Source organism: Corynebacterium striatum ATCC 6940 (assembly GCF_000159135.1).
Taxonomy (GTDB): Bacteria; Actinomycetota; Actinomycetes; order Mycobacteriales; family Mycobacteriaceae; genus Corynebacterium; species Corynebacterium striatum.
The window spans coordinates 481,843-534,118 of the sequence record NZ_GG667519.1; the positions used below are offsets into that span (position 1 = coordinate 481,843).

A 52,276-nucleotide genomic window follows, 5' to 3' on the forward strand; every position below is an offset into this window, starting at 1 on the left:
AACTCCACCCTGGAGCTGGAAGATTCCAAGGGACGCAAGTTCATCGTCCGCACTGACCGTGTGGTTTACGCAGAGATCGGCGTCGCCAAGGCACACGCCGTCGGTTTTGCAGGTGCCTAAACCTCGATACTCATGATGCGTTCGCGTTCATAGTGCCGCATCGACTTCACTAAGACTTCTGGCTTCTAGCTGCGTGAGTTAGAGCATGAATTAGAGAAGGCGCATCCCACAGCAGAGTAATTCCGCTCGAGTGGGATGCAGAAGGTAATCTATTTCCTTATGGAATTACCTGTGGATAACTCGCAACGCGCCCCACGTCATCCGCATCGTAAACCCGAACAAAGCAATTGGTTAGTAAGGTTTGCTCACGAATACGGCTGGTGGCGCGTTGTTGCGATCCCCGTGATGATAGTGCTGACTATCTGGGTTATCGCAGACGTGATTGACGCGACCACAGGCACGGACGGCACTCAGGTCGCGCAGACCAGTCAGTCGCCGCAGCCCGAGCCTTCCGAGAAGCTGGGCCCCGACCCAGCAGATGCCGGTGACATAAAGGCAGCCAAGGACCAACTTCCCGCAGGCGGTGACTTCACCGAAGCTGGCGATGACACCTACCGTGATGCGGGTCCAGCCGGCGCACACGCAGGCAAAGGCGGCAAAACCGTAGTTCGCTACTCCGTGGAGATCGAAAACGGCGTTAACACTATTGCCTATGGCGGCGACTCCGCCTTTGCGGCTATGGTCGATGCCACCCTCGGTGATCCACGCGGTTGGACCTCAACCGGGGATTTCGAATTCATTCACGTTGCGGCCGACGATAAGCCTGACACGCGGATTCGGCTGACTTCTTTGGCCACGACTGCGAAGCTGTGTGGCGCGCAGCTCAACACCGAAACGTCGTGTCATACCGGCATCACTGGAGAGTCCACGGTGAACCTCAACGAGTCCCGCTGGGTACGCGGCGCCGTTCCTTTTGAAGGCGACCTTGGCAATTACCGCCAGTACCTCATTAACCACGAATTTGGCCATGCAATCGGTTACGCTTCCCACCAGGCCTGCGGCGGCGAAGGCAAGCTCGCTCCCGTCATGATGCAGCAGACGCTGAGCTTGAATAACGCCGAGTTGTACAGAAAGGACTCCAAAGAGATCTACCCTGATGAGGATGTGACCTGCGAGCCCAACCCGTGGCCTTATCCGAATCCACGCATCAAGGATCCGCACAATCCGGAATAGGAGAACCCAATGTTGCTTCCCCCAGAACACGTGTTGTCCGCCTTCCACGCGGAGGCGAATTTCCGCCAGATCCGCGGCGAGGTCTTGGGTCCGGAATGGGACCACGGTATCAAGGTAGGCGACGTCGTCTATGCCCGTGCCAATGAATGGTCGGGGTGGTCCGCCAAGGTCCGGGAGAAGATGTCCTTAGCGGGTGCACGAGTCGTGCGTCCGGTGCTTACGACTGACGCACGCTATACCGCTGCTGGGTGGAAGGCCAATCAGTACGTTCCTGGCCAGCTGCGCGGACGCGTTGATGAGACTGCGCAAATGGCGTTGCGTTTGGACGAAGCGATGTCAACCGTGCCTCTGCCCAACGTGGGGCAGCGCGACGACGTATTCGCACGTGCTGAGCGTGCCGCGTGGGATGAGACGGGGGAGGCCTATTCTGATGTTGACCTCGCAGGAATTCCGGTAGGTATTGCGCACGTCGATGTTCTCGGAACCACCATCTTTGCGGATACAAATCCGCCTGCGCTTGTCGACGTCGTGCCATCCGCGGCGCCCCGTCCAGTTGGCTGGAGCGCCGCGCTGGTCATCGTCGATGGCCTCATCGCGGACGTTGTGGATGACGGCATCTGCAACCGCTTTGGGCACGTTCCAGGAATGTCCCAGCTTCTGCTGCGTGCCTCGGCTTATCGCCGTTACGTCAATAACCTGCACCCGCAGTCGAAGACGACCACGCGTTCGAACATTGAAAGGGTTGAAGCTCTGCTCGTGTCCAGGTCATCTGAAATACTGAACGGGTGAGTTACGATCCCCGTTCTACCGCCCGCGCAGGCGTCGTCTTGCCGCCTTCCCCTCAAGTCCGTCTAGTCCCGCGTACTTCCCAGCGCAGCTCGCGTTCCTGGGATTTTCCGCTGCCTGAAACAGGCAGATGGCGCGTGACGGGTACGGCGGGTTCCGGTGTCTCGAGCCTGCTTGTCGACGTTGTCTTGAACAAGCTGAGCTCCGGCGCTGACCCCTCGGGGATCTTGGTGGTCTCCACCTCGAAGGAATCTGGTTCGATCCTGCGGCGCGAGCTGGCGCAGCACTTGGAAGATTACGCGGCGCAGGCATCGATGGTGCGCTCGGTGCATTCCTTGGCCTTTGCACTGCTGCGGACAATCTCAGAAGAAGAGATTCGTCTCATCACCGGCGCTGAGCAGGATGCGGTCATCCGTGAACTGCTGGAGGGCCAAGCAGAAGAGAATCGTGGTAGCTGGCCCGCGGAGGTCCGCCCAGCCATGACCTTCGTGGGGTTTGCCCGGCAGTTGCGTGACTTGCTGCTGCGCGCCATCGAGCGTGGCAAGGGCCCGCATGAGCTCATGGAGTTGGGGCAAAAGTACCAGCAGCCTATGTGGACCGCGGCAGGCGAGTTCCTACTCGAGTACGAACGCACGCAGCAGCTGGCTGGTCTGCATTCTTACTCGGCAGCAGAGCTCGTCAACGAGGTCTTGTTGCACTCGGAGTTGGTGGAGAAGCATCCGTGGCACACCATCATCGTGGATGATGCGCAGCTGCTGGACCCGACCTCGGGCAAGCTCATCGAGGGGCTCTCTCGCAGCACAGAGCTGACTGTGGTGGCGGGGGACCCTGACCAAGCCGTCTTTGCTTTCCGAGGCGCCAACTCGGAGTTCTTGACCTCCTTCCCAGCGGAACATGAGCTGGTGTTGGAGGAACCGCGGCGTCGTCCAGCGCCTGCATGCATCAGCATCGTGGATTCGCGCTCGACCCTGCGCGACGTTGTTGCGGATGCTGTCCGGCGCCGCCATTTGGAAGATGAGGTGCCGTGGCGGGAAATCGCGGTGATTGTGCGTTCTACTGGTGACATTGGCCAGGTGCGCAGGACCCTCCTGGCGGCCGGCGTGCCGGTGCACATCAACCCCACGGACGTTATTTTGGCGGAGCAGCGCCTAGTCAAGTCTATTTTGCTGGCGCTGCGCGCATTGGACCATGAGTTGAGCAACACCGAGTTGGAGGAGCTTGTCACGGGACCTGTCGGTGGTGCGGACCCGGTGACGTTGCGGCGCCTCATTCGTGGACTGCGTAGGTGGGCGCCGCAGTCCCGCGGCATCGATTCCTTGCGGGCGCTGTTGGAAGGCGAACTACCGGACTTTAGCGGTCTGCTTACCGAACGCGAACAGACCATCCTGGAGCGTATCCGCTCGATCCTGGATGCAGGCCGTGCAGCACTGCGCGCGCAGGTCTCTATCGAGGAAACCCTGTGGGAAGTGTGGAACGCCACTGGCCTCGACGCGCGTTTGCAGGCCGCGGCCTTGCGCGGTGGTGCCACGGGCTCGCAGGCAGACCGCGACTTGGACGCGATGATGTCGCTCTTCGACGCGGCCGGTGACTATTCGGAGCGCCGTCCTGGTGCGTCCCTGGAGGCTTTCCTGCGGCATATCGAGGAACAGGAGCTACCTACGGGCGTGCGTGATCGCCGAACCGCAATTCCGCAGGCGGTAGAGGTAATTACCGCGCACGGTGCAGTGGGACGCGAGTGGGACACCGTGGTTATTGCAGGTGCGCAGGAAGGAACCTGGCCCTCGTTGGGCGAGACCGGTTCCGTCTTTGGGCAGGAGGATCTCATCGACTTGCTGGATAAAGGCATCGCGCCGGGCACACCGGTGAGTCATGTGGCCAGCCGCTTGAGGGAGGAGCGCCGCTTGTTCCACGTCGCTACCACCCGTCACCGCAGGCGCCTGCTCATCGCAGCTGTCGACGCCCCCGAGGCCGCTGTGCCTGAGGAACCATCCCGCTTTGTGGGGGAGTTTGCGCTGAGCGGCTCTGTCGACGTTCCTGGTGCGCAGACGCGCCGGGAGGCAACCAAGCGCCTGCGTGCGGCACAGTTGCCGCGGGAGCTCGGCCTTGCAGTCCCCGAACCTGCGCCGGTGTCGGTGCGTGCGGAACGCGAGATCGACCCACTCGATGTGGCTGTGCTTTCGGTGCCGTCCTTTGTGGCGCAGTTGCGTCGGGTTGTGGTGAGCGCTTCCAGCGGTGAGGCAGAGCGCAGTCAGGCAGCCCGCCAGTTGGCGCGCTTGGCTAAGGCAGGAGTACCCGGTGCCCATCCAGAGAGCTGGTGGGCTGCGCGTTCGGTGGCCACGGATGTCCTTGCAGACATGGAAGAGGCCGTGGCGGTGGGGCGCGTTTCGCCGTCTCGTGTCGAGGCCTTGCTGAATTGTCCGCTCAGCGCCATCTTGGGCAACCTCGCGGAAGAGGAGTCCACGCCGATGCACCTCATTCGCGGCACCATGGCGCATGCCTACCTAGAAGCGTTGGGCAGGGGAATCGAACCTGAACTGGGTAAGAAAATGGTTATGGAGGCTTTTGCTTCCATCGTGGATGGGCCCGGATGGAAGATGCGCAGCGATATGGCTGCCTTCGAGCGGCTTATCGACCGCACCCACCAGTGGGCTATGAACTCCGAGTCCTCCTTTGAGCTCATTGGCGTTGAGGTTCCCGTCTCCGTGGAAGTCCTGCCTGGCATTACCGTTGCTGGTTACATGGATCGCCTAGTCAAGGCTGGGGATGACTACATGGTGGTTGACCTCAAGACGGGCAACAGCGCTGTGACCGCAAAGCAGGCCAAGGAAAATCCACAGCTGATGACGTATCAGTTGGCTTTGGAACGCGGTGAACTTGTCGGTGTTGTGGACGCAGACGACGCGGAAGCAGGGGAGAACCCCGGCTCTTCGCCGGTCATCCGTACTGGTGAAGGCTTGCCGCGTGGTGGCGGTGTATTGGTCTATCCCGCCCATGACAGCGTCAAGATCACAACGCGCGACCAAGCAGCGGTGCCGCCGGAAGAGCTTGCGGCCTTCGCCGAAAAGCTGCCGGCGCTCGTTGCAGAATTACATAGTGAGCGCTTGACCGCGCGCGAGAATGATTCTTGTGATCGCTGCGCTATTCGCTCTATTTGCCCAGTACAAGCCGAGGGAAAGCAGGTCTCTGATGAATTCGCAGTCTAATCTTCTCAGCCCGGCAGAGCTTTCCACGGCCCTGGGCAAGGCGTTTCCGCCGACGCCGGAGCAAGCCAGGGTAATCGAGGGCGAGCTCGGACCAAAGCTCGTGGTGGCGGGTGCCGGTGCGGGCAAGACCGAGACGATGGCTTCGCGCGTGGTCTATTTGGTGGCCAACGGCATGGTGGCGCCGGAAAAGGTCTTGGGTCTGACGTTTACCCGCAAGGCCGCGCAGCAACTCGAGCAACGTATTCGCAAGCAGCTCATCAAGTTGCGTGACTCGGGAATCGTGCAGCCTGGTACGGCCGCGGCCGAGGCTTTGGAAAATATCGCGCCAAAGGTTGCCACCTATGACTCCTACGCGGGTGACTTGGTGCGTGAATACGGTTTGCTCATGCCTGTGGAGCCGACAGCGCGCATCATTACCGATGCTGAGCGCTACGCCATCGCACACGACGTGGTGGTCAATTACGGCGGCAAGCTGTCGGCCTCGCAATCGTTGGGCCACGTGACGGATACCTTGCTCAAACTGGCGCAGGCCATGGACAACGGCTTGTTGGACCCAGACGAGATCCGCGAACATGCACGGATTTTCACAGCCACCGCTTATGACCTAGAAAAAACTAGCAAGAATGGTCCGGAGTTTGCCAAAGAAGTCCAAAATTTCCTCAATAAGCAGCAGTTGCGCGTGGAGTATCTGCCACTGGTGGAGGCCCTCAAGGAAGAGCAGGCCGCTCGTGGCGTGATTACGTTCGGTGAGCAAATGGCTATTGCCGCGGCCTTAGCGGAGAGCCATCCGCAGGTGGGCGAGCAGCAGAGCCAGCGATTCAACGTCGTCATGCTGGACGAGTACCAGGACACTTCCCATGCCCAGCGCGTGTTGCTGCGCTCCTTGTTCGGCGGGGTCCGCCCCGGTGTTTCGGTGACCGCAGTGGGCGACCCTATGCAGTCCATTTATGGCTGGCGCGGTGCCACGGCAGAAAACCTTGCTGCCTTCGTTGAGGACTTTCCTCAAGCAGACGGTTCGCCGGCGCCGAAGGATCAGCTCACCATTTCGTGGCGTAACCCGCAGCAAACGCTGACGCTGGCTAACGACGTCGCCGGGCACCTGTTTGCGGAAACCGGCGGACCGCGCCCAGTTGATGAATTGTCGCCGCGCGATAACGCCCCAGAAGGCGAGGTGAAGTTGGCCTACTTCGCCAGCGAAAACGAGGAACGTGAGTTCGTAGCGAATCACCTCAAGTCGCAGCTGGATGCGTGCGAGGAACCGAGCCGCTTTAGCGCGGCGGTTCTGGTGCGCACCAACAAACAGTCGCCGCTCATTTCTCAAGCCTTGGATGCAGTCGGCGTGCCCAATGAAATCGTTGGTTTGGGCGGACTGCTTTGGCAGCCTGAGATCCAAGACCTCATTGCTGTAGCGACCATTCTCTTGCGCCCGCAGGACACCAATGCTGCCTTGCGCGTTCTCACCGGCCCGATGTGTGGGCTGGGTGTGAAGGATCTCAAGGAGCTGCTGGCTCGCCAACGCAATCTGGCGGGGGCAAGTGATGAATCCGCAGGCCGTCTTCGCTGGGAAGGCGGCGATCCTGTCGAGCACCTTGCCGCGCAGCTGGCTGAACTCACCAAGGAGGACACGAGCCAGGTCTTGGGCCTTGCCGACGCCCTCGCAGATTTGGGAGAGCGGGAGCGCTACAGCGCGGCTGGCCTTGCTCGCATGGAAGAGCTTTCAGCGAAGCTGCGTCATCTGCGTACCTACTCGCTGAGCAAGTCATTGAGCGATCTCTTTGCAGACATCGAGGCGATGTTCAATATTCGCACCGAGGTGCTGGCAAACGGACAGCTGGGCGGGACGACGCACCTTGATACATTCGCCGACATTGTCGCCGGATTCCATGGGGACTCCTTGGGCGCACTTCTGGACTACCTCTCCATGGCGCGTGAGCACGAAGACGGACTGACCCCGGGCGAGGTTCCAGCTGTTGACGGTCGCGTGCAAATCATGACCGTGCACAAGTCCAAGGGCCTGGAGTGGAAGCACGTGTGCGTGCTACACGCTGACTCCAGCAGTTACAAGGCCCAGGCGGAGACCTTCCTCACGCTCGTGGAAAAGGCGCCCACTGATGCGGACGTCATTGAGCTTGAGCCCGATGCTGTCAAGCGCTCGGCATTTGGAAAGGCCTGCGAAGCCTATAAAGAATCGGTCCGCCAGAACCAGCGGGAAGAGGCTGCTCGCCTGTTCTATGTTGCGATGACGCGTACCGAGTCCACCCTGACCGTTACTGGTTCAGGCACCAACCGCAAAGGTGGCAAGGCACAAAAAGGACCTTATGAATACCTGGAGCTGTTGCGCGAGAAACACTCGGACCTGGTCAGCCACTGGGACGTTCCAGCGACTCCTGAGGAGGCCGAGGCGCTCACCACCCTTCGTGAGGGCACGTTCCCGTCGCTGCGCGCTAACCCGGATGCGCTGCGCGGTGCTGATCTCGTGCTGGACGCAATGGAGGAGCTGCCGACATTGCGGGCGGGGGAGACCTTCGAGTTGTGGGAGCAAGAAGCCGGAGCCCTCATCGAGGAATACGCCGCGCTTAAGGCCCCTGTGGTTGATGTGGAGCTGCCGACTGAGCTGACCGCCTCCGACATGGTGTCTTTGAGCTCCGATCCCATTCAGTTCGCGCGCCGCCAACGCCGCCCAGTGCCCTTCAAGCCGAACGCCTACGCGAAGCGCGGTACCGCCTTCCACGCGTGGCTGGAGGAGCGGTTCGGTTCGCCAGCCTTGCTGTCTGAAAACGAGCTGCCTGGTTCTGATGAGCAGCCAGAGCAAGACCTGGAATCACTAAAGGATGCATTCTTGAACTCGCCGTGGGCGCAGCGCACACCAGAATATGTCGAAGCACCCTTTGAAATCACCGTCGGTGAGTCGGTCGTCCGCGGCCGAATGGATGCCGTATTCCGTGAAGCCGATGGAACCTGGCTCATCGTGGACTGGAAGACTGGCCGTCCGCCTGCCGGTGCAGCGATGCGCGCCGCCGAGATCCAGCTCGCCGTCTATGCAGAGGCTTGGCGGCGAGTACATAAGGCGGAGAATGTACGCGCTGCTTTCTTCTATGTCCGTGATGGTTATTTCTTCGAACCGCGTAATTTGCCCACTGGAAAGGAGCTAGTAGAACTCCTTGAATCGTCAGTTTCAGGTCAGGCGGGCTAAGGTATTGAGCCGGTCCGGAAACCGAGTCATCGGGTCATCGCGGTCTATGCATTCTGTCCGCTGTGCAAAATCGTTTAGACTCGGAGAACCCCGGATCGCTCAACGAGGTAAGTAATAAAAGGAAGACAGAACTTCAGTGCCGAAACAAAGTGCGAAGCGCATTAGACGCCGCTTCAAAGCGCGCTTTATGCCGCAGATTGAGCTGACTTCACAGCCCGACCACGCACTCATTGACGTGATCACTGTTCCGCGTGCGGTCAGCGACAGCCCGTGGAGGCAGCTGGGCAGCCGCGTGCTGTGGGCTCTAGCGCTTCTGGTTTTTGTCACCGTCGTGGTCTACTTCGATGGCGACGGATATAGCGAGGACCTGTCGCTGCTCGATGCTTCCTATTACGCAGCGGTCTCCCTGACCACAGTGGGCTATGGTGACATCGTCCCGGTCACGCCGCAAGCTCGCTTCATTAACCTTCTGATTGTCACGCCAGCCCGCCTGGTCTTCCTTGTTTTGTTGGTCGGCGCAACGTTGTCAGTGCTGACAGACAAAGCACGCCGTACATTTGAAATCCAGAATTGGAGAAAGCAATTGCGCAACCACACAGTTGTCATCGGTTACGGCACCAAGGGTGCGGGAGCGGTCGCTGCTTTGCTGGCTGATGATGTCCCGGCTTCCCAGATCGTGGTCATCGATACCAATCGAGCCTCCCTGGCCAACGCAGAGCACCACGGCCTGGTCACCATCTATGGCTCCGGCACCAAGCAGGACGTCCTCCGCATCGCGGGCGTCGAAAATGCCTCCTCTGTGGTGGTCACACCGTCCACAGACGATACCGCTGTGCTGTGTACGCTGTCGGTCCGCGAGCTGAACTCGAAGGCGAAGATCGTGGCCTCCGTGCGTGAGTCCGAGAACCGCCACCTGCTGCGCCAGTCCGGTGCCGATTCCGTGGTTACCTCCGCCGAGACCGCCGGCCGCCTGCTTGGTCTTGCCACCGTGACGCCGACCGTGGTGGAGATGATGGAAGACCTGCTCTCCCCGAACGAGGGCTTCTCCGTTGCCGAGCGCCCCGTGCGCGAATTTGAGGTTGGCTCCAACCCACGCCACCTCGCTGACATCGTGCTCGCTGTGCTGCGAAACAACGAGCTACACCGCGTCGATACCGCCGATGCTTACTCGCTTAAGCCTGGCGACCGCCTGCTCTACATCAAGCACGAGATGGAGCAAGCCAACGAAGAAGAGGACGAAGAAGAATAGTGTTTCTGCCTATCACCGAGACCAACCGCGTACCAGTTGATTCCCAAGGCGCCCCGGTCTTGGTCGCAGAACCAACCGGCCCCATCCTCGTTGAGGTAGGGGCCTTTCAGGCTTTTTCGATGCCCGAGGAACAGGCCAAAGTGTTAGGAACGCTGCGTGATGCCACATTCTTCGCCGACCACCCTGAGATCCTCAAAGCCATCCACTTGGTGCGCAATCGTCGAGAGCTGCGCTTCGACCCACGAACCGGACGGGAACTGGAGTATCCTGCCCCGGGCGTCGTCGGGCGCGATGCCCACAACGAGCACCGAATTGTGTTTCCCCGCCTTGACCCCGCAGTGATTGGAATCATCCACCTAGCCGGCACGGACAAGATTCTGTTGGCCAAGAATCGGATGCGTAATAGCTTTTATTCGCTCATCGCCGGCTACGTCGATGCTGGAGAGAACCTCGAGGAGGCTTTCACCCGGGAGGCCCTTGAGGAGACCGGAATGCGCGTGCGCGAGGTGCGCTACTGGGGCTCACAACCCTGGCCCCCAAGCGGCTCGCTTATGGTGGGCTTTTCCGCGGTCACGGACGATGTCCGGGCCGTTTGCGATACTGATGGGGAATTGGAAGAGACCCGTTGGGTTAGCCGGGCTGAGTTGCCTGAGCTGACCATTGCCCGGAAGGGCTCGATTGCACACACGATGATTATGGAGTGGTACCACGGTGAATAGGCCGGATTTGTCCCTGTTGGATGAGGACCAACGCGCTGCCGCGACCGCCCCACGCGGACCGGTATGCATCTTGGCGGGTGCCGGTACAGGTAAGACGCGTACCGTGACCTACCGCATCGCCAACATGGTGGACCAGGGCTTCGTTAGTCCGCAGCGCATCCTCGCCGTCACTTTCACCACGCGTGCGGCGGGGGAGATGCGCGATCGCCTCAACCAGATGGGCGTCGGTGGCGTGCAAGCCCAGACCTTTCACGCGGCGGCGCGTCGCCAGCTGCGCTACTTCTGGCCACAGGTCGCAGGCGACCTTCCATGGGAGCTGTTGGATAACAAGTTTTCCGTGGTCGCGCGGGCTGTGCGTTCACTGAACTTGGACAATTCCAAGGACTCGATTCGTGACTACTTGAGCGAGATCGAGTGGGCCAAGTCTTCTCTCATTGGTGCCGATTCTTATCCGGAGGTCATCGCCACCACCGACCGTGAAGCACCCACAGATCCTGCGAAAGTGGCGGAGGTCTTTCGGCGTTACGAGCAGCTCAAGTCCACGCAGGACCGCATGTTCTTAGACTTCGACGACCTCCTCATGCATATCGCCGGGGCAATCGAGAACGTGCCCTCGGTAGCCGAGGTCTTCCGCGAGCAGTACCGCACCTTCGTCGTTGACGAGTACCAGGACGTCACGCCCTTGCAGCAGCGGGTCCTCAATGCGTGGTTGGGAGACCGAGACGATCTCACAGTGGTCGGTGACGCCAACCAGACGATTTACTCCTTCAACGGCGCTTCGCCGGACTACCTGCTCAACTTCTCTCGCACGTATCCCAATGCGACCATCGTGAAGCTTCAGCGAGACTACCGTTCCACGCCACAGGTCACGGATTTGGCTAACCGCGTCATCGCTAAAGCTACGGGTCGCGCGGCGGGAACCCGCCTGGAGCTGCAGGGTATGCGCGATCCCGGTCCTGAACCCACGTTCAAGGCCTATGAGTCGGAAGAGATCGAGGCGAAGGAAGTAGCAGGCCAGATCCTGACACTCCTCAACAAAGGTGTGAAAGCATCAGAGATCGCCGTGCTCTACCGCATTAACGCGCAGTCGGAGCAGTTTGAGCAAGCGCTTGCCGACGCCGGCATTGTCTACCAGGTCCGCGGTGGTGAAGGGTTCTTCCGTAGGCCGGAGATCCTCGAAGCCATTCGCGTCCTCATCGCGGCTACTCGCCGTGATGACCTGCCAGCAGACCCGGTGGCGATCGCGCGCGCCGCGTTCGTCGAGTTGGGACTTACTCCTACCGAGCCGCAGGGTGCGCAGGCGCGTGAGCGCTGGCAGTCTCTCAATGCGTTGGTGGATCTCATTGCGCAGATCGTGAACGACCACGAAGGAATCGATCTCAACGGGGTCCTCGGCGAGCTGCATCGTCGCTCCGAAAACAAACAGAATCCCACGATGGAAGGTGTCACCCTCGCCACCATCCACGCAGCTAAGGGCCTGGAATGGGATGCGGTCTTTCTGGTTGGGCTCACTGAGAAGCTCATGCCCATCAACTACGCCATCAAGGCGGGCGACGAGCAGGTGGAAGAAGAACGCCGCCTGTTCTACGTGGGCATTACCCGTGCACGTGAGCACCTTGCATTGTCGTGGGCCTTGGCTAAGACGACGGGCTCGCGTGCCTCGCGCGAGCGCACCCGCTTCTTGGATGGATTGGTGCCGGGGATCGAGGAAACGCCAGGCAGCGGGCGCCGGTACCGCCAGCGCAAGTGCCGAATTTGCTCGGCTGAGTTGACGAGCCCTGCTGAGAAAGTTCTGGGCCGACACGAGTATTGCGAGTATGAGGGCGATGAAGAGGTCTTCTCCGCGCTGCGCGCCTGGCGCGCGAAGACCGCTCGCGAAGCGAAGGTTCCGGCCTACGTGATTTTCTCCGACGCCACGCTGCAGGCGATTTCAGAAGCCCTGCCAGCAAGTGAGGCCGAGCTGCTCGACATCTCGGGCGTGGGGCCCTCGAAGCTGGAGCGTTATGGCGCGGAGGTCCTGCAAATCATCGCTGCGTTGCGTTCCTAATCGCGGCCGCACGGGAGCCTGTGCTGCCGTCCACCGCAAATACCCAGACCTGGGAACCCAGAACCCAAGGTCGCGGAAAAGCGTGCCAAGCGCCCAAGCGATCGCGACCAGCAGGACTGGGGGCCCAGGCCTGGGGATTTAGGAAAGTCCGCACGTGGCCCCTGTGCGAGCGCGGCTTGGACCGGCGCATAGCGCTACCGATTGCGTTTCGTTTCGAAGCAATAGGGGCACTTCGGGTGCTCGATAACTAGCCGGTATTGGTGATGCCCGTAGAGGTCCACCTCAAGCTGCTCGCCCGGCATCACCCGCGAGCTTTTCGCACCAGGCGGCGACGGCCAGCCAGCAAGACGCCTGACCAACACCGCGGACTGTACCGCCACTGCCTGCGCCACAAGGTCATCGGTGTTTCTGTCTGCATCAGCCAGCTGGCTGACCACTTGGTGCCATTGCCCATCCACGTCGATGCGGTGTAGATGCGCGCACATGGGGCAGGGGCCGCGGCCGTCGACGTGCACAGGCCCAATGACTCCGCGCGAATCGACCAGCGAGACCGGCAGGAATGTGCCCTTGCACTTGCTGAGTGCAGCAGCGAGGTTCACGGGTTCATGCAGCATGTCAGCCGCGACAACAGGGAAGTGCTCACTGACGCTTGCGATGTAGGAATACATATTCTCTGATTCCAGCGGATTGCGCAGGATGAATCCAGCATTATGAAATACCGTGCGCAGAGTTTGCGCCAGTGCACTGGAACCCAACACCACCACGCTTTGACGCGGTTGCTCCGGCCAGAGGATGTTGTAACAGATGAGGTCTTCAATGAGCGTGCGCGCAGCCGCATCGTCCATACCCGCGCGGACCAGAAGCCGCTCAACGCTCTCTCGAGTCATCGGCTTACTAAGGAGGTTTAAGGCCTCAACAATCTGCATTTCTACCTCGACGACTCCCACTCGCGTGGCATCCATCCCGAACTGGATCACCCCAGGCTCGCGTTCCACCACGGCAACTCCCGGCGCGAGTGAATAAGTTGTCATCGTTGAGACAGCGTGCGTTTCCCCTGCCATGCTTTCCCCCTAAAGCTGTGCGCGTGAGAATATTCCAACACAAGTACAATCACCTGTCATGTCGAATCAACAGCCCGCCCGCGAGTCCGCCCCAGAAGTGCGCGTGATTCGCTCCGCCAAGCGCAAGCGCACAATCCAAGCACGCATGGTAGACGGGGTATTGGAAGTTCGCATTCCGGCCTGGATGTCTGCCAAGGAAGAACAGAAAGCGGTCACGGATATGCTCGCCCGTGTTGAACGCAAGCACACCTCGTCGCGGCGTTCCGATGCAGATCTGGAAGAACGCGCCGCGGAACTCAACAAGCTTTACCTAGGTGGCCAGGCCAAGGTGGGTTCCATCCGGTGGGTCAGCAATCAGAACTCGCGCTGGGGCAGCTGTACGACGTCCACTGGAGACATCCGGATCACGGATCGGCTCAAGGACGTGCCGGAGTATGTCCTCGATTCCGTCATCATCCATGAGCTCACGCACACATTTATCCCCGGGCACGGGCCGCGCTTTTGGGAGTGGGCAGATCGCGCGCCAAAGGCGGAACGGGCCAAGGGATACTTAGAGGCCTACCAGCGCTTTGGCTGATAGGCCTCTAAAAGAGCAGCGGTGCGGCGAGATTACTTCTCGGATTCGGGGCCGTTAGGACCGTCGGTCTCGTCGCTTCCGTCCTGCGTATCCTTGCCGTCTTGCTCGCGAAGCATTTCTTCCAGCTTGGCAAACTCTTCTTCGAAGCCGGAATCGGGGGCGTCGTCAAGCAGGCTATCGATGAACGAAGCAGGGTTGTCGATTTGCTCTGCGGTAGGCAGGAAGTCTGGGTGGTCCCAGGCCTTGTCGCGCTTTTCGGCGCCAACCGCGACGGTGGTGCGGCGCCACAGCTCCGCAGCGGCGTCGACCTTTGGGGCGGAGAGCTCAATGCCCACGACCTTGGAGATGGCCTGCTCCGCGGAACCGCCCGTAGCGCGGCGGTGTGCCCATGCCTCATTCATGGTAGAGGTGGACGGGATACGCTCGCCCAGCGCTTCATTGACCACGTGGTCAACCCAGCCCTCGACCAGAGCAAGCAGCGTTTCTAGGCGGGAGACCGCACCTGCGTTGCGGGAGGTGATGCGCGGGGTGAGGTCCATCCCCTGCAGCTTGCTCATCGCGTCCTGGATAGCTTGTGGGTCGCCGGACTCCAGGTTGAGCTCGCGGGTGGCTTCCTCGATGTGGGAAGTGTCAATGACCAGGCCGATGGCGTATTCCTCGACAGAGGAGACCAAGCGCTCCACCAGCCATGGAACGTGTTTAAACAGGCGCTGGCGGGCGGCCTCACGCGCGCCGATGTAGACCAGAATCTCCTGGCCTGGAACGTTGAGGTCGCGGGCGATCTTCTGGATGTTGTGCGGCAGCAGAGCCGTGGTGCCGGCAGGGGAGACTGGCAGACCGAAGTCAGAGCCGGTCAGTGCCTGAGCGGCAAGGTCACCAAGCGCGCGGCCTAGCTGCATACCGAAGTTCATGCCTGACATCTGGTTCATCATGTTTGCCATCGGGCCCATCATCTCGCGGGCTTCTTCAGGCATGGACTCCAGCTGCGCGTTGTTCATGTGCTGCGCCACCGGGGTGACCAGGCGCTGCCACATTGGAATGGTTGTCTCCAGCCACTCGGTGGAGTTCCATGCCTTCACTGCACCGGAGGCGGTGGGGAGATCGGTGGCGTCGTCAAGCCATAGCTCCGCCAAGCGGACGGCCTCTGTGACAGCGTTGATGTCAGCGTCGCTTACTTCTTTGTCAGTCGAAATCTGCTGCAGTGCGATGCGCTTTGCCATCTCGTAGTTGACTGGGCCGGCACCTTCCGCGGAGTTCATTGAGGAACCCATGCCGGAGAGCATCTGACCAAATTGGTTCAGGAGATCTCCTAAACCACCGCCTGCGGCGCTTCCACCGAAGCCGAAGGCGCCAAACGGGTTCTGGTCGCGGCGTGAGTTTTCATCATCGCCGTCGTCGTTATTGGGGAAAGAAAAGCCGAATCCGTTGCTCATGGGCTCTAATCTACCGGCAGGCGGCGGCTGGATTCCATGAACAACGCAACGCTGACAGCGAACACGAATGAAAACCATAACGAAAAACGTTGTAGGCTGTTTCATCGTGAATTCACCTGAAAATCGTCGACTTCGCACCCTTGCCTGGGGCGCCATCCCCGTCGTAGTGCTCGGTGCTGCATTGAGCATCGACCACATCCCCGGCACGGATGTTGCTCTGACCGTTCCTTATGCCGCGGAAGGGCCCGGACCCACCGTGGACACTTTGAGCGAGGTCGACGGTACTAAGGTCGTGGATGTGACTGCTCCCAAGACTTATGAGACCTCGGGACAGCTCAACATGACTACTGTCTCGGTGCGTACCAACATGACGCTGGCGCAGGCCCTGGGTCGGTGGATCATGACCGATGACACCCTCGTGCCCATTGATACCGTCATCCCCCAAGGAAAAACGGATGAAGAAGTCAACGAGTCCAACAAGCAGGCTTTTACCCAGTCGGAGGCCGCGGCAACGGTCGCTGCGATGAACTACCTCAAGGTTCCGGTCAAGATCGTCGTGGCGCAGGTGCTCAAGGACGCGCCGGCCACTGGGGTGGTTAAAGCCGAAGACATCATTACCTCCGTCGATGGCAAGGACGTCAGCGAGCCGGGCCAGGTCCAAGAGCTCGTGCGTGCCAAGAAACCTGGCGACAGGATGGAGCTCGGCATCGAGCGCAAGGGCAAAAAGCTCACCGAGGAAATCACCCTTGGTTCCCATCCGGATGATGACAGCGTCGCTTTGCTCGGCATATCCATGACATCGCAACCGAAGGAGGACATCAAGGTCCAGTACAACCTCCAGGACATAGGTGGTCCTTCCGCTGGCATGATGTTCACGCTCGCCGTAATCGACAAGCTTTCCGAAGGCGAGCTCAACGGCGGAAAGTTCGTGGCTGGTACCGGAACGATCAACGAGGACGGCACGGTGGGCCCCATTGGCGGCATCGTTCACAAAGTAGAAGCTTCCAAACAAGCCGGTGCGGAGCTCTTCCTAGCCCCGGCGGATAACTGCGCGGAGGCCACGAGCCGCGACACTGGCGACATGGTGGTGGCCAAGGTCGAATCCATCGACGACGCCATCGTGGCCATGGACAACTTTGCCCACGGCAAAAAGGTCGAAACCTGCGGCTAGATTAAGCCAGGCCGCAGACTAGATAAGGCCAAGCTCCTTGAGGCGGTCCTCAGGATCATCTTGATCGGTGGAGATCATCTGCTGCATCACTAGGCCCTCTTTGTTGTCCACCACGGTCAAGATAGCGGTGTTGCCCAGCATGGACCAGCCGACGACGCGGTCGCCCTCATCCTTGATGACGCGGGAAGAGCGCAGCTCAGTGAGTACCTGTGTGGTTTGCGCGGCCTTCGACTTGTTCTTGAAGAACTGGAACTGGCCCACCTTGGAACCCGAGCAGTTATAGGAGTCCTCCACACCGTTGGGGTCGCAGCGGTCAAACTGCTGGAAGATCTCCACTGGGATGAGCTCACCGAAAGTCTTGTAGGCCTCTTCCACTGGCTTTGCCAGCTTCTTGTCCGTCTTTGCGCTTCCGCTCTCGTTGGCGGATTCGCTCGCGGTTGCGCTGGCGGAAGAATCAGCAGATTCTGATTCTGCGGCTTTGCTGGTGGCGGATTCGGTGCTGGACTCCGCGCTTTCTTCGGTGGTGGGAGCTGCGCTTGACGACGTCTCCTTCGCCGGGGTTACCTTCGCCGGGGCGGTGGTCTCGGGGGCCTGCGGAGCAGGCGCCTCCTCTTTGTCGCCGCAGGCCGTTAACACGCACGTCACAGCCACACAGGCTGCCGCGACTCGGGCTGAGCGGGTTAGCGAGGCAAATCGCACGAGGAGACTCCTTTAGTTTTTCGAAATACTTAAAAGTACAGTTTAGTCCAGTTCATCCGGATCTTGTTCCAGTCCGTAGCGCAAAGCAGCGATGACGCCTGGGGCAACCTCAGGGCCGCCCCGCAGCTGGATGTCATCTTCCGCAAATGGGCCAGCTGCCTCCAGCTCTTCCTCGGTGGGACGCAGCTGCAGCAGGGTAAGCTCCACGCCTTCCTCGCGAAGAACGCCGGAGAAGAGGCGAGCGGGACGAGGAGCGGCGTCGCCAAGCACAGATGCGGAGGTATCGCGGAACTTGATCTCCTGTGCCAAGACGACCCCCGCGACCTCGTGCGGCCACGCTAGGCGCGCCACGTAGTCGGCGAGTTGCTCGGAGCCTGGTTCGATGTTGTCTGGAATGTTGTCCTGGACAATGAGCGTTAGGGGAGAGGCATCCTCTTCGTTGAGTTCGGCTAGTTGGTCAGCAACCAGTGAGGTGGGAACCAAAGCAAACAAAGTTGGGGGTGCATCCCAGCCCTCGGCGTGCACGAATTCGACCGCCTCACGCATGGCTTTGTTTAATGCTGGCTGAGAAACCTCGGGGGAACTCATAGAACTCCTTATTCGTTAACTGTGTATTGCTTCCCTAAGCTGGAAGACTATACCGCTTATATTCGCACGACTTTGATTGGAGCTGGCGTTGGCCTCTGGACTTTCCCAACCCGCTGCCCCAATGAAGCGCCCGCCCCGGCTTCTCTCTTGGGCTGTCGCTATCATTGCTGTTCTTCTATTTGTAGGCCCCATGTTGGTGGGCTTCTATACCGATTGGAAGTGGTTCGGCGCAATTGATTACCGTGGTGTTTTCACCACGACCCTCGTAGCGCGCATTGTTCTGTTTATCCTCTTTGCGGTGGTTGCCGGGGGCGTGGTTTTCGCCGCCGGCTTCGTGGCGTGGCGGGGCCGTCCAGACAGCATTGACTTCAGCGACCTGAACTCGCCGGTGTACCAATACCGCCGCTCGATTGAAAAGACCATGGGCCTATTCCTCAAGGTCATCCCGATCTTGGTGGGTGCGGTCGCTGGCCTGCTGGGCCAGGCTTCCTGGCGCGAGTTCATGCTCTTCCTCAACGGCCAGGACTTTGGCGTCAAGGATCCACAGTTCCAGCGTGACTTGGGCTTCTACGCGTTCCAGCTGCCGGTATGGAACATCGTGGTCAGCGCGTTCTCCATGCTGCTCATGGTGTGCTTCCTGTTGGCGCTGTTTAGCCACTACATTCTCGGCGGCATCCGCATTGGCAATCGCGCAGCTGGTGTGCGCGGTTCTATCTCGCGCCCGGCTCGCTTGCAGCTTGCTGTCACCGCCGGACTGTGGATGATCCTGCAGGTTGTGGGCTACTGGCTCGACCGCTACCAGCTGCTGTATAACCAGCACTCGCTGTTTACCGGTGGCTCCTACACCGACATCAACGCGTACCTGCCGGCCAAGATCATCTTGATGGTCATCGGCGTGTTCGTGGCCGTGGCCATCTTTGCGGCAGTGGTTATTAAGGACCTGCGCATCCCCGCGCTTGCTGTGGTCCTCATGCTGCTGTCCTCGCTTATCATTGGCCAGGCTTGGCCGTTGATGATGGAGCGTTTCTCCGTCACCCCGAACCGCCAGGCCAAGGAAGCGGAGTACATTTCTCGCAACATCGAGTCCACCCGTTACGCCTATGGGCTCACCGACGAGAACGTGACTTACGAGGAGAACTGGGGCGCAGGCGACGTCTCCGACTCCAAGGTCGCGGCGGACACCTCGACGATTTCTAACCTGCGTCTCCTGGATCCGGACATCATTGCCCCGACCTTTACCCAGATGCAGCAGCTGAAGAACTTCTACGGCTTCCCAGAGACGCTGGCCATGGACCGTTACACCATTGACGGCCAGGTCCGTGACTTTGTGGTCGCAGCCCGCGAACTCGACCCGAACGAGTTGCAGGACAACCAGCAGAACTGGTTGAACCGCCATACCGTGTACACGCACGGCAACGGCTTCGTGGCTGCGCAGGCGAACACCGTGGATGAGGTTGCCCGAGATGCAGGTTCCGCGCGTGGTGGTTTCCCCATCTTCACGGTCTCCGATCTACAGACCCAGCAGGGCAAGGAGAACGAGGGCGAGGGCGAGACCCAGGACGCAGAGAAGTCCTTGGGCATCAAGGTTGACCAGCCGCGTATCTACTTCGGCCCGGTCATCGCTAGCGCACAGGATGGCCGCGATTACGCCATCGTGGGCAAGACCGGCAACGACTCGGTTGAGTATGACACCGATTCCACGACCTACACCTATGACGGTAAGGGCGGCGTGCACATCGGTAATTTCTTCGACCGCACCGCATATGCGTTGAAGTACCAGGAGATGAATCTGCTGCTTTCTGACCGCGTTGGTTCCGAGTCGAAGATTCTCTATGACCGTGACCCGCGCGAGCGCGTGGAGAAGGTTGCTCCATGGCTGACTACTGACTCCGCTACCTACCCGGCTGTTATCGACGGCCGCATCAAGTGGATTGTCGACGGTTACACCACCCTGGATTCCCTGCCTTATTCTCAGCGCACCTCGCTGACTGAGACCACCCAGGACACCCAGAATCCGAATGGCACCAACCAGCGTCTCATCAACGAGCAGGTGGGCTACATCCGCAACTCGGTCAAGGCCACTGTCGACGCCTACGACGGCACCGTTGACCTCTACGAGTTTGACAACGAGGACCCAGTCTTGAAGGCATGGGAGGGTGTGTTCCCGAACGTGGTGAAGCCGGAGGCTGAAATCTCCGACGAGCTGCGCAACCACTTCCGCTACCCGGAGGACATGTTCAAGGTGCAGCGTAACCTGCTGGCTAAGTACCACGTTTCTGACCCGGGCGTGTTCTTCAATAACGACGCATTCTGGTCCGTGCCGGAAGACCCGACCGCTGGCGAATCCCGCGGTCTGAACCAGCCGCCGTACTACGTCATGGCCTCTGACCCGAAGACCGGTAAGCCAAGCTTCCAGCTCATCACGTCTTACCGTGGCCTGAACCGTCAGTTCCTGTCCGCACACATGGCTGTGTCCTCGGATCCGGAGAACTACGGCAAGATCACCGTCAAGGTGCTGCCGACGGACACTCAAACCCAGGGTCCGAAGCAGGCACAGGACGCCATGATGTCTTCTGACCAGGTCGCTCGTGACCGCACGCTGTGGGAGGGTTCGAACGACCTGACCAACGGCAACCTGCTGGCACTGCCGGTGGGTGACGGTGAGATTCTCTACCTAGAGCCGATCTACTCGCAGCGCAAGGACCAAGAGTCTGCGTTCCCGAAGCTGCTGCGTGTACTTGTCTCCTACAAGGGCCGCGTGGGCTATGCGCCGACCATTGGTGAGGCTCTCGACCAAGTGGGCATTGATCCGAAGGCAGCCCAAGACATCACGGAGATCGACGGCGACGGCACTGTGAAGAACTCGCCGAGCGACTCGAAGGATGACAAGAAGTCTGGCGAGGATGGCAAGGCTTCCGCACCTGCATCTGCACCTGCTGCGTCCAACGAGGCTGAAGCAATCGACGAAATCAACACCGCACTCGATAACGTGGAGAAGGCCCGCAACGGCTCCTTCGAGGAGTACGGCAAGGCCCTCGACGAGCTCGACAAGGCCGTTGCATCCTACAAGCAGCTGCAGTCCAAGTAGCGCGCCATAGCGAAAACATACTAAAGGCCACCTGCCCAGCGGATTTGGGTGTGTGGCCTTTGGTATGTATAGTTACATGAGTCGCCAACGAAAGCGGTTAGCAAAAGCTTTAGCCGTAAACGTTAAGCGCAAGATGTTTAGAAGTACATCTCGACGCGGGGTGGAGCAGCTCGGTAGCTCGCTGGGCTCATAACCCAGAGGTCGTAGGTTCGAATCCTGCCCCCGCTACCAACTTCTAATGCCCTAGCAGCGAAATAGTTGCTAGGGTAATTTTGTCTGCATGCCCAAATGTCCCCTAAGCCTTGATCTGCGTAACTGACGAGGAAGCCGCGTCCAGAGCAGAGCCGGTGGGCTTCGTTGGCAGTTGTGCATGTTTCAGCTTCTGTCGTCGGCCCTCGGCGCGATGCGCAGGGCCTTGCGTCGTGTTTGTGGCAGGTGCCGGCTCCGCGGCGTCCTGCTTTGCCCGCTGGATCTGCGTAACTGACGAGGAAGCCGCGTCCAGAGCAGAGCCGGTGGGCTTCGTTGGCAGTTGTGCACGTTTGGCCGCCGACCCCACCGTTCCGCGGCCCAAAACTGCAGTGGCTCTAGAACGCTGCGCACATGGCATCAACGATGGTTTCTGGATTCCGTGCCCAATGGCGTCTAGCGAAGACGTTGACTCTGGCATTGCCGAGTCTGCGGATCTTGGTGGGTCCGCCATACTTGGCGAGTAGCTGAAGTATCCATGTGCGGTGGATGACCTGCCCGCGCAGAACTCGTTCGAACTCAGGGTAGGTTCCGACCAGTGCTGAGCGTATTTGGTTAATCAGTCGGGTGTATGCCCTGGCGAGATCTTCATCAATACCGTTAAGGATCTTGAGTTTGAGGAAGACTTCATCGACACGGTCAACCATGCGCGGTGATTCCGGCAGGCTCAGCCCGGCATGGGCGATAGCGACGGTGAGTTGGCCGTTGTTGTTGGGCTGGTCAAGGACAACTAGCACGTAGTGGGGCTGGTCGACTTTGCCGATGAATGAGGCAAAGAGGTCTCGTAGAGATGTTTCGTGTTGGTTGACTTGCTTGGACAGGACTTGGGTGCCGTGTTCATCTAGGACGCAGGCGTGGTGGAAGTATTTGCATGATGTCCATGCCGATGAGATAGCGGTATGTCATGGTGGTACTCCTAGCGATAGAAAGGCGGTAATCTGCTTCGTCGCTGGGGGTTGGTCGGACATACTTCGTGCTGGCATCCACATTACTTTGAGATCTCACATCAACTAGTGGCGTGGATCAGGTTCCTATTGAGCTGTTGGAGTATGTCACTGTCTTCGGCGGCATCACCCCCCCGGATCATTTTCTTAACAGGGCGAATAAGCGCCATGCCGAAGCCAGCGACTAGTTCCTCCAGTCCCGAAGGGAATGAGGTAACGGTGTAAACATAACCCGCCCCGATTAGAGGACTACGAAATGAATCCTCGGAGCCCTTCGGTGGAACTACTTAGAACGTAATGGGGGAAGTGCGCTTGCCGGATGCGGTTTGTTAGGTGTAGCTGGCAGGTGCGAGGTGATGTTGCTTTCTACACGCAGAAAATATAAGGTAGCCTTACCTAAGGCGGATGCTGGGTGCTGGGGATGCGCTGAGCGGCTCGATGGCTGCCCCGCGAATAGCCGATAAGCACCCGCCTGAAATCCAAAGAGAGAAGACTCTGCATGGCAAAACGCGGCTTCTCCGGGGTGCTCATGCGTGCCTACGGAGCCACAGACCATGAAGCGACCGTGACCCGCGTGGAAAACCTAACGGAAGACTTTCTGCGCATCTGGTTCGTTTCCGAAACTCTCCTGCAGGACGCAGCCATCGGGCCCACCGCCTATCTACGATTCTGGTTCCCCAACCCGGAACAACCGGACGTCGAACAACAGCGTTCCTACACCGTCAGTGAGGCAGACCCCGCAACCGGCACCTTCGCGATTGACGTGCTGCTCCACACCCCCGCGGGTCCCGGCTCAGCATGGGCAAAGAACGCGACAGCGGGGCAGACAATTTCAGTCACCTCGCTGGGGTCAAAAGAGTTCGTGGTTCCTGAAGAACTCCCCGCCGGCTACCTCATCGTCGGCGACGCCGCATCCATCCCCGCCATCAACGCCATCCTTAGCGAACTGCCACCGCAGCTTCCAGCCGAGGTGTATCTGGAACAAGCCCGCGAAACCGACCGCGATATTCCCCTGGCGCAGCATCCACGCGCGGAGATTCACTGGGTGCAGCGCACCGACGAGACCTCACTCGCCGACTCGATTGCGGCTCAAGACTGGTCGAACTGGGCGGCCTGGCTGGCCACCGAATCGGGAAGCCTCAAACACCTGCGTAAGCGGCTACGGGATGATTTTGGCTTCCCAAAACAAGAGATCACCGCGCAGGCCTACTGGTACTGGGGACGCGCATTCGGCAAAAACCGCTCCAAAACTCAGCCGATGCCGCTCGACACCACTACCGCGGAGGCCGCAACCACCGAATCGGCTCCGAAAGTAGAATCAGCGCCGGCACCCGAGCCGACCACGACAGCGGCGGTGCCCCGCGGGAACTGGCACTCAACGGGCGGCCGTAAACTCCTCGCGCCTCTCAAACCCACGATCATCGCCGCCGCCATTATTCAGGTGCTGGTAACGCTCATCGAGCTCGCACCCTTTGTGCTCCTCACCGAACTGGCCCGGCAACTGCTCATTGGCGCATCCACAGACACACTCACCGCACTCGGCATCTGGGCCGCGGTGCTGTTGGGTGCAGGCGTATTCCTCAACCTTGCACTCACTACCTGGCTGCACTGGGTTGATGCGCGATACGGATACACATTGCGCCGGCGACTGCTCGATAAACTCGCACGCCTGCCACTGGGCTGGTTCACCGCCCGAGGTTCAGGCCAGGTCAAGCAACTCGTGCAAGACGACACGCTCGCAATGCACTACCTGGTGACCCACGCGGTGCCCGACGCGGCAGCCGCCATCACCGCCCCCATTGCCGTATTCATCTACCTCTTCATTGTCGACTGGCGGCTAGCGCTGCTATTGCTGCTACCGGTTGTTGCTTACCTGGCAGTGATGGCAGTGATGGTCGTGAAATCGGGGCCGAAGGCCGCCGAATCGATGCGCTGGGTAGAACGGATGAACACAGCCGCCAACTCCTATCTGGAAGGGCAGCCAGTCATTCGAGTGTTCGGTGGTGCCACGGCATCACACTTCCAGAAACGGCTGCACGAATACATTGCCTTCCTCTCCGACTGGCAGCGACCGCTCGCGAAATACCGCACCTTCCTCGACCTGGTCACTCGGCCCACAACGTTCCTGTTGCTGACTGTGGTCTTTGGTGCCCTATTCATCAGCATCGGCATCATGGAACCGCTCGCGATTCTGCCGTTCCTCATCCTCGCACCCACCTTCGGCACCCGACTGCTCGGCATCGGCTACGGACTGGGCGACCTGCGCACCGGTTTGCTTGCCGCCCGCCACATCAACACCACACTCGAAGAAGCCGAACTCGACACCCTGCCCGCGCCCGAAAACGAAGCTGTCGATACCCCCGGCCGAGTAGTATTCGACGACGTCACATTCGGATACCTCCCCGGGCTGCCGGTGATCAAGAACGTGTCGCTCACGCTCGAACCGGGGACGGTGACCGCACTGGTCGGGTCATCCGGGTCGGGTAAATCGACGCTGGCCGCGCTACTGGCGCGCTTCTACGATGTCGACACCGGCAGCATCACTATCGGTGGCCGCGACCTGCGCCGGCTCTCACCCGACGAGCTGTACCGACAGATCGGCTTCGTGCTGCAGGATGTGCAACTTGTTGACGGCACCCTGCGCGAAAACATTGCGCTTGCGGTGCCGGACGCAAACGATGCACAGATCGAGTCGGCGGCCAGGGCAGCACAGATTCACGATCGCATCAGCGCACTGCCCGACGGATACGCCACCCGCAACGGCGAACAGGTATCGCTTTCGGGCGGCGAACAGCAGCGCGTAACGATTGCTCGTGTCATCCTTGCCGACACCGAGGTGCTGGTGCTTGACGAAGCCACATCATTCGCCGATCCAGAGTCGGAACACCTGGTGCAAGCGGCGATCGACGAACTCACCGCCGACCGCACCGTACTGGTGATCGCACACCGACTGCACACGATTACCGGGGTCGACCAAATCGTGGTGCTGAACGACGGGCAAATCGTTGAGACCGGCACCCACGACGAACTGCTCGCGCTGCGGGGACACTATCACGGGCTGTGGCTCGCTGGTCACCCCACAACAGACCCAATCGTGGAAGGGAGTCGGTAATGATCCGCACACTATTAGCCCTCATCCCGATCGATCGCCGCCGCGCGTTCTTCGGGTTTATCGGGTTCACGCTGCTGAGCGTCATCGCCCGCGCGCTCGCGGTGGTGTTGCTGATCCCTGTCCTGGGGTCGCTGCTTGGTGCCGATCCCGCCACAGCCTGGCCGTGGGTGGGGATGCTGCTACTGGTAGTCTGTGGCGATTATGTGATCGCCACCGTCGCCTCGCGTATCGGCCTTGGCACTGGGTTTGCGCTGCTCGACACCGGTCAGGAAACCGTCTCGAAACGTTTGGCAGCGGTGGAACTCGACTGGTTCACCGCCACTAACACCGCCACGGCGCGACAGGCAATCGCCGCCACCGGGCCCACGCTCGTGGGGCTCGTGCTCTATTTCATCGGGCCATTCATCAGCGCCGCAATCATGCCGTTGATGATCGCGCTCGCCCTCTTGTTCGTGAAATGGCAGCTCGGGTTGGCAGCGCTCGCAGGCGTGCCACTACTGCTGGGAGCGTTTGTTGCATCGCGCAGACTTGGCGAACGGTCGGATGCGGTGGCAGCGGAAGCCAACACCACGCTCTCAGAACGCATCATCGAATTCGCGCGAACGCAACAGGTACTGCGCTCGGCACGTCGCGTCGACGCTGAACAGGGACGCGCCGGGCAGGCGCTCGCGGCGCAGCGCCGCTCCATGCTCCGGCAACTCGTGTTCCAGCTACCCGGCCAGATCGTGTTCGGCGTGGCCAGCCAACTCGCCCTGATCTTGCTGGCCGCAACCGCGGTGGTGCTCGCCATTCACGGTCAGCTATCACCTGCTGAAGCCATCGCGGTGATCGTGGTTATTGTCCGCTACCTCGAACCGTTCACCGTGCTCGCGGAGCTTTCGTCGGGTGTGGAATCGGTGGTGAACACTCTGCAACAGATCCGCTCGGTGTTTGAAGCGCCCATTGCCGATAGCGGCAGGCTGTCGCATCGGTGCCAGCACGCTCCCACGATCGAACTGCGCGATGTGTGCGTCAGTGTCGCTGCCGATCAGCCCGTGCTCAGCGGCATCAATCTGGAGTTTGCGGCGGGTACAACCACCGCGATAATCGGCCCTTCGGGATCGGGGAAAAGCACGCTGCTTTCGGTGATCGCCGGGCTAAAACAACCAACAAGCGGCGACGTGCTCTTTGATGGCGTCGCAGTGGGTGAGCTCGACTCGGAATCGAAACGGGAACTGGTCAGCGTTGTGTTCCAACAGCCGTACCTGTTCGACGGCACCATTCGCGAGAACGTCCTCGCCGGTGATCCCGAAGCGAATGACGCTCAGGTGGCACACGCAGCGCGGGCGGCCCGAATCGATGGACTGCTTGCTGATCGGGTGGAGACCCACACTGGGCGAGTGGGGGAGGGCGGCACCGCGCTTTCTGGTGGTGAACGACAGCGCGTATCGATTGCGCGGGCGCTGCTGAAACCCGCGCCAGTGCTGCTGATTGATGAGGCAACCAGTGCCCTCGATAACGACAATGAAGCCGCGATCAATGACGCCTTCGCCGAAGACGAACGGTCACAAACGAGTGTCATCGTGACCCACCGGCTCAGCAGTCTGAAGCACGTTGATCGAGTGATTGTTCTGGATGGCGGTCGAGTGGTGGAAGATGGTGCACCCGCTGAGCTGGCGCAGGCGGGTGGCCGATTCGCAGCGTTCTGGCAGCATCAGGAAGCGGCAACCGGGTGGCGACTCGGCCGGGGGAGCTAGGTATTCCGCTGAGTTCACCGGGGCGCGATCCGCGCGGGCGGTTGCTGGCGTTACTCAACCCAGTTCATACAGAACACAATCCACGGCAGCGCCACGATGTCAATGAGCACTGCGCCGGCCAACGGCACGATCAGGAACGCACGTTCGGAACGCACCCCAAATCGCTGGTTGAGAGCATCCATATTTGCCATTGCGTTGGGAGTGCCGCCAAGACCATGACCGAGCGATGCGCGACCCCAAATCTTGAGACTCATCATCGCCATTGTCAAGAAGAAGCCGAGCGTGAACTTCGGGATGAGGCCGACTGCAGCATGATGATGCCGATCGTTACCACCGCATTCAGCAGCGGGCGGTACAGGGGCGCCGCGTTCGGGGTCCTCGGTAAACTCGGCATCGTCGAAGTGTGGGCTGGGTCAAGGATTGTGGACAGTTCCTAGTGTTCTTTCTCTGGTCAGGCCGCTGCGGCGAGGGTCTCGCCGGTGACGGTGTGGTGGTCGGTCCATGCTTGGCTCGGGGTGCGGTAGCCGAGCGTTGAGTGACGACGGCGTCGGTTGTAGAAGACCTCGATGTAGTCCGCGACCGCGAGTCATGCTCGGGCGCGGGTGGGGAACACCTGCTGGTGATACACCTCGTTCTTCAGGCCCGCGAAGAACGATTCAGCGGCGGCGTTGTCCCAGCACACCCCAGTGCGGTCCATCGACTGGCGAAACCCATGCGCTTGGCAGTAGCCGGTGAACGCTCCAGCACTGTATTGGGCTCCGTGGCCGGAGTGGAAGATCTCCCCGGGCAGGGCGCCGCCGTGGATGCGCGCCATCTCGAGGGCGTCGCTGACGAGGCTGGTGCGCATATGCCCGGCGATCTGCCAGTCGATCACCATGCGTGCGGCCAGATCGATCACGGTGGCGAGGTGGAGCCATCCTTCACCGGTGCGCAGGTAGGTGATGTCACCGACCAGCGCTGCCCCGGGGGTGTGGTGCTAGGGGGCGAAGTCGCGTGCGATGAGGCCGTCGAAGACCTCCGCTTCCACGTCGGTGATCGTGGGGCGACGGTAGCTGCGCGGCTGGATGGCTGCCAGCCCGAGTTCCCGCATCAGATGGGCCACCAGCCCTACCGAACAGGCTTGGCCTTTCTAGTTGAGCTGGGCACTGAACCTTCGACGCTTACTTGATGCCATGTCCTTGTTCTTCTCCCCTCAACAGGAAGTGTTCAAGAAGCTTGATACACCCCACAGATTTACCAGTTCCTCTTGGCGGCGCTGGACGTCCTCAAGGAAGCCACCAGCAGGCGACCGACGAGCGTTGGCATTATTCTGTGGTTATGGAGAATGCTGAGTTACGGTTCCTCGTGCAGGAAGTGGACTTTCAGTCTCCCTTCCCGTTTGGTGATGAAGGATTTCGAGATGACTGGTGGCACAGCAACGTTGATCGAGTAGGAGACGACACTCTGGGCGGCACTGACTACGTGCAGCTTTTGCTCGACGGAATCGAAACGGGACGCGCGTCACTCACCGACTGGCAACTATCAGACAGCTACATCGGTATTGACGCAGACGTTCCTACCAAGGAAATCTGGTTCTTCGAAATTCGATCTACGGCCAGATGTCGCGGGCTTGGCGCTGAATTCGCTTCCTTGCTTCGCGAACACTACGCGAGCACGCCGCTGATTGCTTTCTCTGAAGGCGCTGATGAGTTCTGGGAAAGCATCGGCTGGATCTACTATCCACGCAAGGACGGAGATATCCACTACCGGAAACTGTTTATCTCTGAACGAATATCCAGTTGAACCACTGAACCTGGATTTGGACCACTCACGTCGCGAGCGCGAGTGCGCCGCCATTTTGTACCCAAGTCGGGTTGAAAGCTTCGAAGAAGGTCAGACCGGCCAACTTGTCGTGGTAGCGCTTCAAGTTGTTGCGCCGCTTGACTGCACCAACGCCCGGTTCGTTGATGATGCTTGCCAGCTCGTCAGTCAGCGCGTTCAGGAATAATGGGTCGATGACCTTATGGATGTTTTCGGGACTCGTGTAGTGCATACCGCCCGCGTGACGAGTCTCGGGGTTCAGCGTGGACTCGAAGACACCGCCGAAGATGGTCGGGCTTATTTGTGACCACTCAGTATCCGCCGACAACTCGGTGATCAGTAGCTCACGAATTTCATCTGCGAAGTTGGGAATCTCGACATTTGCATCAGTGAACAGGCCACCGTTGACGTAGGGTATTACCGCAAGTGCCTGTTCATCATACGGGTCACGCAGATCCATGGGAGTATCTAGCTGTTTGAACAGGCGCTTGAGCGCGAGACGCATTGCGGGCGCGTTGACTGGGGCTAAGTAGTTCAGTACTGCGTTCTTCAGGAAGATACCTGCATCCTCGGCAAACAGACAGAACATCAGGCGCACACAGAGGACATTGAGCGCGTGCTGCGACGCGGCAGAGTCTGGGTCAACGTTCTGTTCGTGCAGTAGCTTGTACAGCTTGCCGATAAGTTCGCCAGCCTGCAACGATGCCTTCTGCTCGAGGAACGTCTTCGCATCGGGGACAGCAACGTCAATCCAGCCAGCGCCGGTGGTGCGAGATTCGAAGTGCAGCGCTGTGGTCTGGTCTTCCATGCCAAGCACGTTGGAGCACAGGTCAATCCAGAACTGTTGGGTATCTGATTTTTCAGCGCCTCGGTCTTTCCAGCGCTCAGCGAAGTCTCTAGCAGCACTTACACGCTGCGCGTGTGTCATCTCAGCCATGACGGTAATTGTCTCATGTGCCGGACATACGCAGGGCCGAAACGCCGGATAGGGTACCGGGCAGTAAAGCCCCGCCCGCCCAGCTGAATCAACCCCCGAGTCGCTGGAACTGTAGGCGGGCCTTTCGCCGTCACTGCCCTGTTGTTTTAACCTCGCCACTCAAATTCGGTGTGGCCATCAATAGTCACCGTGGCTGCATGGCGATCGCCGGCGTGTAAGGACACCAAGCACTCGTGCTCAGGCGTTGTGACTGCATAGGTGATGGATTCGTTGGTCTTATCGCGGACCTCGAGTAAGGCGTGCGTGAGCCAGTCGTTGCGGCGTCGCAAAGCAATGAGCTCCTGGTAGAGGTGATAGAGCCACCAGCCCAACTCAGCGAGTTCAGCGGGGTTCTCCGGCAGGGGAGGGCGGATTGGATCGTCGGCGGCGAATCCCTCGGCCTTCTCGCCGCGGAATGCTTGCTCGTCGCCGTAGTAGACGCTTGGCATGCCGGGGACGGTGAACAAGACCGTGGCGGCCAGTACCGCGCCGGCGTCGCCCACCTGGCTGGCGATGCGGTTGACGTCGTGATTGCCCACGAAGGTTTGCATCGTCATCGTGGAGGAGAACCCGGCGTGGCGCTCCAGTGCGTGGGCGAGCTCCCAGAAGTTCACGTCATGAATGGAGCTCCACGTTCCTTTCCACAACTCATATGCTGTGACCGCGTCGAGGTGACCCGAGCCCCCAATCGCCGCGAAGTCACCGTGGAGGACCTCACCCAGAAAAGCAACGTTGGGGAAGCGCTCACGTACGCGCTCAGTGACCGTGGCCCAGAACTTCGCGGGCACCGCATAGGCCACATCAAGACGCCAAGCGTCAGCGCCCTTGCCCAGCCAGTGGCACATGATGTCCACGACCATGTCAGCTACACGCGGGTCCGCATGGTTGAGCTCACGCAGCTGCTCGTGGCCCTCCCAGCCGGACTCCTGCACCATTCCCGCGTTGTCTTCAGTCGGGTGTGCGGCCAACGGATGCTGCGCGCCCACATGGTTGAACACACCGTCCAGCATGATGCGCAGGCCGCGGGAATGGGCGGCGTCGACAAACGCGTCCCACTCGGCATCCGTGCCTAGGCGCGGGTCCAAACGGTAGTAGTCCACGGTGTCATACCCATGACTCGTGGAGGCAAAAACCGGACCCATCAACAAGCCGTTGCAGCCCAACTCCACCACGTAGTCCAGCCATGCTTCCAAGCGCTTAAGGCGTGGGGCTGAGGTGTGTTCCTCGCGGATGGGTGCCCCGCAAGCAGTCAGCGGGTAAACGTGCCACCACACGACGTGGTCAAAAGCAGACATCGTTAAAAACGCTCCTTAAAGGCAAAACCGGGGCCGAATAATCGTGGCCCCCACGATACCCGCTGCCAGCGGCCGAGTTAGCCCAAAAGCGCAAGGCCGTGGGTGATAAGGATCTTCGAAATCATTGCCGCCGGATAGACCAGCGTGTAGCCCAACGCCACGCGAGTATCGGCGGCGGTGCGGTTGTTCACAAAAGCGAGGATTGCCGGCTGCGTCTGCGCACCGGCCAAGATGCCCGCAGTCTTCGTGGCGCCATTGCCCAACATCCTGTGCATCACGAGCGCGATGCCCACCGCGACGATGGTGGTGACAAGCATTCCGAGCAACAGGATCTTCCACCAAGCGCCGCTGGAGAACGCACCGGCAATCTGCCCGCCGGCGTTGGTGCCGGCTTGCGCAAGGAAAAGCAGGAGGCCCAAATCCGCCAAGACGGTGTTTGCCGAATGCGGCAAAGCGGTGATCATCTTGCCGATTCGACCGATGCGGCCCATAACGAGCGCCACCAAGAGAACACCCGCGGCAGCGCCGAGGTTGAGCGTGGCCTCTCCCGGCAGCGGAATGTCGATATGGCCCAAGAGGATACCCAAAGCCAAGCCCAGACCCAGCGCGACCGGGTTGATGTCGGTCAGGCCATGCGAGGAATCACCCAGGTACTTGGAGATGGCCTTCAAGTGGCCAGCGGGTCCGACCACGCGGACACGGTCACCCAACTCCACGAGGAACTCGGGGTTGGCCACCTGGTCCTCGTCGCCACGGCGGATGCGGGAGATGCGTGCTCCCCACCGGTCATTGAGCGCGTTGTTGACTTGCGCGATGGTCTTGCCCGCTAGCTGGTGCTGAGAAATGGTAATGCGGCGGAAATCTAGGTCGTGGCGGTCATCGTCCAAAATCTGTGGCGATTCGCGTCCACCGGCCAATAACACGGCGTCGAGGTCCTTCGGTGTTCCAACCACCGTCACCACGTCACCGGGGTTGAGCTCGTCGAGATAGCCCGGAATGATGATGAGGTTGCTTCCCACCCGGCGCAAACGGGTGACCTGAATCTCGTTGTTCCCGGCCGCGAGGAGGTCTGCGATACTGATGCCTTCTTTGCGCGTAATCTGCATGTGCAGGCGAGTGACGGGCGCAGCCTTGTCGGTGTCATTGGGGGCGTCGCGAAGCAAGAGCGTTGCCACGATCATCATGCCGATTACGCCGAACAGGTAGGACACCGCGTAGCCCACCGTGGCGGCGGCACCGTCCCCGGTGGCTTCCGCAGCCGCGGCGAGCGAGGGGGTGTTGGTGATGGCCCCAGCGAAGGTTCCGGCGATCACTGAGATGTCTAGCCCAAATACGTATGTGCCCACGGTGTGCGCCGCGATGGCTGCGATGATGAATACCGCAATCATGGATAATACGGGCGCGGTGGCGGTGCGCAAAGACTGGAAGAAGACGATGCCGGAATTATTGCCGATGCCGAAGGCGAAGATAACTAGGCCGAACGTGCCGATGACGGGCGGCACGCTCACGGCGCTGCCGGTGCTTGCCGACGCCGCGGCAAAAGCAATGCCGAGGAATAGCACGGCCGCAGCCCCCAGGCTGACGCCTTTTAGTTTGATGTTGCCGAGCGCCATTCCTACGCCGATGAGGGCAAAGACAAGGAGGATAGGCTGATCAGCCAGGAAGGCGAGAAGCTGAGTCACGTCGAGTTCCTTGAGAACGGTTGGGGGCAGTGAACGAGGCCAAGATTGGGCCTCAACATCATAGCGAGGAAACTGATTTCTGGCGCGAGATTCGGGTCTGAAGATGCGGGTACACCCGCTGGCTGTGTAAAAGGTAACGGCTTGGACACAGAACGCTCAGAGCGCGTCACGTAGGGGTGGCACGTGACAGTATGTGGGAGGCTAGACCAATAGCAAGATAGATTGAGGGAATTGTTCATGATTCGTATTCCGCATCTTAAGAAAGTCATCGTGGGCTCGGCTTTCGTAGGTGCGTTTTTCTTTGCGAGCCCCACGGCCGGCGCCCAAGAGCTTCCAGCTTCTGCTCCAACGGGTTCCGACGCAGTCACCACTGCCGTTTTAAACCAGTTCAACAGCGAAATCGCACGTTTTGGTGCGGCCTCTGGCGTGACCGCCGCAGTCAACCAAGCGGTCAGTGACGCGAACACTGCGATCGTGCAGGCGCAGTCAGAAATTGCGAAGTGGCAACCCGCCACAGAGCAGTTTGTTGCGCGTGAACACAACACGCAGCAGTACGCGCAGCCGTTGACTAATCCAAATCCCATCGGGATGATCGAGAATGCAACACAGCCGGAGTTTAAGCCACAAGGCACTGACCCAAACTACGTGTGGAAAAATGACGCTTTTTCCAAAGTAGCGGCCGCTAAGCCTTTCAACGACTACGTGTTGCACCGCGTGCCAGCATCCTACTTCGATGCCCCCCGCATTCCGGAGGAATCCAACGCTGCCATGACTCGCGGCAAGTCCTTGTATGGCCCGGGCACGCCGCTCTACGTCAACCAGGACACCATGTGCACCCTGACCGCAGCCGGCACTGACGCGGCGGGTCGCAAGGTGGGCCTGACCGCTGGCCACTGTGGCAATGTGGGCGACTCGGTCTCTTCTGCCGATTCCTGGCAGGTAGGAACCACGGGCACCATCGCCGCAAAGAATGAGTACCTCGACTACACCGTGATCGAGTTCGGTTCCAAAGCAGAGATCTCTCGTTCCTACAATGGCGTTACCGCAACGCAGTTGGGCGGCACTGCCAAGCCGGGCGAGCTGACCTGCAAGACTGGTGTTGCCACCGGTACCACCTGTGGCGTGACCTACCAGCAATCGCGCGAGGTGCAAATCAATCAGATCTGCGCCATGGTGGGCGATTCGGGTGCACCGGTCATGAGCAACGGTCGGATCATCGGCACGGTCTCCCGCGGACTTATCCCAGGCCTGCCGGAGTGCCGCAGCCCATTGCAGGGCCCGTTGCACAACCCAACCGTGGCTATGAACATGGATGCAATCCTCGCAGACATGAACCGTCGCGGCGGAGTTGGCGCAGGTTTTGTGCTGCCACAGCACTAAAAGCAAAGGCTAATTGCTTTTCTAAAAGCGAAACACCAAAAGCGGCGGTGGGGGAAGTTTATGAGACTTCCCCCACCGCCGCTTTCTCTTTGGCCTAGTTCAGGATGCCGAGGACGGAGTCGTGAAGCAGTCCGTTGCTGGCCACTGCCGAGCCGTTGTGTGGGCCTTCCTCGCCGGTGAGACAGGTGAACTTGCCGCCGGCCTCGGTGACCAGCAGGGTAGGGGCCGCGAGGTCCCACAGGGACACCTCTGGCTCAGCGGCGATGTCCACGGCGCCTTCGGCAACGAGGCAGTAGTTCCAGAAATCACCGTAGCCGCGCAGGCGCCAGGTCTTTTCCGTGAGCTCGATGAAGCGATCCTGCAGGCTGCGCTCAGCCCAGCCAGCCAGGGAGCTCATGGCCACCGAAGCATGCTCGAGTTTTTCGACCTGGGAGACGTGCAGGCGCTTGGGCTCTCCGCCGAAGACTCGGTAGGCGCCGCCGCCCTTGGCGGCGTACCAGCGACGTCGCAAAGCAGGTGCGGAGATCACAGAGACCACAGGTTCGCCGTCCTCCAGCAAAGCGATGAGCGTTGCCCACACCGGGACGCCGCGCACGAAGTTCTTGGTGCCGTCGATGGGGTCGATGACCCACTGGCGTCCCTTAAACGTCGGGGTGCCGCCGAACTCCTCGCCCAGGACCTCGTCGCGTGGGCGCGAGCGCTTGAGGGCCTCGCGAATCTGCTTTTCACAAGCCAAGTCGGCGTCGGAAACCGGGGTCATGTCCGGCTTGTCCTTAACCGAAAGATCGGATGCCTCAAAGCGATTCATCGTGATGACATCCGCGTGGCCCGCGAGTTCCAACGCGAGTCCGAGGTCTTCTTTGCACTTACCCACGGAGCCATTCCTCCATCTCGTCAACTACTTGTTTATTACCGGCGATGCACCATTCCACACCGCCTGCTTCTACCTTGCGGGCAGCGCCGCCGGCTGCTTCAACCAAGGCCTTGCCGGGGAACCAGTCCCAGTCGGCCACACTGTGCTGCATCCAGGCACCCCAGGTGCCGTCAGCCACAGAAGAGAGATCAACTGAGCCCGCGCCAAGCATACGGACTGTAGCAAACTTTTCGCCGACTCTCTGCCAAGCGGCGCGGATATCTGCGTCTTGGATGGAGGTGGGGTGGAGGTAGGTGGCCATGCTGATCTCTTTGGCAGATTGATTCTGCAGTTTCGCCACGTCCTTTCCGTCCCGGGAGGTAGGGAAGTCGCGGCCGCCGAACCAGGTGTATCCCATGGCAGGGCGGTGGACTGCGCCGAAGATGACGCCCTCGGCGTCGGCTAGTGCGAGCGCGGAGCACCAGTAGTCAGAGCCGGAGCTGAAGTTGTAGGTGCCGTCTACTGGGTCGATGACCCACGTGCGGCCGGAGGTGGAGGGGCGTGTGGCGCCTTCCTCACCGAGGATTCCGTCCTCGGGGCGGACGACCTCGAGGACGCCGGCGACGAAGCGTTCGGCGGCGCGGTCCGCATCCGTGACGACGTCAGAAACAGAGGTCTTCTGGTTAATGTCGACGCCCTGCTCACGCATGCGCCAGGCGAGGCGTCCTGCGTTGTAGACGAGCGCCTGCGCAAGGTGCGCATCGGTGTCGTCGACGTGAGCTACCAGAAAGGTCTTGGTGATCGCATCGATCATCTCATTCAAGCTCGGCTGTTGAGTCATGCGGATATTGTCGCGCTAAATGCGGCCGATGGCTAATTGCGGTTGCTGCGCAGGTAGACTTGGGCCCTATGCGTCCCGAACAATCAGCCCGTCTTGCAGAACTGGATTCCACCCTCGCCACCATTGAAAAGGTGATGGATCCTGCGGCTTTAGCTGAGCAGGTTCGTGAGCTGGAGGCACAGGCTGGGGACCCCTCTTTGTGGGATGATCCCGCTCACGCTCAGCAGGTAACTTCCGCTCTTTCAGCCGCGCAGGCCAAGATTCGCAAGCTGGAGAGCCTGCGTTCGCGTGTGGACGATATGCCCGTCATGTTCGAGTTGGCGGAGGAAGAGGGGGACACCGCGCTTGCCGACGACGAGCTGGAGGACCTGGGTGCTGCCATCGAGGCGTTGGAGGTGACCACGATGCTCTCTGGCGAGTATGACCCGCGTGAGGCTGTCATCAACATTCGCTCGGGCGCCGGCGGCGTCGATGCCGCGGACTGGGCGGAGATGCTCATGCGCATGTACACCCGCTGGGCCGAAAAGCACGGCCACAAGGTGGACGTCTATGACATCTCTTATGCGGAAGAGGCTGGCATTAAGTCCGCGACCTTCGTGGTGCACGGCGAGTACATGTATGGCCAGCTTTCCGTGGAGCAGGGCGCGCATCGCTTGGTGCGCATCTCGCCCTTTGATAACCAAGGCCGCCGCCAGACCTCCTTTGCTGAAGTGGAAGTGTTGCCGGTGGTTGAGCAGACCGACCATATCGACGTCCCGGATGGGGATGTGCGCGTGGACGTCTACCGTTCCTCGGGTCCTGGCGGACAGTCCGTCAACACCACCGACTCCGCGGTGCGTCTGACACACATCCCAACCGGCATCGTGGTGACGTGTCAGAACGAGAAGTCCCAGATTCAGAATAAGGCGTCAGCAATGCGCGTCCTGCAGGCCAAGCTTTTGGAGCGCAAGCGTCAAGAGGAGCGCGCCGAGCTTGATGCGCTGGGTGCGGGCGGAAACGCCTCGTGGGGTAATCAGATGCGTTCCTATGTTTTGCACCCGTATCAGATGGTCAAGGACCTGCGCACTAACTATGAGGTAGGCGATCCCTCGAAGGTTCTGGACGGTGACTTGGACGGATTCCTGGAGGCTGGCATTCGGTGGCGAATGGCTGAGGCGCAGAAGGCAGAGAAGGAAAGTTAGTTTTTATACTTTCTGTTGTTAACTTGTGTTGCTAATGTGGCTTGAGTGATCACCTTTGAAAATGTGTCCAAGGTCTATAAGACGTCGACCAGACCTGCGCTTGACGATGTCTCCTTTGAAATCGAAGACGGCGAGTTCGTGTTCCTTATCGGCCCTTCTGGCTCCGGTAAGTCCACGTTCCTTCAGCTGATGGTGCGTGAAACGAACGTCAGCTCTGGCGACATTCACTTTGACAACTTCCACGTCAATGCCTTGAAGGGGCGCCAGATCAATCAGCTGCGCCAGTCTATCGGTTACGTCTTCCAAGACTTCCGCCTGCTGCCGAAGCTCAACGTCTATCAAAACGTAGCCTTTGCGCTCGAGGTAATTGGCAAGAAGAAGTCGAAGATCGACAAGGCCGTGCCGGAGGTCCTCGAGATGGTGGGGCTGGGTTCGAAGCAGCACCGCATGCCGCACGAGCTGTCCGGTGGCGAGCAGCAGCGCGTGGCTGTGGCCCGCGCGTTCGTCAACCGTCCGAAGCTGGTGCTGGCCGACGAGCCCACCGGCAACCTGGATCCGGGTACGGCCACTGAAATTTTGAGCCTGCTCACTCAGATCAATCGCCGTGGTACCACCGTGGTTATGTCGACGCACAACGCCCGCGCGGTTAACGACGCCCGCCAAAGGGTCCTCGAGCTTCACAACGGCAAGCTCGTGCGCGACGAAGCCAACGCACTGTACGGGGAGGCGCTCTAAATGCAACTGGGACTAGTAACGCGCGAGGCCTTCAAAGGACTGGGCCGAAACCTGACTATGACCATCGCTATGGTCATCACCACCGCCATTTCTGTAGCCCTCGTGGTGGCCGGCGTGCTGGTGACTAACATGACCAACGACACCAAGGGCCTCTACTTGGAGCGCGTTGAGGTAATGATCCAGCTCAACGAGGACATCTCCGCTAATGACCCGAGCTGTACCTCGCCAGCCTGTGCCGACCTGAAGAAGCAGCTCGAGGAAGATGATGGCATTGAGTCGGTGACCTACCGCGACCGTCAGGCTTCCTACGGCCGCTTCGTGGAGCTTTTCCAGGAAACCGATCCGGTCATGGTGGAGGAGACCTCTCCAGATGCGCTGCCGGCGGCGTTCCACGTCCGCCTCGTTGATCCGACGAACACCGCGCCTATCGACGCAATTAAGGACAACCCTGCGGTCAGTGAGGTCATCGACCAGCAGGAGGAGGTGCGCGGTGCTGCGAACAACCTCGACTCCATCCGTAACGCCACCTTCCTGTTGGCAGCGGTGATGGCCATTGCAGCGATCTTCCTTATCGCCAACATGGTCCAGATTGCCGCCTTTAACCGCTCCCGCGAGATGTCTATCATGCGTATGGTGGGCGCCTCCCGCTGGATTACCCAGGCGCCGTTCGTGTTGGAGGCACTCCTTGGTACGTTCATCGGCGTTGTCCTCGCCGGTATTGGCGTGGTCGTGGGCAAGTCTGCCGTGCTGGATCCTTCGCTGAAAAACCTCTACGAGTCCCAGCTCTTGACCCCAATCAAGACCAGCGACATCTGGGTGGCTCTACCGATCGTGGGCGTCCTCGCGCTCTTCTTCGCGGCGCTTACCGCGCAAATTACGCTGCGCGCTTATGTACGCAAGTAAGCACCGCGTATAGTTGTAGAAATTATGGCGAAGAAGGCAAAGAAGAAAGCAGCGGTCGACAACAACACGACCCTAGCCACCAATCGCCGTGCCCGTCACGATTACAAGATTCTCGATACCCTCGAATGCGGCATGGTCCTGGTGGGAACCGAAATCAAATCTATGCGTGAGGGCAAGATTTCCCTCGTCGATGCGTTCGCAACCATCGACGACGGTGAGGTCTACATCCGCAATCTCCACATCCCCGAGTACTCGCAGGGAACGTGGACGAACCACTCGCCAAAGCGCACCCGCAAACTGCTTTTGCACCGCCGCGAAATCGACAAGCTCATGGGCCAGGTGCGCGACGGAAACAAGACCTTGATTCCGCTCAAGGTCTACCTCAAGGATGGCCGTGCCAAGTGCGAGCTGGGGCTTGCGCAAGGTAAGCAGGATTACGACAAGCGTGAGGCTATCAAGCGCCGCGATCAGGATCGCGAAATCACTCGCGAGCTGGGACGCCGCGTGAAAGGCATCAACGCTTAAGTGCTTGGCGACGCCCGGGGGCGTAGCCTGGGTGCATGATTCATACGGCGAAGGCGCATGATATGGCCAAGGGGAAGACCTCAACCAAGGGCACCACGGTGTTGGTGGACAGGCTCTGGCCCCGCGGCATCAGCAAAGAGGACCTGCGCGCGGACGAGTGGCTCAAGGACGTGGCACCCACGCCGCAGCTGCGCAAGTGGTGGAACCACGATCCGGATTCCTTTGATGAGTTCGCGAAGCGCTATCGCGCGGAACTTGAGGAAAACGACAGCGACGACATGGAGACCTTGCGATCCCTTGCGGACAAAGGAGCTGTCACGCTGCTCTTTGCCGCTAAGGACCGGGAGGTCAACCATGCCGTCGTGCTAAAAGATTGGCTGGAATCCCAGTTAAACAAGAAGAACTAAGCCCTCTGGGCTGGGGTGGTTGAGCTGGGGTGGGTGAGGCCAGCTCAGCTGTTAGTTAAAGATGCCCCAGATTGCCGCGCCCACGGCCACCAGGCCGGTGATGACAACGAAGTAGTTGCTGAAGCGGTTGCGGAAGCGGGCCAGGCCCGGAATCTTGTGGATGGCGTACATCGGCAGTAGGTAGAGGATTGCTGCGATGAAGGGGCCGCCGATGGCCTCGATGAGCCCGAGGATGGACGGGTCGATGATGGCGACAATCCACGCGCACACGAAGATGAAGAAATGCATGATTCCGTTGAGCTTGGCCTGCGAGAAATTCTGCGTGGCACCTGGTGCGATACGGCGCAGCAGGTAGTTGCCGCCTTCGGTGGCACCGAGGACGTGGCCGAAGTAGGAAGAAACGATGGCCACGATGGCGATGAATGGGGACACGAAAGCAAGCACTGGAACGCCCGTCACGTTAGCGAGGTAGGACAGGACTGGCAGGTTTTGCTCGCGTGCCTCCGCGAGGCCATCTGCACCCAGCGCGAGGGTGCACGACCACACGAAGAACATTGTGAATACAGTCAGCAAGATCGCGGTAAGCGCGAGTGCACGGGAGGCGTTCCCAGAGCTCTTCTCCTTGCCGTGCGCTGCGACCATAGCCAAGGAGAACTGGGAAATGGCGGGGGAGTGGTTGAAAGCGAAGACAAGGACGGGGATGATGAGCGCGACGCTGCCGACGATGCTCCAGTCAGCATTTCCTGTGCTTGCGAAAGAGTCGAAGTCCCAACGGGGAATGAGGTAGAGGGAGAGCGCGCCGAGACAGAAGATTAGCGGGTAAACCAAGAACTGGGTGACCTTCAGGACCATCTTCTGGCCGAAGCCGAAGACTACGGTCATGATTCCGACGAGCAGGAATGATAGGAGCGGACGGGGGATTTCCGGGCCGTTGAGCTGGTTGACGATGAAGCTATTAACCGTGTTGGTGATGGAGACACCGTAGATCAAGACGATCGGGAAGATGGCCAGGAAGTACAGGATAGAGATGACAAAACCTGCGGTCTTACCGAAGTAGTCGGTCACGACTTCGGTGATGTCATCGCCTTGACGTGGGGATGCACAGATCATGCGCGCGAGGCCGCGGTGTGAGAAGTACGTCATGGGGCCAATGAGGAGGGTGGCGATGACGAGCGGCCAGAAGCCGAAGCTGCCGGCGTTGATGGGCAGGAACAAGATTCCTGCACCGACTGCGGTGCCGAAGAGTGAGATGGCCCATTCCGTGTTGGTTGCGTGGTGGGCGTTATCTGATGCGGGGTGGGCATCCGAAAGTGCGGCAGCTTCGCTGGCGCTGGCGTTGTTCACGTTCTCTGCTGATGATGAAGTCACTGTTTGCCTTTGGTTATCGGTTTACATTTTTGAGAGCAGTGTGAAAATAGGCTAGCAGCTGTAGTGCACGTCACGAATGCGTTCCAGCTAATTAATAGTCTCCCGTATGTCTGGAATTTGAGACTTGAGGGAATAGTCTTGGGTGGAGTAGTGTTGTACGAACTGTAGAGAAAGCACATGCCCGCTCTACGGATGTAAGGGGTCGACTTGGTTTCGACTTCGTACATTGAGCCAGGGGAAGCGTGCCGGTGCAGGCTGGAGACCACCGTAAGCGTCGCAGCAACCAATAAACGCAGAGAAGAACTCTCAGCGTGACTACGCCCTCGCTGCCTAATTTCAGCGACGCGTGTCTGTCAGCCCAGGTTTAGTTCCTGACCTGGTTCCTGGCATCGACTAAGGAACTTGCTCCACCGGCTTGTCGTTCGGTCGGTGGGGGACTTTCAGAGCGACTGGGCCCATCATCCGGAACGTGTTTGCCCGTGCCGGAGGGCCGAGTAGAGATCCTGTGCAGACTGCGCACGGAGAAGCCCTGGCGAGGTGACGAAGGACCCGGGTTCAATTCCCGGCGGCTCCACCGCAAAGTCCCAGCTAGACTACGTTCTATCTGGGGCTTTTCAATTTTTAGCCGAATCGCGTGAGCCTGGTTGTTAAGAACAAAAAGAAAGGGACTGCAATAACCGCGGTCGTTCTTTCCATTATTGGCACGATCCTTGCCGTCGTAGTTTCTGCGTTGGGAACGGCAAGGCCCGGTAAGCTGCAGGTATGACACGCAACACCACGCCGGACGAAGGTGAGAAGAAGGGGGCATCGGCAAGCCCTGCCGTCGCTGCGCCCAATAGTGGGGAGCTCGTGCACACGTCGGTGCCCTGGGCGTATGGCTCGGCGGGGGAGAGCGCGTGGCATTTGTCGCGCCGGGCGTGGGGGTTAGTTGTGCGCCGGGTGCGCTATGAGTTCTTCATGAACGCGATGATGGACCGCGCGGCGACGCTCACGTTCTTTACGGTGCTCACGGCGCTGCCCATGGTGTTGGGCGTGTACTCCATTGCGACGCTGGTGCTCGCGCGCAATGAGGAACAGGTGCAGAAACTCACGGCTGATTTCATCGGGACGTACCTGCCGCCGGAATGGGCGGATGCCGCACAGCGGATCGTGGATGCGGTGGTGGGCTCGACGCAACAGTCGACGCTCATGCTGGTGTTATCGGTGGTCCTTGCACTGTCTTCATCCTCGGCGTATGTGCGGGCGTTCGCGCGCAGTGCCAATGCGATGTATGGGCGAGTGGAAGGCCGCGGGCTCGTGCGCACGTGGACAGTGATGTGGCTTCTTACCATCGCAATGGTGCTGGGAGCCGTGGTGATCTTTGTGGCGCTCATGCTGCAGCGCGACATCGTAGTGGGGCTGTTGCGGCCTTTTGGTGGGGTCGCGGGTGTTTCTTCGGTGCGTTCTTTCCTCGTCGATTCCTTCCTGCCGGTGTGGCAATGGCTGCGCTGGCCGGTCGTGGCGGTGATGAGCGTGACACTGTTGGCGTTGTTGTATCGCTTCGCGCCGAATGTGCGGACGCGGAAATTCCAGTGGCTCACGGTGGGCTCAACTATCGCGTTACTGGGCGCTGTCGTGGCGTGGGGACTGGTGCGGGTCTATCTCACGGTGGTGGGTGCGCGCAGCGCGTACGGCGCGCTGGGTACGGTCATCATCGCGCTGTTTGTGTTGTGGATCATGAACACACTGTTTATCCTCGGCGTGAAGATCGACGCGGAGATTACGCGCGCGATGGAGTTGGAGCGGGGGCTCGAGTCGGAGCGCGTTATCCAGGCGCCGCCGCGCGCGACGGGCTCGGCGGTGGCGCAGTCCGCCGCTGTGAGAGAACTGGAGGGGTTGGGCAAGGAGATCCGACTTGAAGATTGAGCATGAATGAGAGCGTGGCATATCGGTACACCCGGATGGCATGCGGAAACGACAACTGCCCCGTCACTTTCTCTCGGGCCCCGATTCCGCAGGCCCCGCCGACAAGGCGCATGAGGTCTGCCCTTATAGCAACGCCACCCGCGGCAACATTGACGTCAAGGTTTCTGTCGTCGAGGATTAATCGGCGCGGTGCTGGAGCACCGTTTCTTAACCACAAAAGCGCTGAACCAGCGCATCGTATGCCTTCACCGTGAGATCTAGGTCTTCCAGGTGGAGGCATTCGTCATGGGAATGTAGCTCGTTGTTGGCGCTCGCTAAGTCCCGTGCGCGAGCATGCAGGGCGAAACCATAGCCCACACCACCCATGCGGCGGGCGAATCGCAGATCTGAGCCGCCCGAGGCGTAGATGGGCACAACTGATGCCTCTGGGAAGAACTCGCCAAATGTCGCAGCCATCGCATCCCAGAGCGGACCCTCTGCAGGCGATGCCGAGGGGGTCTCATTGTTGAGATGCTCGATCCTTATCTCATCAGCCATGTCACCCAGCGCCGCAATGAGGGCGGCGTCGACAGAATCCGCGGTATCCGTCGGATGCGCCCGGATGTCGAGGTTGAGATAAGCCTTCGAAGGGATGACATTGATGGCGCTACCGCCATGAATCCCCGTGAAAGCGATGTTGGTGTGACTAAACGAGTGTGCGAACGCCGCTAGCTCACCGAAAGTCTCATAAGTAGCGTCCCCTGCGGATCCGTCGACAAGCGCGGCGGTGGTATCCGGATCGAAGTGGAACGCCTCCACGAACCAAGACCACACGTGGTCATAGGCGGGCGGCATCGCCAACGCGCCCACGCGCCGGGCGGCCTCCGCCAGTGTGAGGATGGATGAAGACTTTCCATAGGGAAGGGAGCCGTGCCCCGTATCCCCCGTGGCATGGAGGCGACGCTGGAAGATGCCCTTCTCGCCGACGTTGATAACCAGAGCATCGCTGCCATCACGCACCGGCAGATGCGAGCCGCCAGTCTCGGAGAGGCAGTTCTTCCAGGAAAATGCGTCGGGGCGGTTCTCAGAAATCCAGCGCGCGCCCAACCTCCCGCCGGATTCTTCGTCGGCGAGCCCCACGAAGGTCACTGTTCCCTGTGGCGGGTTGCCTGCCTGTGCGCGCCGGGCTGTTTCGCGCGTGGCTGCGGCTTGCGACGCCGTGATGAAGAGCATGTCGTATACTCCGCGGCCGTACAAAACGCCGTCTACCACCTCGGCGCCGAAGGGATCGTGAGTCCATTTGTCTTCGTCAACGGGGACTACGTCAAGGTGGCCGAGCATCGTCAGTGGTTCCGCTGTGGGGTTGCTGCCGGGCACTGTAAACGCGATCGACACGCGGCCGGGTTCTGGCTCGAAGCGCTCCACCTGGGCTCCCGAGCCCTCGAAGAACTCCTCCAACAGGTCCGCGTTGCGGTACTCGTGGCCACTTCCCGGGGTGCCGTCGTTGATGCAACGATTGCGAATTAACCCCTGCAAGAGTTCAAGAGTGTCGTTGAATAAACCCATTCTGAGGAAGTCGCCTTTCTGGTTTTGCCGTTGAGTGTCCCACGTTCCAAGGTTTCTATATCTCAACCGATAAATAAAAACTTGAGATGTGCATCACCGTTGCATGTAATGTAAGTTACATTGTCTAGAAAGTATTGCGGGGATAACCCCTCGGCAAATGGGCAAGATGACCAAAAATAAAAGACCAATCCCCTTAAAGCACGAGGAGAACCACCATGGCCATCACAAAAGAGACCACGAGTGACCCGCAGGGGAGCGCAGGTCCTGCAAGGATGCGAAAACTCAGCCAGCCAGTAACGGTTGGCTCGATAAGTTTCTCAACGGCGTTGAATACGTAGGCAACAAGCTGCCAGAGCCGTTCACCATCTTCCTGATCCTGTTCCTCATCACCGGCGTTGCTTCTTCCATCATGGCGTGGATGGGCATCAAGGTGCAGGTACCTGGATCTGATGAAATCCAGCCCGTCAAAGGCTTATTCACCGGCGAAGGCATGTCGTGGTTTACCACCACGATGGGCGAGAATTACATCAACTTCCCGCCGCTGGTTACGGTGCTGCCCATCATGCTGGCAGTCGGTGTGGCCGAGCGCTCCGGAATGCTCTCCGCCCTCATTCGCAAGCTCTTCGGCTCTGCGAAGCCATGGCTTTTGCCTTACGCAGTCGGCGTCATTGGCGTGACCGCATCGGTCATGGCTGACGCTGCCTTCGTTATCGTTCCGCCACTGGCGGCGATGGTGTTCAAGGCAGCCGGCCGTCACCCTGTCGCAGGCCTCATCGGTGGCTTCGCTGCCGTTGGCGCCGGCTACTCCACCGCGCTGGTCCCGACCTCCCTGGATGCGCTGTTCGCAGGTATTACCACCGCGGTTATGGAGACCCTCCCGGGCATGGAGTTCACTGACGTGAACGCAATGTCCAACTACTTCTTCAATGTGGCATCTTCCATTGTTCTCGGTGTCTTGGCTGGTTTCATCACTGATCGCGTCATCGAGCCGCGCATGTGGAAGCAGGAAGTGCCTACTGAAGAGGACATCGATCCGGAAGAGGCCGCGCACCGTGGCGACCGCGACGAGAACGGCGAGGAGCTCTCCGCAGAGCTTTCCCCGACTGAAAGCAAAGGCCTGGTGTGGTCTGCAGTTGCCACCGTCATCGTTACCGCGGCACTGTTGTTCGCCATTCTTCTGCCAGAATCCCCGTGGCGTAACGAGACCGGCGGCTTCCTGCCGAAGTCGCCGCTGATGAGCTCCATCGTCTTCATCGTCTTCCTGTACTTCCTTGTGCTCGGTGTGGTCTATGGCAAGGTCGTGGGCACCGTCAATGGCATCAAGGACGTCGTCGACATGATGATTGGCTCGCTGAAAGACATGATGAGCTTCCTCATCTTGGCCTTCATCTTGGGCCAGTTCGTGGCGCTGTTTGCGTGGACCGGCATCGGTACTTTTACTGCGGTCAAGGGCGCGGCGTTCCTGGAATCCATCGGTCTCACCGGCTTCGGCGCGGTCCTCGCGTTCATCGTCCTGGCCTCGTGCCTGAACCTGCTCATCATCTCCGGTTCTTCGATGTGGACCCTGATGGCGGCAGTGTTCGTTCCGATGTTCGCACTGCTGGGCTATGAGCCGGCCTTCATTCAGGGCGCCTTCCGCGTGGGTGACTCTGCAACTCAGATCATCACTCCGCTGAACCCGTACATGATTGTGATGCTGGGATTCCTGCAGCGCTACGAGCCGAAGGCAGGCCTGGGCACCCTGATGTCGCGCCTGATGCCATACGTGGTTCCGTTCTTCACCGCGTGGGCAATTCTGCTGGCCATCTGGTTCTACGCAGACCTGCCGCTGGGTCCGGGCAACAACATTTTCATCGAGGGATAACGTGTGCGATAGCGACAATCACGCAAGAAACAATCCATCAACGGCATATCTGGAGGCCACGGAGCAGCTCATTGCGCAGCGCGTGGCGGCCGTCCAAACGGCCAACGCGGGAGCGCAAGCATCCTTGGCGGAGGCTTATGCGGGGCAGGACGTGCTGTGGAAGGCGGCGTCGGAAAGTGCTGACGCCCACCGCGAGCTTGCCGCCCACATCGTGCAGGATTTGCATGCTCACCCAGAGACGGCCTTCGAGGAACACCGCTCGATGGGCATGCTTGCCGGCGTCGTGGAGCAACGCGGTTTCCCCGTCCGGTGCGGTGTTTACGGGGCGGAAACCGCTTTCGAGGCGGAGTGGAGGAGCCCGAACTTCGATGCGTCATCTCATCCCACCGTGGCAATCATGGCTGAGTATGACGCGCTGCCCGGTATCGGGCACGGCTGTGGTCACAACGTCATCGCTGCCGCGGGCGTGGGCGGATTCCTATCCGCGGTCGAGGCGCTGCGTAAGAACGGCGGCGTCGAGGGGCGCCTGCTGCTGCAGGGTACCCCGGCCGAGGAGGGGCATTCGGGCAAGGAGTACATGATCCGTGGCGGCAGCCTTGACTCTGTGGATGCAGCGATGATGATCCACGGCTTTGGCTATGACATTGGCTCGCACGCGTGGGTCGGGCGCCGCAGCGTCAACGTGAGCTTCCGCGGCGTGGCGGCGCACGCGAGTTCGCAACCTTTCATGGGACGCAACGCCCTCGACGCAGCATCCTTGGCCTACCAGGGCATTGGCCTGATGCGTCAGCAGATGCCTCCGAGCGATCGCGTCCACGCCATCATGGGCGGGGGAGCGCGACCTTCGGTGATTCCGCGTGAAGCCTCGATGCACATCTATGTGCGTTCCTTGGGCAACCAGACCCTCATGGATTTGTCCCAACGCGTTAACGAAATCGTTGAGGGGGCTGCGCTAATGGCCGGCGTCCAGGTCGATGTCGAATGGGACGAGCACCCGATGACGCTGCCGGTACGCAACAACGAGGCGCTGGTGGAGCGGTGGACGCGCACGCAAACGCTGCGCGGAAGGACGGCGCTTCCCGCGGGAACCGTGCCGGAGACCCTTGCCGCGTCCACGGACTTCGGTAACGTCTCGCACCTTGTGCCGGGCATTCACCCGATGGTCAAGGTCTCTCCGTCCGACGTTGCCTTGCATACCGAGGACTTCGCTCGTTGGGCCGCAACGGATACGGCTGTCGACGCCGCAGTGGACTCGGCAGCAGGCTTGGCCCAAGTAGCGATCGACTACTTGGCGGACATGAAAATGCGCGCGGCAGCGAACGCGGAGTTTGCTGAACAGGGCGCTGTTTCGGTGGCGGATCTCTTGGCTAAGTCGGCCACGGACTAGGTGCCGGGTAGGTGAGAAGTAGGTTTTCTTGCACTGTGCAAGGGTGGGGGTAACCACCTCTTTGTGCAGTGCAACCTACAATTTATTGCATTTGTAGGCGTGCCTAGCAAAAAGTTGGTTGAAAGGTAAGGCTTACATCGGTTAGGTTAGGCGAGTATTCGAAAATCTCTCGAAAAGGACATCATGACCGCCAAGATTCGTCGTTCTCTCGTCGCGTCCGTCGCAGCTCTGTCGATGGCTCTGACCGCTTGCTCTTCTGCAGAAGAGTCCACCTCCGGTTCTTCTGACACCTCCGCAGCTTCCTCCTCCGAGACCACGGAGATTACTCTCGAGGACAACTTTGGTGAGAAGAAGATTGCTACCCCGGTTACCGCCCCGGCCGTTACGGATAACCGCGCTTTCGAGATTCTTGCTAACTGGGATGTCAAGATCGCCGCCGCACCGCTGAAGCTGGTTCCTTCCACCGTGCGCGATGTCTACAACAAGGACACCGTTGCAGCTGACCTCGGTTCCCACCGCGAGCCGGACCTCGAGGCACTCGTTGCCGCTGAGCCAGACGTGATCTGGAACGGCCAGCGCTTCGAGCAGTACCAGGAAGACATTGAGAAGCTGGTCGAGGACGTTCCGGTCGTTGACTTTGAGCCGCGCGATGACAAGGACTTCTTTGAAGAACTCAAGCGCCACACCAAGGCGCTGGGCCAGACCTTCGGACACGAAGAGGACGCAGCCAAGCTCATCAAGGACTTCGACGCAGCCGCAAAGCGCGCCAAGGAAGCTTATGATCCTTCCAAGAAGGTCATGGCAGTGAACACCTCCGGTGGCGAGATCGGCTACATCGCGCCGAAGATCGGCCGCACCTACGGCCCGGTTTTCGACCTCATCGGTATGACCCCGGCTCTGGAGGTTCCGGAAGGAACCGATGACCACGAGGGCGACGACATCTCCGTCGAGGCAATCGCTGAGTCCAACCCGGACTGGATCCTCGTCATGGACCGCGACGCAGCCATCAGCAAGGAAGGCAAAGAGCACGTTCCAGGCGACAAACTCGTTAACGAGAATGCTGCGCTGAAGAACGTGACCGCAGTCAAGGAAGGCAACGTCTACGTTGCCCCGGCTGATACCTACGTCAACGAGAGCATCATTACCTACACTGAGATTCTCAACGCTCTGGCCGATGCCTTTGAGAAACAGTCCTAACCTGCACCAATAGAACCGAAACCGGAACGCCGAAAGGCTTTCCGGTTTTTGGTGTGAAAGAGATAGATTTTGACTTCAGCAGAGATAACCGCGGTTCAAGAAGCACCACCCGCGCGCCGTTCCCGCGGCAAGCTTTTCACTTGGAAGCTGTTGCTCGGCGTCGTGGCTGTAGCGGCGTTGCTCCTCCTTTCGCTCATGGTGGGGGAGTATTCGATCCTTGAGCACGACGACGGCCGCGACATGTTTATGACCACGCGCATTCCGCGCACCATCGCCTTGGTGCTCGCGGGCGCGGCGATGGCGATGAGTGGATTGGTGATGCAGCTGCTCACCCAGAATCGCTTCGTTGAACCCACGACCACGGGTACCACGGAATGGGCAGGCCTCGGCCTTCTCTTTTCGATGATCGTGCTCCCGCACGCGTCGGTGCTTGGCCGCATGGTCATCTCTGTTGTGTTTTCTTTCATCGGCACGATGGTCTTCTTCGCTTTCTTGCGCCGAGTCACGTTGCGCTCCTCGCTCATCGTGCCGATCATCGGCATCATGCTGGGCGCCGTCGTCAGCGCGGTGTCCTCTTTCGTGGCACTGACCACCGACAAACTGCAGCAGCTGGGTATCTGGTTCATGGGCTCGTTCACCTCCGTGTACGAGGGCCAGTACGAGGTGCTGTGGATCGTGTTGCTGGTGCTGCTCGCGGTGTTCTTCTACGCGGACAAACTCACAGTCGCCGGCTTGGGCCAAGAAATCGCCACCAACGTGGGCCTGAATTACAACCGAATGATCCTCATCGGCACCGGGCTCATCGCTGTGGCCACTGGCGTGGTCACCGTGGTCGTGGGCTCCCTGCCTTTCTTGGGACTTATCGTTCCCAACGTGGTGAGCATGTTCCGCGGCGATGACCTGCGCTCAAACCTTCCTTGGGTATGCCTGCTCGGTATTGCCACGGTCACCTTGTGTGACCTCATCGGCCGAACCGTCATTTCGCCGTTTGAGCTGCCCGTATCCGTCATCCTGGGCGTGATTGGCGCGGCCGTCTTCGTATTCCTGATTGTGAGGTCCACCCGTGAGCGTTAAGACAGAGCAGCGCACAGGCGACGTCGCCAAGCAACGCTATGTAGGCTCCTTCCAGTCGGCCAAAGCAGCGCGCAAGTATTGGATCATCTTGGTGGCGCTCATCGTGGCGGGCGCACTCTTCGCGTTTGGCCTGCTGGCGTATGGCAATCCCATGGACTTCGGAACGCGTAAGTGGTGGCTCATCGCGCAACGCCGCGCCGACGCCGTGACCGCCATGGCTATCGTGGCTGTGTGCCAAGCCGTTGCGACCGTGGCCTTTCATACAGTCACCAACAACCGCATCCTGACCCCGTCCATCATGGGCTTTGAATCGCTCTACGTGGCGATTAATACTGCGACCGTCTTCTTCCTAGGCGCCACGGGCCTGACGGAAGCCCGCAATATAGGCACCTTCCTGTTCCAGATGGCAGTGATGATTGTGCTCTCGCTCATCCTGTACTCGTGGCTGCTGACCAACCGCAGCAACAACATGCATGCGATGCTATTGGTCGGCGTAGTCATTGGTGGCGGACTTGGATCGCTGTCCACTCTGGTGCAGCGCATGCTGACACCCAGCGAGTTCGACGTGCTGACGGCACGACTGTTTGGCTCGGTCAACAATGCTGAGACTGAGTATTATCCCATCGCAATTCCGCTGGTGATTGCGGCGACGGCGTTGCTCTTCTTTAATTCCCGCCACCTCAACGTGCTCTCGCTTGGTCGCGACGCTGCCACCAACCTCGGCGTGAATCACAAATTCAACGCGATCTTTACTCTGATCCTGGTATCAGTTCTCATGGCCACCACCACCTCGCTCGTAGGTCCCATGACCTTCCTCGGATTCTTGGTGGCAACCTTGGCCTACCAGTTCGCGGAAACCTACGACCACCGGTACTTGTTCCCCATGGCCATCGCCACTGCCTTTGCTGTGCTCACGGGTGCGTACTTCCTCATGCAGCACGTCTTCTACGCGCAGGGCGTTGTATCCATCATCATTGAGCTCGTCGGCGGCTCGGTATTCCTCATCGTCATTTTGCGAAAGGGCAGACTGTGATCACACTCAATAACGTTGCGAAGACCTATTCCCACGAGACGAACATTGGCCCAGTGTCCCTTGACATTCCGGCCGGCGGTATCACCGCGCTTGTGGGGCCCAACGGTGCCGGCAAGTCCACACTGTTGACGATGGTGGGGCGTTTGCTCGATATCGACGAAGGCACCATTGAGGTCGCTGGATTAGACATCGCCTCTACCAAGTCCCAGGACTTGGCCAAGATTTTGTCCATCCTGCGGCAGGAGAACCACTTCATCACGAAGCTGACGGTGCGTCAGCTCGTGGGGTTTGGCCGCTTCCCGTACTCGCATGGCCGCCTGACGGCTAAGGACGAGGAGATCATCTCCAAGTACATTGACTTCCTTCACCTCAGCGATTTGGAGAACCGCTACCTGGATCAGCTCTCGGGCGGCCAGCGTCAGCGCGCGTATGTGGCGATGGTCCTGTGCCAGGAGACTGATTACGTTTTGCTGGACGAGCCTCTCAACAACCTTGATATCGCGCACTCCGTGGAAATGATGAAGCACCTCAAGGAGGCCGCGCAGAACTTCGGGCGAACGATCATCATTGTTTTGCATGACATCAACTTCGCTGCCCGCTACGCCGATCACATCTGTGCGGTGAAGAATGGGGAAGTGGTGGCCTTCGGTAATCCGGAGGAGGTCATGCGCGACGAGGTGCTGACCCCAATCTTCAATACGCCCATCACGGTTATCAACGGCCCCGACGGTCTGTTGGCGTGCTATCACTAGCTGCTTGACGACGTCGCGCCTTCTGGGCGCTTCTTGATACGCCAGGTTTGTCCCCGAAATGGGGATTTACCTGGCGATTTGTGTACTTACACTAGTGCGCGCTAAATTATTCCAAGTCGCAACGAGGTGGCCGCAAGGTTAACAAGTTGAGATGAGGATGAATTCTTCTTCACGGATTTGACACAAATCAAAGAAGTGAGTAAGTTAATCCGAGTCGCTTCAAGAGTTAGGAGCTGAAGTTCCGAGCTAGCGAAGTCGCGATGATGTCTGAGAACTCAATAGTGTGCCAATGTACTTTTTACTACTTTGTGGTGATCGTGATTGTGCTGACCGGGCTAGGTGTTTGGTTGGTGTGGTGTGTGCCGGATCGGGCCTTTTGGGGCGCGATTGTAAATAATTAAGTTTATTTGTTTGGTATGCATTGAGATTGCGTGAATCATTTTTTGTGGTTTGACTGCCCCCTTTATTTTGCCCCGTCGGGTTGGGGG

The 52,276-nt window shown here is 59.8% G+C and carries 39 protein-coding genes, 1 tRNA gene, 1 other RNA gene and 3 pseudogenes; 30 read left to right on the top strand and 14 right to left on the bottom strand.

Annotated elements, in window-relative coordinates; genetic code table 11:
- Window positions 1-9 precede the first annotated feature (9 nt).
- The 8 genes from HMPREF0308_RS02155 to HMPREF0308_RS02190 all read left to right on the top strand — a co-directional run bounded on the left by HMPREF0308_RS02155 (window position 10) and on the right by HMPREF0308_RS02190 (window position 12,430).
- Window positions 10-120 carry a DUF3107 family protein gene (locus tag HMPREF0308_RS02155; protein WP_255313659.1) on the top strand — a complete coding sequence of 37 codons (111 nt, stop codon included), beginning with the start codon at window positions 10-12 and terminating at the stop codon, window positions 118-120.
- A gap of 135 nt (window positions 121-255) precedes the next feature.
- The gene (locus HMPREF0308_RS02160) at window positions 256-1,233 is read left to right on the top strand and encodes a DUF3152 domain-containing protein (RefSeq protein WP_005528189.1); all 978 of its coding nucleotides are present in this window, start codon (window positions 256-258) and stop codon (window positions 1,231-1,233) included.
- Between the two features lie 9 nt (window positions 1,234-1,242).
- Window positions 1,243-2,022, top strand: a complete 780-nt coding sequence (locus HMPREF0308_RS02165) for a hypothetical protein (RefSeq protein WP_005528190.1) — start codon at window positions 1,243-1,245, stop codon at window positions 2,020-2,022.
- The gene (locus tag HMPREF0308_RS02170; RefSeq protein WP_172465257.1) at window positions 2,019-5,222 is read left to right on the top strand and encodes an ATP-dependent DNA helicase; all 3,204 of its coding nucleotides are present in this window, start codon (window positions 2,019-2,021) and stop codon (window positions 5,220-5,222) included. Before HMPREF0308_RS02165 ends, HMPREF0308_RS02170 begins: the two co-directional genes overlap by 4 nt.
- Window positions 5,206-8,415 (top strand): ATP-dependent helicase, encoded by a 3,210-nt coding sequence (locus HMPREF0308_RS02175; protein ID WP_005528195.1) that lies wholly within the window; start codon window positions 5,206-5,208, stop codon window positions 8,413-8,415. Before HMPREF0308_RS02170 ends, HMPREF0308_RS02175 begins: the two co-directional genes overlap by 17 nt.
- Window positions 8,416-8,602: 187 nt before the next feature.
- Window positions 8,603-9,664, top strand: coding sequence for a potassium channel family protein (locus HMPREF0308_RS02180; protein WP_005528197.1), 1,062 nt, complete (start codon window positions 8,603-8,605; stop codon window positions 9,662-9,664).
- Window positions 9,664-10,383: an NAD(+) diphosphatase gene (locus HMPREF0308_RS02185; protein ID WP_005528199.1), complete on the top strand. Its 720-nt coding sequence runs from the start codon at window positions 9,664-9,666 to the stop codon at window positions 10,381-10,383. The genes HMPREF0308_RS02180 and HMPREF0308_RS02185 overlap by 1 nt, the downstream gene beginning before the upstream one ends.
- A complete protein-coding gene (locus HMPREF0308_RS02190) occupies window positions 10,376-12,430 on the top strand; it encodes an ATP-dependent DNA helicase UvrD2 (RefSeq protein ID WP_005528203.1) in 2,055 nt (684 codons plus the stop codon). Before HMPREF0308_RS02185 ends, HMPREF0308_RS02190 begins: the two co-directional genes overlap by 8 nt.
- A 194-nt stretch (window positions 12,431-12,624) precedes the next feature.
- Here HMPREF0308_RS02190 and HMPREF0308_RS02195 read toward each other — a convergent pair whose 3' ends face one another.
- A complete protein-coding gene (locus HMPREF0308_RS02195; protein ID WP_034656694.1) occupies window positions 12,625-13,461 on the bottom strand; it encodes a hypothetical protein in 837 nt (278 codons plus the stop codon).
- A gap of 88 nt (window positions 13,462-13,549) precedes the next feature.
- On the opposite strand from HMPREF0308_RS02195, the gene HMPREF0308_RS02200 reads away from it, so the two are divergent.
- Entirely contained in the window at window positions 13,550-14,068 is a 519-nt protein-coding gene (locus HMPREF0308_RS02200) for a M48 metallopeptidase family protein (protein WP_005528207.1), read from the top strand.
- Window positions 14,069-14,100: 32 nt separating this feature from the next.
- On the opposite strand, the gene HMPREF0308_RS02205 is transcribed toward HMPREF0308_RS02200, so the two are convergent.
- Window positions 14,101-15,501 carry a zinc-dependent metalloprotease gene (locus tag HMPREF0308_RS02205; RefSeq protein ID WP_005528208.1) on the bottom strand — a complete coding sequence of 467 codons (1,401 nt, stop codon included), beginning with the start codon at window positions 15,499-15,501 and terminating at the stop codon, window positions 14,101-14,103.
- A 67-nt stretch (window positions 15,502-15,568) separates the two neighbouring features.
- Here HMPREF0308_RS02205 and HMPREF0308_RS02210 point away from each other — a divergent pair, with 67 nt between their 5' ends.
- Window positions 15,569-16,672 carry a YlbL family protein gene (locus tag HMPREF0308_RS02210; protein WP_005528210.1) on the top strand — a complete coding sequence of 368 codons (1,104 nt, stop codon included), beginning with the start codon at window positions 15,569-15,571 and terminating at the stop codon, window positions 16,670-16,672.
- Between the two features lie 18 nt (window positions 16,673-16,690).
- On the opposite strand, the gene HMPREF0308_RS02215 is transcribed toward HMPREF0308_RS02210, so the two are convergent.
- Together HMPREF0308_RS02215 and HMPREF0308_RS02220 are read right to left on the bottom strand one after the other, a co-directional pair.
- A complete protein-coding gene (locus HMPREF0308_RS02215; RefSeq protein WP_005528213.1) occupies window positions 16,691-17,308 on the bottom strand; it encodes a hypothetical protein in 618 nt (205 codons plus the stop codon).
- A 105-nt stretch (window positions 17,309-17,413) separates the two neighbouring features.
- A complete protein-coding gene (locus tag HMPREF0308_RS02220; protein ID WP_005528215.1) occupies window positions 17,414-17,959 on the bottom strand; it encodes a PPA1309 family protein in 546 nt (181 codons plus the stop codon).
- Between the two features lie 121 nt (window positions 17,960-18,080).
- On the opposite strand from HMPREF0308_RS02220, the gene HMPREF0308_RS02225 reads away from it, so the two are divergent.
- Both HMPREF0308_RS02225 and HMPREF0308_RS02230 read left to right on the top strand, forming a co-directional pair.
- A complete protein-coding gene (locus HMPREF0308_RS02225; protein WP_005528228.1) occupies window positions 18,081-21,047 on the top strand; it encodes a UPF0182 family protein in 2,967 nt (988 codons plus the stop codon).
- Between the two features lie 154 nt (window positions 21,048-21,201).
- Window positions 21,202-21,278: transfer RNA gene (locus tag HMPREF0308_RS02230), tRNA-Met, on the top strand.
- A 359-nt stretch (window positions 21,279-21,637) separates the two neighbouring features.
- On the opposite strand, the pseudogene HMPREF0308_RS02235 reads toward HMPREF0308_RS02230, so the two are convergent.
- A pseudogene (locus HMPREF0308_RS02235) lies at window positions 21,638-22,199 on the bottom strand (IS110 family transposase); the annotation flags it as partial.
- Window positions 22,200-22,736: 537 nt separating this feature from the next.
- Here HMPREF0308_RS02235 and HMPREF0308_RS02240 point away from each other — a divergent pair.
- Both HMPREF0308_RS02240 and HMPREF0308_RS02245 read left to right on the top strand, forming a co-directional pair.
- Entirely contained in the window at window positions 22,737-25,349 is a 2,613-nt protein-coding gene (locus tag HMPREF0308_RS02240; protein WP_005528231.1) for an ABC transporter ATP-binding protein/permease, read from the top strand.
- The gene (locus HMPREF0308_RS02245) at window positions 25,349-27,085 is read left to right on the top strand and encodes an ABC transporter ATP-binding protein (protein WP_005528232.1); all 1,737 of its coding nucleotides are present in this window, start codon (window positions 25,349-25,351) and stop codon (window positions 27,083-27,085) included. The genes HMPREF0308_RS02240 and HMPREF0308_RS02245 overlap by 1 nt, the downstream gene beginning before the upstream one ends.
- A gap of 50 nt (window positions 27,086-27,135) precedes the next feature.
- On the opposite strand, the gene HMPREF0308_RS02250 is transcribed toward HMPREF0308_RS02245, so the two are convergent.
- Together HMPREF0308_RS02250 and HMPREF0308_RS12920 are read right to left on the bottom strand one after the other, a co-directional pair.
- On the bottom strand, window positions 27,136-27,339 hold the full coding sequence (locus HMPREF0308_RS02250; RefSeq protein ID WP_034656582.1) for a sodium/glutamate symporter: 204 nt from the start codon (window positions 27,337-27,339) through the stop codon (window positions 27,136-27,138).
- 332 nt (window positions 27,340-27,671) lie between these two features.
- A pseudogene (locus HMPREF0308_RS12920) lies at window positions 27,672-28,046 on the bottom strand (DDE-type integrase/transposase/recombinase); the annotation flags it as partial.
- 356 nt (window positions 28,047-28,402) lie between these two features.
- On the opposite strand from HMPREF0308_RS12920, the gene HMPREF0308_RS02260 reads away from it, so the two are divergent.
- Window positions 28,403-28,867 carry a hypothetical protein gene (locus tag HMPREF0308_RS02260; RefSeq protein ID WP_005528239.1) on the top strand — a complete coding sequence of 155 codons (465 nt, stop codon included), beginning with the start codon at window positions 28,403-28,405 and terminating at the stop codon, window positions 28,865-28,867.
- A 25-nt stretch (window positions 28,868-28,892) separates the two neighbouring features.
- On the opposite strand, the gene HMPREF0308_RS02265 is transcribed toward HMPREF0308_RS02260, so the two are convergent.
- From HMPREF0308_RS02265 to HMPREF0308_RS02275, 3 genes are all read right to left on the bottom strand, one after another.
- The gene (locus tag HMPREF0308_RS02265) at window positions 28,893-29,822 is read right to left on the bottom strand and encodes a type IIL restriction-modification enzyme MmeI (protein WP_005528241.1); all 930 of its coding nucleotides are present in this window, start codon (window positions 29,820-29,822) and stop codon (window positions 28,893-28,895) included.
- A 146-nt stretch (window positions 29,823-29,968) separates the two neighbouring features.
- Window positions 29,969-31,156, bottom strand: coding sequence for an alpha-amylase family protein (locus HMPREF0308_RS02270; protein WP_005528243.1), 1,188 nt, complete (start codon window positions 31,154-31,156; stop codon window positions 29,969-29,971).
- A 77-nt stretch (window positions 31,157-31,233) separates the two neighbouring features.
- On the bottom strand, window positions 31,234-32,838 hold the full coding sequence (locus HMPREF0308_RS02275) for an aspartate:alanine exchanger family transporter (RefSeq protein WP_005528246.1): 1,605 nt from the start codon (window positions 32,836-32,838) through the stop codon (window positions 31,234-31,236).
- A gap of 237 nt (window positions 32,839-33,075) precedes the next feature.
- On the opposite strand from HMPREF0308_RS02275, the gene HMPREF0308_RS02280 reads away from it, so the two are divergent.
- Window positions 33,076-34,218: a S1 family peptidase gene (locus HMPREF0308_RS02280; protein ID WP_005528248.1), complete on the top strand. Its 1,143-nt coding sequence runs from the start codon at window positions 33,076-33,078 to the stop codon at window positions 34,216-34,218.
- A gap of 94 nt (window positions 34,219-34,312) precedes the next feature.
- Here HMPREF0308_RS02280 and hisN read toward each other — a convergent pair whose 3' ends face one another.
- Together hisN and HMPREF0308_RS02290 are read right to left on the bottom strand one after the other, a co-directional pair.
- Window positions 34,313-35,092, bottom strand: coding sequence for a histidinol-phosphatase (gene hisN / locus HMPREF0308_RS02285; RefSeq protein ID WP_005528250.1), 780 nt, complete (start codon window positions 35,090-35,092; stop codon window positions 34,313-34,315).
- Window positions 35,085-35,912 carry an inositol monophosphatase family protein gene (locus tag HMPREF0308_RS02290; RefSeq protein WP_005528251.1) on the bottom strand — a complete coding sequence of 276 codons (828 nt, stop codon included), beginning with the start codon at window positions 35,910-35,912 and terminating at the stop codon, window positions 35,085-35,087. The genes hisN and HMPREF0308_RS02290 overlap by 8 nt, the downstream gene beginning before the upstream one ends.
- A gap of 68 nt (window positions 35,913-35,980) precedes the next feature.
- Between HMPREF0308_RS02290 and prfB the strand changes: the two genes are divergently transcribed.
- From prfB to HMPREF0308_RS02315, 5 genes are read left to right on the top strand one after another with little or no spacing between them, the layout of a single operon-like run.
- Window positions 35,981-37,093 carry a peptide chain release factor 2 gene (gene prfB, locus HMPREF0308_RS02295; RefSeq protein ID WP_005528253.1) on the top strand — a complete coding sequence of 371 codons (1,113 nt, stop codon included), beginning with the start codon at window positions 35,981-35,983 and terminating at the stop codon, window positions 37,091-37,093.
- A gap of 45 nt (window positions 37,094-37,138) precedes the next feature.
- The gene (ftsE, locus tag HMPREF0308_RS02300) at window positions 37,139-37,828 is read left to right on the top strand and encodes a cell division ATP-binding protein FtsE (RefSeq protein ID WP_005528255.1); all 690 of its coding nucleotides are present in this window, start codon (window positions 37,139-37,141) and stop codon (window positions 37,826-37,828) included.
- Entirely contained in the window at window positions 37,829-38,731 is a 903-nt protein-coding gene (gene ftsX / locus HMPREF0308_RS02305; protein ID WP_005528257.1) for a permease-like cell division protein FtsX, read from the top strand.
- 24 nt (window positions 38,732-38,755) lie between these two features.
- Window positions 38,756-39,256 carry an SsrA-binding protein SmpB gene (gene smpB / locus HMPREF0308_RS02310; RefSeq protein WP_005528259.1) on the top strand — a complete coding sequence of 167 codons (501 nt, stop codon included), beginning with the start codon at window positions 38,756-38,758 and terminating at the stop codon, window positions 39,254-39,256.
- 35 nt (window positions 39,257-39,291) lie between these two features.
- A complete protein-coding gene (locus HMPREF0308_RS02315; protein ID WP_005528261.1) occupies window positions 39,292-39,663 on the top strand; it encodes a DUF488 domain-containing protein in 372 nt (123 codons plus the stop codon).
- Between the two features lie 51 nt (window positions 39,664-39,714).
- Here HMPREF0308_RS02315 and HMPREF0308_RS02320 read toward each other — a convergent pair whose 3' ends face one another.
- On the bottom strand, window positions 39,715-41,031 hold the full coding sequence (locus HMPREF0308_RS02320) for an SLC5/6 family protein (protein ID WP_005528263.1): 1,317 nt from the start codon (window positions 41,029-41,031) through the stop codon (window positions 39,715-39,717).
- A 198-nt stretch (window positions 41,032-41,229) separates the two neighbouring features.
- On the opposite strand from HMPREF0308_RS02320, the gene ssrA reads away from it, so the two are divergent.
- The 3 genes and pseudogenes from ssrA to HMPREF0308_RS13155 form a co-directional block, all read left to right on the top strand.
- Window positions 41,230-41,608, top strand: a transfer-messenger RNA (tmRNA) gene (gene ssrA, locus HMPREF0308_RS13150).
- Window positions 41,609-41,793: 185 nt separating this feature from the next.
- The gene (locus HMPREF0308_RS02325) at window positions 41,794-42,936 is read left to right on the top strand and encodes a YihY/virulence factor BrkB family protein (RefSeq protein WP_005528265.1); all 1,143 of its coding nucleotides are present in this window, start codon (window positions 41,794-41,796) and stop codon (window positions 42,934-42,936) included.
- 97 nt (window positions 42,937-43,033) lie between these two features.
- A pseudogene (locus tag HMPREF0308_RS13155) lies at window positions 43,034-43,117 on the top strand (organic hydroperoxide resistance protein); the annotation flags it as partial.
- A gap of 26 nt (window positions 43,118-43,143) precedes the next feature.
- On the opposite strand, the gene HMPREF0308_RS02330 reads toward HMPREF0308_RS13155, so the two are convergent.
- Complete coding sequence (locus HMPREF0308_RS02330) at window positions 43,144-44,481, bottom strand: M20/M25/M40 family metallo-hydrolase (protein ID WP_005528268.1); 1,338 nt, start codon at window positions 44,479-44,481, stop codon at window positions 43,144-43,146.
- A gap of 346 nt (window positions 44,482-44,827) precedes the next feature.
- On the opposite strand from HMPREF0308_RS02330, the gene HMPREF0308_RS02335 reads away from it, so the two are divergent.
- The 6 genes from HMPREF0308_RS02335 (at window position 44,828) to HMPREF0308_RS02360 (ending at window position 51,788) form a co-directional block, all read left to right on the top strand.
- Window positions 44,828-46,345 (top strand): AbgT family transporter, encoded by a 1,518-nt coding sequence (locus HMPREF0308_RS02335; RefSeq protein WP_034656585.1) that lies wholly within the window; start codon window positions 44,828-44,830, stop codon window positions 46,343-46,345.
- Window position 46,346: 1 nt separating this feature from the next.
- Window positions 46,347-47,732 carry a M20 family metallopeptidase gene (locus HMPREF0308_RS02340; protein WP_005528272.1) on the top strand — a complete coding sequence of 462 codons (1,386 nt, stop codon included), beginning with the start codon at window positions 46,347-46,349 and terminating at the stop codon, window positions 47,730-47,732.
- Between the two features lie 183 nt (window positions 47,733-47,915).
- Entirely contained in the window at window positions 47,916-48,929 is a 1,014-nt protein-coding gene (locus HMPREF0308_RS02345) for a siderophore ABC transporter substrate-binding protein (RefSeq protein WP_005528274.1), read from the top strand.
- A gap of 69 nt (window positions 48,930-48,998) precedes the next feature.
- A complete protein-coding gene (locus HMPREF0308_RS02350) occupies window positions 48,999-50,003 on the top strand; it encodes an ABC transporter permease (protein WP_223197962.1) in 1,005 nt (334 codons plus the stop codon).
- Window positions 49,993-51,036 (top strand): iron chelate uptake ABC transporter family permease subunit, encoded by a 1,044-nt coding sequence (locus HMPREF0308_RS02355; RefSeq protein ID WP_005528277.1) that lies wholly within the window; start codon window positions 49,993-49,995, stop codon window positions 51,034-51,036. The genes HMPREF0308_RS02350 and HMPREF0308_RS02355 overlap by 11 nt, the downstream gene beginning before the upstream one ends.
- The gene (locus tag HMPREF0308_RS02360; RefSeq protein WP_005528278.1) at window positions 51,033-51,788 is read left to right on the top strand and encodes an iron ABC transporter ATP-binding protein; all 756 of its coding nucleotides are present in this window, start codon (window positions 51,033-51,035) and stop codon (window positions 51,786-51,788) included. The genes HMPREF0308_RS02355 and HMPREF0308_RS02360 overlap by 4 nt, the downstream gene beginning before the upstream one ends.
- Window positions 51,789-52,276: the final 488 nt, after the last annotated feature.

Bases quoted from the DNA above. Each gene is read 5' to 3' on its own strand.
- HMPREF0308_RS02265 (WP_005528241.1), bottom strand. From the start codon at position 29,822: ATGGCTGAGATGACACACGCGCAGCGTGTAAGTGCTGCTAGAGACTTC.
- HMPREF0308_RS02325 (WP_005528265.1), top strand. From the start codon at position 41,794: ATGACACGCAACACCACGCCGGACGAAGGTGAGAAGAAGGGGGCATCG.
- HMPREF0308_RS02205 (WP_005528208.1), bottom strand. From the start codon at position 15,501: ATGAGCAACGGATTCGGCTTTTCTTTCCCCAATAACGACGACGGCGAT.
- HMPREF0308_RS02280 (WP_005528248.1), top strand. From the start codon at position 33,076: ATGATTCGTATTCCGCATCTTAAGAAAGTCATCGTGGGCTCGGCTTTC.
- HMPREF0308_RS02330 (WP_005528268.1), bottom strand. From the start codon at position 44,481: ATGGGTTTATTCAACGACACTCTTGAACTCTTGCAGGGGTTAATTCGC.
- HMPREF0308_RS02165 (WP_005528190.1), top strand. From the start codon at position 1,243: ATGTTGCTTCCCCCAGAACACGTGTTGTCCGCCTTCCACGCGGAGGCG.
- HMPREF0308_RS02210 (WP_005528210.1), top strand. From the start codon at position 15,569: ATGAAAACCATAACGAAAAACGTTGTAGGCTGTTTCATCGTGAATTCA.
- HMPREF0308_RS02270 (WP_005528243.1), bottom strand. From the start codon at position 31,156: ATGTCTGCTTTTGACCACGTCGTGTGGTGGCACGTTTACCCGCTGACT.
- HMPREF0308_RS02220 (WP_005528215.1), bottom strand. From the start codon at position 17,959: ATGAGTTCCCCCGAGGTTTCTCAGCCAGCATTAAACAAAGCCATGCGT.
- ftsX (WP_005528257.1), top strand. From the start codon at position 37,829: ATGCAACTGGGACTAGTAACGCGCGAGGCCTTCAAAGGACTGGGCCGA.
- HMPREF0308_RS02160 (WP_005528189.1), top strand. From the start codon at position 256: ATGCAGAAGGTAATCTATTTCCTTATGGAATTACCTGTGGATAACTCG.
- prfB (WP_005528253.1), top strand. From the start codon at position 35,981: ATGCGTCCCGAACAATCAGCCCGTCTTGCAGAACTGGATTCCACCCTC.
- HMPREF0308_RS02200 (WP_005528207.1), top strand. From the start codon at position 13,550: ATGTCGAATCAACAGCCCGCCCGCGAGTCCGCCCCAGAAGTGCGCGTG.
- HMPREF0308_RS02175 (WP_005528195.1), top strand. From the start codon at position 5,206: ATGAATTCGCAGTCTAATCTTCTCAGCCCGGCAGAGCTTTCCACGGCC.
- HMPREF0308_RS02240 (WP_005528231.1), top strand. From the start codon at position 22,737: ATGGCAAAACGCGGCTTCTCCGGGGTGCTCATGCGTGCCTACGGAGCC.
- HMPREF0308_RS02195 (WP_034656694.1), bottom strand. From the start codon at position 13,461: ATGACAACTTATTCACTCGCGCCGGGAGTTGCCGTGGTGGAACGCGAG.
- HMPREF0308_RS02245 (WP_005528232.1), top strand. From the start codon at position 25,349: ATGATCCGCACACTATTAGCCCTCATCCCGATCGATCGCCGCCGCGCG.
- HMPREF0308_RS02225 (WP_005528228.1), top strand. From the start codon at position 18,081: ATGAAGCGCCCGCCCCGGCTTCTCTCTTGGGCTGTCGCTATCATTGCT.
- HMPREF0308_RS02345 (WP_005528274.1), top strand. From the start codon at position 47,916: ATGACCGCCAAGATTCGTCGTTCTCTCGTCGCGTCCGTCGCAGCTCTG.
- HMPREF0308_RS02260 (WP_005528239.1), top strand. From the start codon at position 28,403: ATGGAGAATGCTGAGTTACGGTTCCTCGTGCAGGAAGTGGACTTTCAG.
- HMPREF0308_RS02315 (WP_005528261.1), top strand. From the start codon at position 39,292: ATGATTCATACGGCGAAGGCGCATGATATGGCCAAGGGGAAGACCTCA.
- HMPREF0308_RS02180 (WP_005528197.1), top strand. From the start codon at position 8,603: ATGCCGCAGATTGAGCTGACTTCACAGCCCGACCACGCACTCATTGAC.
- HMPREF0308_RS02250 (WP_034656582.1), bottom strand. From the start codon at position 27,339: ATGAGTCTCAAGATTTGGGGTCGCGCATCGCTCGGTCATGGTCTTGGC.
- smpB (WP_005528259.1), top strand. From the start codon at position 38,756: ATGGCGAAGAAGGCAAAGAAGAAAGCAGCGGTCGACAACAACACGACC.
- HMPREF0308_RS02290 (WP_005528251.1), bottom strand. From the start codon at position 35,912: ATGACTCAACAGCCGAGCTTGAATGAGATGATCGATGCGATCACCAAG.